67 protein-coding genes and 6 tRNA genes (2 of these 73 running past the window's edge) are annotated in these 56,171 nt (G+C 36.3%); 13 read left to right on the plus strand and 60 right to left on the minus strand.

Translation table 11 applies throughout. The annotated features are described in order from the left end of the window. The 11 genes from CIB29_RS11800 to CIB29_RS11850 form a co-directional block, all read right to left on the minus strand. Nucleotides 1–345, minus strand: the 5' portion of a protein-coding gene (locus tag CIB29_RS11800; RefSeq protein WP_094549912.1) for an FHA domain-containing protein. It extends 102 nt beyond the left edge of the window; 345 of the gene's 447 nt are visible here — the first part of the coding sequence; the start codon lies at nt 343–345; the stop codon falls past the left edge of the window. Between the two features lie 86 nt (nt 346–431). Beyond that, a complete protein-coding gene (locus tag CIB29_RS11805) occupies nt 432–1,235 on the minus strand; it encodes an undecaprenyl-diphosphate phosphatase (protein ID WP_094549914.1) in 804 nt (267 codons plus the stop codon). Nucleotides 1,236–1,385: 150 nt separating this feature from the next. After that, a complete protein-coding gene (locus tag CIB29_RS11810; protein ID WP_094549916.1) occupies nt 1,386–1,967 on the minus strand; it encodes an HD domain-containing protein in 582 nt (193 codons plus the stop codon). A gap of 1,134 nt (nt 1,968–3,101) precedes the next feature. Beyond that, a complete protein-coding gene (locus CIB29_RS11815) occupies nt 3,102–3,326 on the minus strand; it encodes an efflux RND transporter permease subunit (RefSeq protein WP_242965189.1) in 225 nt (74 codons plus the stop codon). 121 nt (nt 3,327–3,447) lie between these two features. Continuing rightward, a complete protein-coding gene (locus CIB29_RS11820; RefSeq protein ID WP_198543857.1) occupies nt 3,448–3,807 on the minus strand; it encodes a TolC family protein in 360 nt (119 codons plus the stop codon). Between the two features lie 80 nt (nt 3,808–3,887). Next, nucleotides 3,888–4,208, minus strand: coding sequence for a cyclic nucleotide-binding domain-containing protein (locus CIB29_RS11825; RefSeq protein WP_094549919.1), 321 nt, complete (start codon nt 4,206–4,208; stop codon nt 3,888–3,890). A gap of 51 nt (nt 4,209–4,259) precedes the next feature. After that, the gene (locus tag CIB29_RS11830; RefSeq protein WP_094549921.1) at nt 4,260–4,916 is read right to left on the minus strand and encodes a 4Fe-4S binding protein; all 657 of its coding nucleotides are present in this window, start codon (nt 4,914–4,916) and stop codon (nt 4,260–4,262) included. Between the two features lie 264 nt (nt 4,917–5,180). After that, entirely contained in the window at nt 5,181–5,753 is a 573-nt protein-coding gene (locus CIB29_RS11835) for a TetR/AcrR family transcriptional regulator (protein ID WP_157910288.1), read from the minus strand. A gap of 841 nt (nt 5,754–6,594) precedes the next feature. After that, nucleotides 6,595–9,195, minus strand: a complete 2,601-nt coding sequence (gene adhE / locus CIB29_RS11840; RefSeq protein WP_094549925.1) for a bifunctional acetaldehyde-CoA/alcohol dehydrogenase — start codon at nt 9,193–9,195, stop codon at nt 6,595–6,597. Nucleotides 9,196–9,534: 339 nt separating this feature from the next. Continuing rightward, nucleotides 9,535–9,747 carry a hypothetical protein gene (locus tag CIB29_RS11845; RefSeq protein WP_094549927.1) on the minus strand — a complete coding sequence of 71 codons (213 nt, stop codon included), beginning with the start codon at nt 9,745–9,747 and terminating at the stop codon, nt 9,535–9,537. Continuing rightward, the gene (locus tag CIB29_RS11850; RefSeq protein WP_242965191.1) at nt 9,744–10,229 is read right to left on the minus strand and encodes a hypothetical protein; all 486 of its coding nucleotides are present in this window, start codon (nt 10,227–10,229) and stop codon (nt 9,744–9,746) included. Before CIB29_RS11850 ends, CIB29_RS11845 begins: the two co-directional genes overlap by 4 nt. Before the next feature lie 1,117 nt (nt 10,230–11,346). Here CIB29_RS11850 and CIB29_RS11860 point away from each other — a divergent pair. The 3 genes from CIB29_RS11860 to CIB29_RS11870 all read left to right on the plus strand — a co-directional run bounded on the left by CIB29_RS11860 (nt 11,347) and on the right by CIB29_RS11870 (nt 12,681). Then, complete coding sequence (locus CIB29_RS11860; RefSeq protein WP_094549929.1) at nt 11,347–11,760, plus strand: DUF3862 domain-containing protein; 414 nt, start codon at nt 11,347–11,349, stop codon at nt 11,758–11,760. Nucleotides 11,761–12,049: 289 nt separating this feature from the next. Next, entirely contained in the window at nt 12,050–12,229 is a 180-nt protein-coding gene (locus CIB29_RS11865; protein WP_094549931.1) for a type II toxin-antitoxin system HicA family toxin, read from the plus strand. 59 nt (nt 12,230–12,288) lie between these two features. Next, complete coding sequence (locus CIB29_RS11870; protein WP_094549933.1) at nt 12,289–12,681, plus strand: type II toxin-antitoxin system HicB family antitoxin; 393 nt, start codon at nt 12,289–12,291, stop codon at nt 12,679–12,681. Between the two features lie 17 nt (nt 12,682–12,698). Here CIB29_RS11870 and CIB29_RS11875 read toward each other — a convergent pair whose 3' ends face one another. The 25 genes from CIB29_RS11875 to CIB29_RS11980 are packed head-to-tail and all read right to left on the minus strand — an operon-like array spanning nt 12,699 to nt 27,179. Continuing rightward, nucleotides 12,699–12,893 (minus strand): hypothetical protein, encoded by a 195-nt coding sequence (locus tag CIB29_RS11875; protein WP_094549935.1) that lies wholly within the window; start codon nt 12,891–12,893, stop codon nt 12,699–12,701. Nucleotides 12,894–12,904: 11 nt separating this feature from the next. Then, entirely contained in the window at nt 12,905–13,543 is a 639-nt protein-coding gene (locus CIB29_RS11880) for a peptidoglycan recognition protein family protein (RefSeq protein WP_242965193.1), read from the minus strand. Next, nucleotides 13,536–13,931, minus strand: a complete 396-nt coding sequence (locus CIB29_RS11885) for a phage holin family protein (protein WP_094549937.1) — start codon at nt 13,929–13,931, stop codon at nt 13,536–13,538. The genes CIB29_RS11880 and CIB29_RS11885 overlap by 8 nt, the downstream gene beginning before the upstream one ends. 3 nt (nt 13,932–13,934) lie before the next feature. Next, nucleotides 13,935–14,081 carry a CD1375 family protein gene (locus CIB29_RS18915; protein ID WP_198543858.1) on the minus strand — a complete coding sequence of 49 codons (147 nt, stop codon included), beginning with the start codon at nt 14,079–14,081 and terminating at the stop codon, nt 13,935–13,937. Next, on the minus strand, nt 14,074–14,385 hold the full coding sequence (locus tag CIB29_RS11890) for a hypothetical protein (protein WP_094549939.1): 312 nt from the start codon (nt 14,383–14,385) through the stop codon (nt 14,074–14,076). The genes CIB29_RS18915 and CIB29_RS11890 overlap by 8 nt, the downstream gene beginning before the upstream one ends. A 1-nt stretch (nt 14,386) precedes the next feature. Then, a complete protein-coding gene (locus CIB29_RS11895) occupies nt 14,387–14,794 on the minus strand; it encodes a hypothetical protein (RefSeq protein WP_094549941.1) in 408 nt (135 codons plus the stop codon). Between the two features lie 3 nt (nt 14,795–14,797). Then, complete coding sequence (locus CIB29_RS11900; protein WP_094549943.1) at nt 14,798–15,709, minus strand: hypothetical protein; 912 nt, start codon at nt 15,707–15,709, stop codon at nt 14,798–14,800. Then, the gene (locus CIB29_RS11905; RefSeq protein ID WP_198543859.1) at nt 15,709–16,257 is read right to left on the minus strand and encodes a YmfQ family protein; all 549 of its coding nucleotides are present in this window, start codon (nt 16,255–16,257) and stop codon (nt 15,709–15,711) included. Before CIB29_RS11905 ends, CIB29_RS11900 begins: the two co-directional genes overlap by 1 nt. Beyond that, the gene (locus CIB29_RS11910; protein WP_242965194.1) at nt 16,250–17,287 is read right to left on the minus strand and encodes a baseplate J/gp47 family protein; all 1,038 of its coding nucleotides are present in this window, start codon (nt 17,285–17,287) and stop codon (nt 16,250–16,252) included. The genes CIB29_RS11905 and CIB29_RS11910 overlap by 8 nt, the downstream gene beginning before the upstream one ends. A gap of 11 nt (nt 17,288–17,298) precedes the next feature. Continuing rightward, nucleotides 17,299–17,703 carry a DUF2634 domain-containing protein gene (locus CIB29_RS11915; RefSeq protein WP_094549946.1) on the minus strand — a complete coding sequence of 135 codons (405 nt, stop codon included), beginning with the start codon at nt 17,701–17,703 and terminating at the stop codon, nt 17,299–17,301. Then, nucleotides 17,703–17,942, minus strand: a complete 240-nt coding sequence (locus CIB29_RS11920) for a DUF2577 family protein (protein WP_094549948.1) — start codon at nt 17,940–17,942, stop codon at nt 17,703–17,705. Before CIB29_RS11920 ends, CIB29_RS11915 begins: the two co-directional genes overlap by 1 nt. Beyond that, a complete protein-coding gene (locus tag CIB29_RS11925) occupies nt 17,939–18,889 on the minus strand; it encodes an XkdQ/YqbQ family protein (protein WP_094549950.1) in 951 nt (316 codons plus the stop codon). The genes CIB29_RS11920 and CIB29_RS11925 overlap by 4 nt, the downstream gene beginning before the upstream one ends. Continuing rightward, a complete protein-coding gene (locus CIB29_RS11930) occupies nt 18,886–19,551 on the minus strand; it encodes a LysM peptidoglycan-binding domain-containing protein (protein ID WP_094549951.1) in 666 nt (221 codons plus the stop codon). The genes CIB29_RS11925 and CIB29_RS11930 overlap by 4 nt, the downstream gene beginning before the upstream one ends. Next, a complete protein-coding gene (locus CIB29_RS11935) occupies nt 19,551–21,485 on the minus strand; it encodes a tape measure protein (protein WP_094549953.1) in 1,935 nt (644 codons plus the stop codon). Before CIB29_RS11935 ends, CIB29_RS11930 begins: the two co-directional genes overlap by 1 nt. A gap of 2 nt (nt 21,486–21,487) precedes the next feature. Further along, nucleotides 21,488–21,646, minus strand: coding sequence for a hypothetical protein (locus CIB29_RS18920; protein ID WP_198543860.1), 159 nt, complete (start codon nt 21,644–21,646; stop codon nt 21,488–21,490). A gap of 26 nt (nt 21,647–21,672) precedes the next feature. Further along, on the minus strand, nt 21,673–22,200 hold the full coding sequence (locus CIB29_RS11940) for a phage tail assembly chaperone (RefSeq protein WP_341444429.1): 528 nt from the start codon (nt 22,198–22,200) through the stop codon (nt 21,673–21,675). A gap of 6 nt (nt 22,201–22,206) precedes the next feature. Continuing rightward, nucleotides 22,207–22,683 carry a phage tail tube protein gene (locus CIB29_RS11945; protein WP_094549955.1) on the minus strand — a complete coding sequence of 159 codons (477 nt, stop codon included), beginning with the start codon at nt 22,681–22,683 and terminating at the stop codon, nt 22,207–22,209. 10 nt (nt 22,684–22,693) lie between these two features. After that, nucleotides 22,694–23,995, minus strand: coding sequence for a phage tail sheath C-terminal domain-containing protein (locus tag CIB29_RS11950; RefSeq protein ID WP_094549957.1), 1,302 nt, complete (start codon nt 23,993–23,995; stop codon nt 22,694–22,696). Between the two features lie 14 nt (nt 23,996–24,009). Next, the gene (locus tag CIB29_RS11955; RefSeq protein WP_094549959.1) at nt 24,010–24,405 is read right to left on the minus strand and encodes a phage tail terminator family protein; all 396 of its coding nucleotides are present in this window, start codon (nt 24,403–24,405) and stop codon (nt 24,010–24,012) included. Then, nucleotides 24,395–24,889 carry an HK97 gp10 family phage protein gene (locus CIB29_RS11960; RefSeq protein WP_094549961.1) on the minus strand — a complete coding sequence of 165 codons (495 nt, stop codon included), beginning with the start codon at nt 24,887–24,889 and terminating at the stop codon, nt 24,395–24,397. Before CIB29_RS11960 ends, CIB29_RS11955 begins: the two co-directional genes overlap by 11 nt. Continuing rightward, complete coding sequence (locus tag CIB29_RS11965) at nt 24,886–25,218, minus strand: hypothetical protein (RefSeq protein ID WP_094549963.1); 333 nt, start codon at nt 25,216–25,218, stop codon at nt 24,886–24,888. The genes CIB29_RS11960 and CIB29_RS11965 overlap by 4 nt, the downstream gene beginning before the upstream one ends. Continuing rightward, nucleotides 25,215–25,523 (minus strand): head-tail connector protein, encoded by a 309-nt coding sequence (locus CIB29_RS11970; RefSeq protein WP_094549965.1) that lies wholly within the window; start codon nt 25,521–25,523, stop codon nt 25,215–25,217. The genes CIB29_RS11965 and CIB29_RS11970 overlap by 4 nt, the downstream gene beginning before the upstream one ends. Continuing rightward, complete coding sequence (locus tag CIB29_RS18570; RefSeq protein WP_157910289.1) at nt 25,501–25,653, minus strand: hypothetical protein; 153 nt, start codon at nt 25,651–25,653, stop codon at nt 25,501–25,503. The genes CIB29_RS11970 and CIB29_RS18570 overlap by 23 nt, the downstream gene beginning before the upstream one ends. A gap of 20 nt (nt 25,654–25,673) precedes the next feature. Continuing rightward, nucleotides 25,674–26,603, minus strand: coding sequence for a hypothetical protein (locus CIB29_RS11975; RefSeq protein ID WP_094549967.1), 930 nt, complete (start codon nt 26,601–26,603; stop codon nt 25,674–25,676). Nucleotides 26,604–26,606: 3 nt separating this feature from the next. After that, a complete protein-coding gene (locus CIB29_RS11980) occupies nt 26,607–27,179 on the minus strand; it encodes a phage scaffolding protein (RefSeq protein WP_094549969.1) in 573 nt (190 codons plus the stop codon). A gap of 181 nt (nt 27,180–27,360) precedes the next feature. On the opposite strand from CIB29_RS11980, the gene CIB29_RS11985 reads away from it, so the two are divergent. Then, nucleotides 27,361–27,597 (plus strand): hypothetical protein, encoded by a 237-nt coding sequence (locus CIB29_RS11985; RefSeq protein WP_094549970.1) that lies wholly within the window; start codon nt 27,361–27,363, stop codon nt 27,595–27,597. 342 nt (nt 27,598–27,939) lie between these two features. Here CIB29_RS11985 and CIB29_RS11990 read toward each other — a convergent pair whose 3' ends face one another. From CIB29_RS11990 to CIB29_RS12010, 5 genes are read right to left on the minus strand one after another with little or no spacing between them, the layout of a single operon-like run. Then, nucleotides 27,940–28,257 (minus strand): YjcQ family protein, encoded by a 318-nt coding sequence (locus CIB29_RS11990; protein ID WP_094549972.1) that lies wholly within the window; start codon nt 28,255–28,257, stop codon nt 27,940–27,942. Nucleotides 28,258–28,311: 54 nt separating this feature from the next. Beyond that, nucleotides 28,312–28,491, minus strand: coding sequence for a CPCC family cysteine-rich protein (locus CIB29_RS11995; protein WP_094549974.1), 180 nt, complete (start codon nt 28,489–28,491; stop codon nt 28,312–28,314). A gap of 2 nt (nt 28,492–28,493) precedes the next feature. After that, a complete protein-coding gene (locus tag CIB29_RS12000) occupies nt 28,494–29,876 on the minus strand; it encodes a minor capsid protein (RefSeq protein WP_242965195.1) in 1,383 nt (460 codons plus the stop codon). Further along, on the minus strand, nt 29,873–31,219 hold the full coding sequence (locus CIB29_RS12005; RefSeq protein WP_094549976.1) for a phage portal protein: 1,347 nt from the start codon (nt 31,217–31,219) through the stop codon (nt 29,873–29,875). Before CIB29_RS12005 ends, CIB29_RS12000 begins: the two co-directional genes overlap by 4 nt. Before the next feature lie 9 nt (nt 31,220–31,228). Further along, on the minus strand, nt 31,229–32,101 hold the full coding sequence (locus CIB29_RS12010; RefSeq protein ID WP_242965196.1) for a PBSX family phage terminase large subunit: 873 nt from the start codon (nt 32,099–32,101) through the stop codon (nt 31,229–31,231). On the opposite strand from CIB29_RS12010, the gene CIB29_RS12015 reads away from it, so the two are divergent. Beyond that, nucleotides 32,100–32,951, plus strand: a complete 852-nt coding sequence (locus tag CIB29_RS12015; RefSeq protein ID WP_242965201.1) for a tyrosine-type recombinase/integrase — start codon at nt 32,100–32,102, stop codon at nt 32,949–32,951. The two genes, CIB29_RS12010 and CIB29_RS12015, sit on opposite strands and share 2 nt — an antisense overlap. A 36-nt stretch (nt 32,952–32,987) precedes the next feature. Here the strand turns inward: CIB29_RS12015 and CIB29_RS12020 are convergent. Next, nucleotides 32,988–33,079: transfer RNA gene (locus CIB29_RS12020), tRNA-Ser, on the minus strand. 452 nt (nt 33,080–33,531) lie between these two features. On the opposite strand from CIB29_RS12020, the gene CIB29_RS12025 reads away from it, so the two are divergent. Beyond that, nucleotides 33,532–35,130: a peptide chain release factor 3 gene (locus CIB29_RS12025; RefSeq protein ID WP_094549979.1), complete on the plus strand. Its 1,599-nt coding sequence runs from the start codon at nt 33,532–33,534 to the stop codon at nt 35,128–35,130. Nucleotides 35,131–35,453: 323 nt separating this feature from the next. Here the strand turns inward: CIB29_RS12025 and CIB29_RS12030 are convergent, their stop codons facing one another. Both CIB29_RS12030 and CIB29_RS12035 read right to left on the minus strand, forming a co-directional pair. Then, complete coding sequence (locus tag CIB29_RS12030) at nt 35,454–35,678, minus strand: hypothetical protein (RefSeq protein ID WP_094549981.1); 225 nt, start codon at nt 35,676–35,678, stop codon at nt 35,454–35,456. A gap of 270 nt (nt 35,679–35,948) precedes the next feature. Next, nucleotides 35,949–36,113, minus strand: a complete 165-nt coding sequence (locus CIB29_RS12035; protein WP_117434608.1) for an aspartyl-phosphate phosphatase Spo0E family protein — start codon at nt 36,111–36,113, stop codon at nt 35,949–35,951. Between the two features lie 594 nt (nt 36,114–36,707). Here CIB29_RS12035 and CIB29_RS12040 point away from each other — a divergent pair. Continuing rightward, a complete protein-coding gene (locus tag CIB29_RS12040) occupies nt 36,708–37,631 on the plus strand; it encodes a S66 peptidase family protein (RefSeq protein WP_094549985.1) in 924 nt (307 codons plus the stop codon). A 224-nt stretch (nt 37,632–37,855) separates the two neighbouring features. On the opposite strand, the gene CIB29_RS12045 is transcribed toward CIB29_RS12040, so the two are convergent. The 5 genes from CIB29_RS12045 to CIB29_RS18575 form a co-directional block, all read right to left on the minus strand. Beyond that, nucleotides 37,856–37,946: transfer RNA gene (locus tag CIB29_RS12045), tRNA-Ser, on the minus strand. Nucleotides 37,947–37,967: 21 nt separating this feature from the next. Continuing rightward, complete coding sequence (tadA, locus tag CIB29_RS12050; protein ID WP_094549987.1) at nt 37,968–38,435, minus strand: tRNA adenosine(34) deaminase TadA; 468 nt, start codon at nt 38,433–38,435, stop codon at nt 37,968–37,970. 35 nt (nt 38,436–38,470) lie between these two features. Next, a tRNA-Arg gene (locus CIB29_RS12055) sits at nt 38,471–38,547 on the minus strand. A 122-nt stretch (nt 38,548–38,669) separates the two neighbouring features. Continuing rightward, the gene (locus tag CIB29_RS12060) at nt 38,670–39,362 is read right to left on the minus strand and encodes a zinc metallopeptidase (protein WP_094549989.1); all 693 of its coding nucleotides are present in this window, start codon (nt 39,360–39,362) and stop codon (nt 38,670–38,672) included. 269 nt (nt 39,363–39,631) lie between these two features. Continuing rightward, complete coding sequence (locus CIB29_RS18575) at nt 39,632–39,769, minus strand: hypothetical protein (RefSeq protein WP_157910291.1); 138 nt, start codon at nt 39,767–39,769, stop codon at nt 39,632–39,634. 210 nt (nt 39,770–39,979) lie between these two features. Here CIB29_RS18575 and CIB29_RS12065 point away from each other — a divergent pair, with 210 nt between their 5' ends. Both CIB29_RS12065 and CIB29_RS12070 read left to right on the plus strand, forming a co-directional pair. Further along, nucleotides 39,980–41,257 carry a S1C family serine protease gene (locus CIB29_RS12065; protein ID WP_094549991.1) on the plus strand — a complete coding sequence of 426 codons (1,278 nt, stop codon included), beginning with the start codon at nt 39,980–39,982 and terminating at the stop codon, nt 41,255–41,257. A 147-nt stretch (nt 41,258–41,404) separates the two neighbouring features. Next, a complete protein-coding gene (locus CIB29_RS12070) occupies nt 41,405–43,390 on the plus strand; it encodes a BMP family ABC transporter substrate-binding protein (RefSeq protein ID WP_094549993.1) in 1,986 nt (661 codons plus the stop codon). 30 nt (nt 43,391–43,420) lie between these two features. Here CIB29_RS12070 and CIB29_RS12075 read toward each other — a convergent pair whose 3' ends face one another. Both CIB29_RS12075 and CIB29_RS12080 read right to left on the minus strand, forming a co-directional pair. Further along, nucleotides 43,421–44,008 (minus strand): metallophosphoesterase family protein, encoded by a 588-nt coding sequence (locus CIB29_RS12075; protein WP_094549995.1) that lies wholly within the window; start codon nt 44,006–44,008, stop codon nt 43,421–43,423. A 176-nt stretch (nt 44,009–44,184) separates the two neighbouring features. After that, nucleotides 44,185–44,261 (minus strand) — tRNA-Arg (locus CIB29_RS12080). A 163-nt stretch (nt 44,262–44,424) separates the two neighbouring features. Here CIB29_RS12080 and CIB29_RS12085 point away from each other — a divergent pair. Next, nucleotides 44,425–45,495, plus strand: a complete 1,071-nt coding sequence (locus CIB29_RS12085) for a DnaD domain protein (protein WP_198543861.1) — start codon at nt 44,425–44,427, stop codon at nt 45,493–45,495. Nucleotides 45,496–45,503: 8 nt separating this feature from the next. After that, nucleotides 45,504–46,502, plus strand: coding sequence for an ATP-binding protein (locus CIB29_RS12090; RefSeq protein ID WP_094549999.1), 999 nt, complete (start codon nt 45,504–45,506; stop codon nt 46,500–46,502). A gap of 152 nt (nt 46,503–46,654) precedes the next feature. On the opposite strand, the gene CIB29_RS12095 is transcribed toward CIB29_RS12090, so the two are convergent. The 4 genes from CIB29_RS12095 to serS form a co-directional block, all read right to left on the minus strand. Then, a complete protein-coding gene (locus CIB29_RS12095; protein WP_094550001.1) occupies nt 46,655–48,442 on the minus strand; it encodes a bifunctional homocysteine S-methyltransferase/methylenetetrahydrofolate reductase in 1,788 nt (595 codons plus the stop codon). A 210-nt stretch (nt 48,443–48,652) separates the two neighbouring features. After that, a tRNA-Ser gene (locus CIB29_RS12100) sits at nt 48,653–48,744 on the minus strand. A gap of 5 nt (nt 48,745–48,749) precedes the next feature. Then, nucleotides 48,750–48,836: transfer RNA gene (locus CIB29_RS12105), tRNA-Ser, on the minus strand. A 388-nt stretch (nt 48,837–49,224) separates the two neighbouring features. Then, nucleotides 49,225–50,499, minus strand: a complete 1,275-nt coding sequence (gene serS / locus CIB29_RS12110; protein ID WP_094550003.1) for a serine--tRNA ligase — start codon at nt 50,497–50,499, stop codon at nt 49,225–49,227. A 321-nt stretch (nt 50,500–50,820) separates the two neighbouring features. On the opposite strand from serS, the gene CIB29_RS18925 reads away from it, so the two are divergent. Beyond that, the gene (locus tag CIB29_RS18925; RefSeq protein WP_198543862.1) at nt 50,821–50,979 is read left to right on the plus strand and encodes a hypothetical protein; all 159 of its coding nucleotides are present in this window, start codon (nt 50,821–50,823) and stop codon (nt 50,977–50,979) included. Here CIB29_RS18925 and CIB29_RS12115 read toward each other — a convergent pair. From CIB29_RS12115 to CIB29_RS12130, 4 genes are all read right to left on the minus strand, one after another. After that, nucleotides 50,976–51,686, minus strand: coding sequence for a tetratricopeptide repeat protein (locus CIB29_RS12115; RefSeq protein ID WP_198543863.1), 711 nt, complete (start codon nt 51,684–51,686; stop codon nt 50,976–50,978). The two genes, CIB29_RS18925 and CIB29_RS12115, sit on opposite strands and share 4 nt — an antisense overlap. Nucleotides 51,687–52,017: 331 nt before the next feature. Beyond that, the gene (locus CIB29_RS12120) at nt 52,018–52,542 is read right to left on the minus strand and encodes a DUF4446 family protein (protein ID WP_094550007.1); all 525 of its coding nucleotides are present in this window, start codon (nt 52,540–52,542) and stop codon (nt 52,018–52,020) included. A gap of 199 nt (nt 52,543–52,741) precedes the next feature. Beyond that, nucleotides 52,742–53,587, minus strand: a complete 846-nt coding sequence (locus tag CIB29_RS12125) for a ParB/RepB/Spo0J family partition protein (RefSeq protein ID WP_094550009.1) — start codon at nt 53,585–53,587, stop codon at nt 52,742–52,744. After that, entirely contained in the window at nt 53,588–54,361 is a 774-nt protein-coding gene (locus CIB29_RS12130; protein ID WP_094550011.1) for a ParA family protein, read from the minus strand. A 970-nt stretch (nt 54,362–55,331) separates the two neighbouring features. Between CIB29_RS12130 and CIB29_RS12135 the strand changes: the two genes are divergently transcribed. After that, the gene (locus CIB29_RS12135) at nt 55,332–55,601 is read left to right on the plus strand and encodes a TMEM165/GDT1 family protein (protein WP_094550013.1); all 270 of its coding nucleotides are present in this window, start codon (nt 55,332–55,334) and stop codon (nt 55,599–55,601) included. Between the two features lie 241 nt (nt 55,602–55,842). Here CIB29_RS12135 and noc read toward each other — a convergent pair whose 3' ends face one another. After that, a protein-coding gene (gene noc, locus CIB29_RS12140) for a nucleoid occlusion protein (RefSeq protein WP_423241306.1) crosses the window boundary here: on the minus strand, nt 55,843–56,171 show its 3' end. It continues 484 nt past the right edge of the window; the window shows 329 of its 813 coding nt (coding positions 485–813); its start codon lies off the right edge, out of view — the gene reads right to left on this strand; its stop codon occupies nt 55,843–55,845.

Here is a 56,171-nt window from a genome sequence, read left to right on the forward strand (position 1 = left end):
AAATGTCCCGTTGGTGCTTCCTAAATCTTTCAAAAGATACATACCGTTTTCCAGTATCAAATGTGCATGTTCCCCGGAAAGGTACGGATCCTGGATAACAATGTCATTTTTACTTGAACGCCCAATTGTCTTATTTTCATTCAGGGTGTAGCTTTCCTGGACTTTAAAATCCAGACGCTCCCTCCGGTTTATTAACTTTAAATAAGGGTATTTCTCATGGATTTTTTTCCCCTGTCCATTCATAGATTTAATGTCCAAATAGATAAGACGGATAATTCCAAATATAAAGACATAGATGATAACTATAAAAATATATTTAAATATGGAAGAAAGTATCTCGAACATTTTATACATCCCTCTTTAGACCTAATGACTAACACAGGCCTCAACCTGGCATTTACATTATTTCTTTAACAGGTAAGTTCTACCTGCTACTGATTAATTAACAACAGCATAACTAGAATACCTAAAACAATTCTATAATATCCAAAGAGTTTAAAGTCTTTCTTTCTAATATAATTCATAAAGACTGCAATTACACCCCAGGCTACAAGAAAGGATACTACAAAGCCTGCCAAAAGTATTTGCCACTGCTGGGCAGTCAGGGCTGTACCACCTTTTAACAGGGAATAGGCGGATGCTGCAAACATGGTTGGTATGGCCAGGAAGAAAGAAAACTCTGCTGCCACTTTCCTTGAGGACCCTATCAGCATGCCACCTATAATTGTAGCCGCTGACCTTGAAGTACCCGGAATCATGGCCAGGCACTGAAATATCCCGATTAAAAACGCATCCTTATATGTTATATCGGAAATTGCATTCATTCTGCTGGTTTTCTTCCTATTTTCAATCCATATTAAAACGATCCCGCCGATAAATAAAGTAATGGAAACTGTAAGCGGGTTAAACAATCGTTCTTCAATGACATCACCAAAGATAACGCCCAATACTAATGCCGGCATAACTCCAATAATTGTGTTTTTCCACAAGGCGATGATTTCCCATTTTTGTCCTGCGATTTTGTTTTTCGCAAATGGATTTAACTTATCTCTAAAGTATATGATGACAGACAAAATCGCTCCAAGTTGAATCACAACATTAAATATATTGCTAAATTGACCCTCTAATTTAAACCATTGATTTGCAATAATCAAATGCCCTGTTGAAGAAATCGGGAGAAATTCAGTAAAGCCTTCTATAATTCCCAGGATAATTGCTGATATAAGCTGATTCATTATTTACCTCCTCATGCAAGACCGCATCTTACTTATCGTAGTAAAGTCGTTCAGTAATTTAAATTTATTGACAATATTATATCCCTTTTATATAAAACCTGCATTAGTTTTCAATTTAAATTTTCAAATTTGTTATCTTTGCAGTTCTATTTATAGATTCCCTTTCAAACCAATGCTCTCTGCTACCTTCTGCATACCTTTGATAGTTTCTTCAATTACTTTATCCAATTCCATCCCCAACATTTTTGCTCCTTCTTCAATAATCTCTCTATTCACTCCTGCCGCAAACCCTTTCTGTTTCCATTTCTTCTTGACTGATTTTACTTCCATATCCAGTATGCTTTTACTTGGCCGCATAAGTGCTGTAGCCGCAATCAGTCCCGTTAATTCATCAATTGTATATAACACTTTTTCCATTCTCTCCAATGGCTCAACATCAGAACAAATCTTCCAGCCATGGCTTTCTATTGCCCGAATATAATCTTCAGGCCAATTTCTCTCTGTTAGTATTTCCCTTACCTTTTTGCAATGCTCATCTGGGTACATCTCATAGTCAAGGTCATGTACTAGCCCTATAATTCCCCATTTTTCTTTGTCTTCTTCTCTAAATAATTCTGCAAAGTGCAACATAACAGATTCAACAGCCAATGCATGTCGTATTAGACTTTCATTTTTATTATACTCTTTTAGAAGTTCATAAGCCTCTGCCCTATTTGGAACAATTTTCTCCATCGCAAAAATCCCTCTTTCGTTTATTAGTAATATTATTTAGTAATTTTATCCTATATTTTTAGATTTTAGATATCACCATAAAGATTGTCAAGTTTCTGATAATTCTTATACTTCTCATCTTTGTTATATCTCTCTTTTTCATTCCATTTATTCCTCCACACTATCCTATTACTACACAACATATAAATACTATGTCTTAATTTCCAACCATTTAATCATCAATATATAAACTATTCTTAATGGCGTCAAATAATAATTTCTCGAAATGTTTTTACGGTTATTATTTTATAGTATCATAGCAAAACTGAAAAATAAAGTTATTAAGAAAGGATTTTGCAGAAACTCTAATAATGAAATAGAGCCATTACCATTTTCCATCAATTCTTTTATACCTTCTTCTAAACTCCCTGATCAATTATTGCATGTTTTACTTATTTAAAGACCTCCCTGTGTAAATAGATACCAATAGTTTTAAATAATACAACAAATATAACCAAGAAATTTCAAGTAAGAATTATCGTTAGTTTTAGGAAGCATTTTATTTTCTGTTTTATAATTTTTTTACTAATTAGAATAATAGGCAAGTTTTTTACAGGCTTTAACAACTCTTTAAGCGTAGGCATAATAGGTGGAGCAGACGGCCCGACAGTATTATATGTAACAGGAAATATTTATCCCACCATAATAGGTATTGCAATTTTTATTATTACATTAATGTTGTATAAACCGATAAAAAACATAATTGAAAAAGAGTAGAGATAAGGCTTAAATCCTTATCCCTACTCCTTTTAATTATATCCATAAATACTTAAAGATTTAGTCCACATTTATCCACAATCACTGAAATTTTTCTTTAAGTTTTCAACAAAACTTTCTCGTTTATCCTGTTTCCATTTTAATCTGTCCAAAATCATTTTTAGCAAATAGAATTTTTAGCAAAAAAATGACCATGAAAAATATCGCCAAAGTATATTTAAACATTTGCAATCCCATAAAGGAAAATTTCTACTATCTGACACATTACCTCATCATAACTGTAGTGATGATTTTCAATGTGTTCAGCTTTAAAAATCTCTTTCCAAAATATAAAAATACTGATCCTTAATCCTAGAATGTTCCCGCTGTCTACTTCGCTCAATACGATACTTCATTACCGAAAACCGGTAAAACTTTTGCAAATTTCGCCTTTATTCCCTCAAACGTTGCATATATTACAGGAATTACTATCATGGTCAGAAAAGTAGCAGCCATCATACCTCCAACAACAGCTATTGCCAAAGGTGAAAACCTTTCGGAACCCAAGGCAAGCTGTAATGCCAGGGGCAGCATGCCTGTTACGTCGGAAAGGGCTGTCATCATAATAGGTCTATGAAAGCAGCCACTCCGCCAATAATAAGTATTACTATTGGAATTATAAAAATAAGCTTATTTTTTTTCATGTCACTAGCTCCTTTTATGATAATTTTTATGCACATATTATTTATTCAATTTTACCACCGGTAGAATAAATCAGCTGCAGTACTGCAACATCGTAATCATTTAAGGATTGAATATATTTGCTTTGCACCTGTTGCAATGCAATTTCTGCAGACATTAATTCCAAACTGGTAGTAATCCCTTCTTTATACCTTAATTGAGCCATTTTAAAATTTTCTTGGGCATATTCCAGATTTTTTCTATTCAAGTCGATGTTTTTTTCAGCAGTTTCAATATCCAAATATGCTTTTTTCACCTCAATGATGATTTTATCTTTCTGTTTGTCTGTATTTACTTTAGCTTTTTGATTCTCCAACTCAATCAGCTGATAGGAATATACATATCGTTTATTTTCCTCACACACCAATGTTAAAAAATTATTAACAAAATTCCTGTCTATTTGACATAACCTGAATACAGAATCTTTTTCAATATGTAGAATAGTTACGTATTTCTTGGCAAATGCAGTGATAATAAGTATATTCGAGTGGTCAAAAAAATACTTTCACCAAATATATCACTAGTTTTGACTAGTACATTCTCTAATAAATTACCGCTCTTATCTTTTTTTTGAACTCCTACAATACCGTCAAGTACAATATTAAAAGTTGTACATATATTGTCTTCATCAAAAATTATGCTATTGGCATCATAATGGGCAATTCTGAATTTTATTTCATTAAGAGTTTGAATTAATGTATCTGATGAAGCGCTCTTAAATATTTCTGACTTACTGATTACGTCAATATATTCTTTTAAGCTCATATTGATTTCTCCTCGTTAAATTTTCTAATAAAAATATAGACGCATCATGTATTAAATCGATATGTTATTAGGCGTATGATGTTTTTCTTTCCCGTACTGAATACATTGTTTGGGGCATTTATCAGCACATTTAGAACACTGTATACATGAAGATTTTATGATTTGGGGAAATTCTTTTTTATTTTTCATTTCAACCGCTTCTGCCGGACAAACAGCTTTACAAACTCCGCATTTAATACATGTATCTTTATTAATTTGAAACTTATATTTTGCCAAGAGTCCTGGTACACTCAATATAGTGCCGTATGGACAAAGATACCGATGCCATAGAGAGGGCTTGAAGAATAACGTAATAACGGTTCCTGCTCCAACCATAATGACTAATATAGGCATTTTTTTGCCACTTACTATAGTAAACAACATAAGTCCAATAAATACTCCAAGCAATCCATAGCGAACAAAAGATTTTTTTATCCAACCAAGTACATTTTTTTGTTGGAAATTAAGCTTCTTAGATACCCATCCCGTTATTTCCATCAAGGTATTAATCGGACATATCCACCCACAATAAAAGCGGCCAAAGAAAAATGCAGCAATAATACCTGTCAAGAAAATTATCATCCACATAGTTGCTTTGTTAAAGACAAGTAAAATAGCAAATGCAACTAAGAAAGAAAATTGAATAAGCTTCCTAAAATTTAAAGTCATTTTCGCATCCTCCTATTATAAAAAATTCCTATAAGAAAGGATCTATCCATTTTTTGATTATCAAAATAGCGTATTAAAAGCTTGGGGTCTTGACATTTAAAATTACAAATGTATCGTTTTGATCAGCTCTTACTGACATTTCTGTATCTGGCGGACATAAGATAATAAATGAAAGCTGCAGCCCGCAGTATTATATTCTCCAAAAAAAATTAACTCTTTCATATCATGAATGAACACTCATTCATAGTTGCTTAAAAAATATAATTATTTTTTAATACCATCCAAAATCAAAGAAACTATTTGTTCCTTTACCTTATTAATCCAACTAGCAGCATCACTTTCTTGCATTATATAAACACTTCCTCTTATTAGATAAAATACTAAACGTGAGACTATAATGGAATCCATACTGCGTATCTCTCCGTTTTGCTGTGCTCTTTCAAGCATTTCTGCCAAAATATTCGGAAGTTTGGTCCAGTACTTTTTTATACCCTCAGCGTTTGACATCAAAGGAGATATGCCTTCTTGAACCAGCACTTTACTGATGCTAGGATTTTCCTTTAGCTCACTGAAATGGAAGTCTAAAAAAGATTGAATTACTTCTGTAATACTCTTATTATTCTTCTGAAGTTCATCTAAATATTTAATCCTCTTATTATGTTCTACTAAAAAAATATAATCGAGAATTTCTTCCTTCGTTTTAAAATATATATATATTGTACCAACGGCTATACCAGCTTTTTCAGCAATCATTCTCACTGTTGTATTATAATATCCTTCTTTCGCAATTACTTCTGCAGCACATTGGCGAATTAATTCTTTTTTATCCAATTCCACGGTATCTCTCCTCAAAAGAATGAACGCTCATTCACTTTTTTTTATAGTATCATTTTCTTTATATTTTGTCAAATATTTTTTAAAATTTTCAGAACTTTCAGAACTACGTCAAGAGTTTTTTATTTGAGTTTAGCTTCATCTTTTCGTTGCAAAAGATCCAGCTTATTAATACCACCAAATGCTATCAATGTTTTAAAAAATTGTTATATTTATTTATATTTTATGAGTTAAACTTTCACAAAAGTTTCAATATTCTACCATAATTTTGCCACAATGAGCAGATATAATAAAATAATAAATTTTTAATATGAACGTTCTTCAAATATTCTGTGATTCAAATCAAAATTAAAAAACGAGCACGTAACGGTCTATCTTGCACCACTATAGATAACTTATTACCCGGCCATGATCTTCCGACCATGACCAAGCAGTTCATTACCTATAATGATGGTCCGTTCGACCATACAGAATACCTGTACAGCCATATGCAACCTCCCGGCTGCATACGACCGATAGTCACAGGACCTTCGGCACTCTGTATGATCTTCGCTCGACCTTGTACGGCAGGTTGGAATCTTACTGCAATCATGTATTTAAAATATACGACTGCAATAAAACTTTTCCCCGCCGTACAGGATCTTCCCGCCGACTGCATACAAGCCTAATCAATGACCTGTATGCAATCTTTGACCGACCAATATATACCCCTTTTGGAGCATATATGAGTCTGGGCTCAACCGTTACATACCCGTCGTGATATTATATTAACCTTTTTTGAAATAATATATGCTGGTAAATTAATCTAAAAATTTTTATTAGAAATCAACGGCATATTTTTTAACTATATTCCATTATAAGCTTTTATATAAATATCTTTTAATTCCGATACCAACGGCATTCTTGGGTTGGCTGTAGTACACTGGTCTTCAAAAGCTTTATCCGCAAGCTCATCTACAACTTTCATAAACTGGTCTTCTGATATGCCGAAATCCCTTATAGCCAGGGGCATTTCCAGCTTTCTCATCAGATCCAATATTGTAGATATCAGGCAGTCGACGCCCTCCTCTGTAGTGCTGCAGGGCAGTCTGAGATATTTGGCTATTTCTGCATACTTTTTATCTGCGATATAATATTCATATTTGGGGAATGCAGTAAACTTGGTCGGTTTTGAAGCATTATATCTAATAACGTGAGGGAGCAAAACAGCATTAGCCCTGCCGTGAGGCACATGAAATTCGCCGCCTAATTTGTGTGCCAGACTGTGATTTATTCCTAAAAATGCATTGGTAAAGGCCATACCTGCTATGCATGATGCATTATGCATTTTTTCACGGGCCTCCTGGTCATCACCATTCATATAAACTTTCGGCAGGTATTCAAATACTAGCTGGATAGCCTTCATAGCAAGCGCATCAGTGTAATCGGAAGCCATAACCGATACATAAGCTTCAATTGCATGAGTTAAGACATCCATCCCTGTATCTGCTGTTACACGTGGTGGTACTGACTGCACAAATTCCGGGTCAATGATAGCGATGTCCGGTGTCAATTCATAATCAGCCAGCGGATATTTCGTTTCTTTTTCCGGGTCAGTGATAACTGTAAAAGATGTAACCTCAGAACCTGTACCCGAAGTAGTGGGAATAGCCACCAACTTTGCTTTATTCCCAAGGGGAGGATATTTAAATACTCTCTTGCGGATATCCATAAATTTCATGCGAAGGTCGTCAAAATCAGTTTCAGGATGTTCATAAAACAACCATATTGCTTTGGCAGCATCAATTGCCGAGCCTCCCCCTAGGGCAATAATAACATCAGGCTTAAAAGCCCCTGCTGCTTTAACACCTTCTCTTACAGTATTAACTGTCGGGTCCGGTTGTACCCTGTCAAAAATCTCTGAATGCACATAGTTCCTGCCAACACGTTTTCTTAAATGATACAGGACTTTTTCCACATAACCTAATTTGACCATCATTTCGTCTGTAACAATAAACGCCCTTGAAATTCCAGGCATTTTTGAAAGATATTGGACAGAGCCGGGTTGAAAATATATCTTCTCAGGTATTTTAAACCACTGCATATTATACCTTCTCCTTGCCACACGTTTTTTATTGATTAGATTTACTGCAGTAACATTTGCAGTTGTACTATTTCTGCCAAAAGAACCGCATCCCAGTGTAAGTGAAGGCATGGTGGTATTATATATATCGCCGATTGCCCCATGGCTGGAGGGTTGATTAACAATTATCCGTCCGGTATTTACCTTTTCTGCAAACTCATTGATTACACCGTCATCGTTAGAATGGATAACTGCAGAATGGCCGGATCCTCCAAAATTGACCATTTCTACTGACCTCTGGATTCCTTCTTTTGAGTTGTTTACTTTAAAACAAGCCAGAATCGGACTTAATTTTTCCCTGGACAAAGGATATTCCGGGCCTACCCCTTCTATTTCAGCAACCAGTATTTTTGTTTCCTTCGGAACTTCCATTCCTGCCATTTGTGCAATGGTATAAGCTGATTGACCCACAATCTGTGGATTCATTGCACATTTTTCCTCATCAATAGCAAGCTTTTCTAATTTTTTCCGCTCTTCTTCATTAACAAAATAACAGCCGTGTTCCTTCATATAATCCGTGACAGTTTCATAGATATCCTTATCTATAATAACTGCCTGTTCGGATGCACAGATCATGCCATTATCAAAGGTTTTTGAAATAATCAAATCTGTTACTGCCCTCTTTATATCTGCTGTCTTTTCTATGTAACAGGGTACATTACCAGGACCCACTCCTAATGCAGGTTTTCCGGCACTATACGCCGCTTTAACCATGGATGAACCGCCCGTAGCCAGGATCAAAGAAATACCGTCATTTTTCATTAAGGCCTGAGTAGCCGCTATAGAAGGTTCTTCAATCCACTGAATACAATATTCAGGTGCCCCCGCTTTAACTGCCGCATCCCTCACAACCCTGGCGGATTCTGCACTGCATTGCTGGGAACTGGGATGGAAAGCAAATATAATCGGATTTCTTGTTTTCATTGCAATAATACATTTAAACAATGTTGTAGAGGTAGGATTTGTAACCGGAGTGATACCGGCAATCACCCCCACCGGTTCTGCTATTTCGAAATAGTCTTCTTCTTCGTTTTCGTCAATAATACCAACTGTTTTCTGATATTTTATGCTGTGATAAATATACTCAGTAGCAAAAAGGTTCTTAATAATTTTATCTTCATAAACTCCTCTTTTTGTTTCTTCAACTGCCAGTTTTGCCAGTCTCATATGGTTAGCCAATCCTGCAAGTACCATTTCTTTAACAATATGGTCTACCTGTTCCTGATTTAATTTAACCATCTCTTTCAGTGCCATCTTACCATTTTCGACTAAGGTTTCTATCACATCAGGTATTTCCCTGTCAGTTTTGTTTTGTTCAGTCATGTTAATCCTCCTATCTTATATAACACTACTTTTTTCCTTTATATAGTTTGATAATAAATTAGATTTTTATTTACAGATTAATGAAATGGAAATGATTACAAAAATTTAATATAAAGAACTGAAAATTTCAATATTAAATTCCATACATTTTATGGTAAATATGTATAATGTTAACGTGCTGCACTCAGTCATTGGATGTCAAGGTATTAGTGCCGGCTAAAAAAATCCGCAAATCTATCAAATTTCCGATGTAAAATTACGTATTTGTGTGATAAAATAAAAAGAAAACAACAATTGATCTGGTGCTTCTTATGTACTTTTTTCAAGGTGAATCTTTTTTTAACACTTCCGTGTATGCCCATAGGGTATTTCACTTAGACTTCTAAATTTAATTGTATAATCTACTAAATTCTCTGTATTTCTGCCAGTTCCCTGTATATCTAATTCTATCTTGTATCTTACATCAATTTCATCTCTATACTTTGTTTCAATTTTTCTTTTAATGTCTTGAAAATAATTTGGTTCTGCCTTTTTATCTTCACAAACAATCAAATACCTATAGCAAGTCCCTCCACTTCTTTTTTGATTTTCTTTTTTAAAGTCATCAAAAAATTATAGTTATCTTTATGGCAGGAAACATCAGGATTTTCTTTCATAATATTACGTATTGTTTTCTCTAAGCCTCCTAAACTTACAATATAGGAAGGTTCTACTAATTCTGAATCTAATTCCAAATCTTTAAACTTTTCGACTAAATCGCTTGGTTCATTATCAAAATGTTCAAGAACTTTTTCTTTTAAATTCATATCATTAAACTTTATAACTGCTTCTTCAAACAATTCTATAAGAACTGTTTTATATGGTGCCTTGTATACATCCATGCATTTTATTACTCTATCAATAAAATTTTCATCTTCTAATGAATAGTAATAGTCATATACATTACCGAAAATCATTTTTGCTGCAAAATAATCTGCCTTTCTTTCATTTAAATCCATATCATAAGAACCTTGAAAAATAAATATATCAGGCACTTAATTTATCCAAAATGGTTGTTGCTATTGGGTTTGTAACATGATTTACCTGTTTACTTTTAGCATCTTTTGATGTTACATTAATAATGTACACAATATTATTTACCTTAACTTAGACGATGTCCGGTAAAAACTTAACAGTTTCACCAACTGTATTAACGCTATTTTGCACTTGAAATATTTGTACAAAGGTAAATGAAATAAATACTATTGAAAAATATCCTTCTAGCTTCTTGATACTTCGTAATCAAATGTACATTCAACCCTTTAATTATATCCATAAATACTTAAATATTTAGTCTTCACTTATCCACAACCACTGAAATTTTTCTTTAAGTTTTCAACAAAACTTTCTCATTTATATCGTCCCATTTCGGTCTGTCCAAAATCATTTTTTAGCAAATAGAGTTTTTAGCAAGAAAATGAGCATGAAAAAAGGATTTGAATTTATCTTCAAACCCTTGCTACTGGCGGAGAGAGAGGGATTCGAACCCTCGGTAGGGTATTAGCCTACACACGATTTCCAGTCGTATTTAATACCAAACTATATTATTCGTAATTTTCCTGTATCGTAGGCGCGGCAATGGATTGACGGATTTGCCTAAAGGTAAAACAATCCATTGCCGACGCTTATTTTTTTTATAAAAAGTCACAATTTTGTCACAATTTCATTTATGTAGACTGTCTATGATGTATGCGCATAAAGTACATATATTTTTGTCGCCTGTTTTACGTGCCAACGATAATAATAATTCTCTCTTAAATTGAGTATTATTTATGTACCCACTTTTTATGATTTTTATTAACTCCAAAAGCGCATTATTATACATGATCAATCGCCTCCTGTTTTTGTTATTCGAACATTTGTTCTTATTATAAAACATAACAATTCCCAATTCAATGCGTAACATGTAAAAATTAGGATATTTAATCCAGATTCGACAAACGTTTCTAAAATTCGACATAAAATCATGATTATATATAAAAAAATAATTTTAAAATTATTAATTATTTATGCAAATTAACTATATTATTTCGACAAAATATAACAAATTTAAGACTATGCACTTGGTATAATATATATTTGTAATTACTTAAAATTAGGAGGGTGTCATGAATGAAAATCTTTAAAAAGTGGTGGTTTTGGGTTATTGTAATTGTGGTCATAGGAGCTATAGGTTCTGCATCGAACAGCAAGAATTCGCAACCTTCTCAGACAATACAAACACAGCAGACTCAAGAAACAAAACAAGCTGAGCAGCCTACAAAAACTCAGGAATCTGAAGAGAATGTTAATAAGCCTACAATAACAAAAGATGAATTTGACAAAATTCAAAATGGCATGACTTATGAAGAAGTTACAAAAATAATAGGCGGTCCAGGAGAACTTGTTTCTGAAACTGGAGAAAAGGGTGCCGATTTTTATACTGTAGTGTATCAGTATAAAGGAGAAGGTTCATTAGGCGCAAATGCTAATTTAATATTCCAAGGTGGTAAATTGCAAAGCAAGGCACAATTTGGGTTAAAATAACTTAAAGTGAGTTAAATGAGCCTCCTAGCACTTAATAGGAGCTCGTTTTTTTCAGAAAATAAAAGTTCAACATAATGATATTCCCATATTTTCTCTATCCTCCCTTCCCCGCCCACCATAAAACCCCCGGCTCAGGTCCCGGGGTTTTAATCACTCAAAACCTCAAGCAAAAGTAGTATTTTTTACTTTCCACGTTTTTTCTATCAATTTGCAGTTTTTATAATATTTCCTATATACTTATTGACATACGTATAAAACACGTGTATAATATAATTAAGAGGTGAGGTTAATGAAGCGCAGGGACTTGATAAAACGACTTAAAGATGCGGGATGGGAAATAACAAGCGGAGCGAAACACGACATGGCAAAGCACCCTAATAAACAAGGCATTAAAATTCCAATCCCCCGGCATACTGAAATTAACGAGTACACTGCAAACCAAATCCTTAAAGAAGCAGGGCTGAAATAAGCCCTACTTCTGGATATTATATATATATATATTAAAAATATCGAAAGGAGTTGTTGTTTATGAAATATGTTTATCCTGCTATTTTTACCCCTCTTGAAAATGGTGAATACTCTATTAAGGTCCCAGACTTACCAGGTTGCGTAACATGTGGCAAGGATTTGCCTAATGCTATTGAAATGGCCCAGGATGCCGTAGCAATGTGGCTTTGCGATGCGGAAGACAACAACGAAACTATACCTAAGGCTTCAAATGTGTTTGATATACGCTGTGAAAAAACAGAGTTTGTAAACCTTATCGTAGTAGATACGGTAGAATATCGTAATTTGAATGATAGCAGGGCTATTAAAAAAACATTAACCATACCTAACTGGTTAAATACAAAAGCCGAAAAGGCGGGAATCAATTTTTCACAGGTTCTGCAAGAAGCATTAAGGGAACGCTTGCATATTTAATCAAAACGCCCCCAGGCTCAACCCGGGGGCTTATTATTCTGTGGCATCTCCAGGGCTGTGGACTTACCGAAGTAGTAACCTATTATCGGACCCACTATTGCCACAAATTCCTGTGGGATTGACTTCCCAGTAACAATACAATACCCGGTAAAAATAATATAAGCCGCTGACATCGCAAGGGCTATAGTTTTACGGGTTTCAATGCTCTTCACGTTTATCCCTCCTATTCCTTATACCCCATCATCCTTGCCATGAGCGCAAACAGTTCCCCACGGGTGACGGTATCGTCAAACCTTTTTTCACGAATGACTATGCCCTTTTCTTCCGTCAAAAACTTGTAGTATTTTTCTGCCCAATGCTCGCTCATTTCCTTCAACTCCTTCTCAATCATACCTAAAAATTCCGGCCACCTGCCCGTATCCCTCAGTATCCGCGGGCAATTCTTCCCGCTCCAGTCGTAGTGCTGCTTCACCCGGTCAATACCCCATTTTCGTTCATGTAGCAGCTTCGCCACAAGCTCCGCAACATTTTGCAATGTCTTTTCTCTATCCCCACTTTCACATATCTCCACTCCTATACTTTTTGTGTTTCCGGGACCCCTGCCGTCCCCGGCGTGCCAGGCTACCTCATTGAGCGGTATGCACTCAACGGCCTCTTTCTCATCAACAACAACATGGAATGATGCCGTCGCTATGTTGTTTGAGTTTGTCAGCCATGCCCGTTCCTGCCTGGCTGTGCTGGACGGGTTTGCTGTGCTATGGATTGTTACATATTCCGGCGTCATGGATATTCCCGGACGTCTGTTTTTGGCTGTAGATGTTGGTATATGGTCTACTATGTATGTGTACGGCATATCACTCATTCTCCTTCCCCTGCAACACTTTCACAGCTTTTTGGATTTGCGAAGGCACTGGTATGCCTGCCCTCCCGACATTTTCGATAATAGACAAGAGCTCGTTTGAGAGGTAGAAAAATATAGTCGCATCCCTCAAAATATGCTGGTTGCCCATTGCTGCATCAATGAGGTTTGCTATAGCCACTACAGCAAATATGCAAACCTTCTTTGCTATGCCCTTTAAACCTGTTTTACTGCTCAATTCCCCCTCTATGGCCGCAGCTAAAAAACCAGTAGCGTAATCTATCACCACAAATCCAAGCAATATTCCAAGCAATGCGCTCCACCCCCCAAAAAGATAGGAGGCAAGCGCGCCTCCTGATGTAACTATGATGTTATACAGTTTTTTCTCCACGTGCTATACACCTCCTGCCAAATACTCAGCCACCGCAATTCGGTATTCCTCAGGTACTGCCTTTTTTATATTGCCTTCCGTGGGTTCTAAGTCCCACCTGCCGATTTTTACGAGGTAAGCATAAGATACAACAAGATACTGTTTAAGCATTTAACATCGCCTCCAATTGTGATATTCTGTTTTCCATATCAATAATAGCCTCAGCCATAGCGGCTTTTTCTTCGTCGATGGGTTCGGGAGGAATTATATTGCCTTCCTCATCTGTAACATCAAACTGATTTTCTTTCAATTTTACATCAATAGGATTACCTTGCTCATCGAATACTACGTCAATCATATTAATATCAGTACAATGAGGTATATCAAATTGTAAGACAGGTTCATCACAAACAAACTCTCCATCACCTTCTAATATTCCTAACAATCTCCCAGACATAGTAATATATACTTGCATGTTACACCTCCAAAACGTAATTAACAAGTATTCTTGCAATTATACTAGAACTACTTGTATTGTTGATACGAACTGTCATAGATGATTGAAATGGTAAATTCAATCGCCAAGAACCACCAATGTCACGGTTTGCGGAGTCGTAAAGTGTTATTTCTGCACATACGCTTGTCCCTGTTCCATCTTTTCCTATTAATAACCTAGCAAAATCGGCTGTGTTATAAACATCTTGTGAAAAAACTGTAACATTGTCTATTATAATTTCAAATCTTTGTCCTGAAACACCCACTTGATTATCTAAATAAAAACATATTTCACGTAAAATTCCTTTACCTGTTACGTTCGCAATATTAAATACTGTACCTGGATTGACAGATGCAACAGAACTTGCTAAACTTCCTCTAAGTGCCATATATTACACCCCCATAATTTGAAAATATACGCTATCAGTGGTTTTTCCACTTGTAATTCCATTTGTAATATCAACTGCATGATAAGTATCTATCATATCCGCATCCAGCCCACTCCCTGCGCCGTCGTTGCCTGAGTGCCAGACTTTATAATTATTAGTACCTAAGTATATATCTGCTTTTGTTGGATCTTGTTTTCCTTTTATTCTTATTGTATTTGCTACATTACAATCTTCTATTATTGTATCATCGCCCACGCCAATTGAACCACTTGAAATCCCGACTTGTAAACTGCCTCCGCTAATAGTTAAATTTCCCGTCATCGTATCCCCAGACTTGCTAACCTTTGTATCCACCTCTGCCTTCCTTGCAATATCATCGCTCGCACTCGGCGCTGCTACTTTTGCTCGTCCGCTTGCGTCACGCATGATGATAGTGTTTGCTGTTGCTGTGGATGTTGCACCGTGGACAGATGTCAAGGCCGCATGTGAATTAAGGTCAGTATCTAACGCATACTGAGGATGTGGATCTGTAGCGTTTGCATGTGCATCCACCTTTGCTTGTGCTCCTGCAGGGGTTTCGTGTCCGCTGTGTGGTGCTGCTGCATCTATATGTGATTTTGCGCTGGCAAGAGTTATATCCGGTGTGTCCCACCAATTTGTTTTGCCTGTAATTGCCTTTATCCTGTTTGCTATCCAGTTAAATAGTTGGGCAATAGTTCCGTTACCTGGTAAGGATGGTGCCTGTGACTGGTCGACTGTTATTTGAGTGCCTGTTACGTCGATGTTTTCTATTTGCTGCTGTATATTACCAAACCCGGTATCAATTTTATCCATATTACTGTTTATAACTCCAATATCAGCCGTTTCATTATCAAGAGGTTTTTCTAAATTTAAATTCGGTGTCAAATCCGGCATTATACCACTCTCCTTGTCTTCAAATCTCCCCAAGTACCTGCTTTTATATTAATCCACGTTGTCTGCTTTACTTCACCCCAGGTTGTATAAGTAAAAGTATAAGTAACCGCCAAATGCGCCGGCTTAAGTTCATGTATTGCATTTTGCAGATCTGACAGGTTTGGAGGTATGCCACGGGTACCAATAAATTTAACTTCAAAGCTATATGTTTCAGGATGTTCGATTACATCGACTTCGCCGTTGTTATAGCTTTCAGCGACAGTTTTTATGAGTGCGGGGGTGACGGTGCCGGTTCCTTTTATCTTTGATAGGATGACGTCCCTCCGGTATGCAGCTTCCTTTGAGTTATCAACAGGTATCGTAAGCATCCTTTCCCAATATCCCAGCCCCCAGGTAGCGGTATTAACAAAGCATTGCGCCAGAATTTCATTCACAGCATTATAAATATTATCTAGCTCTACTCCTTGGGTGTTGAATATCTCAATGTATTCTTTTATTTCCTGGAATATTTCAGGCACAAGAGCCTTCATTTCCTCAGTTTTATTCATTCACAGTCACCGTCCCGATTACCGGCGTTTGGCAGTTTGCAGCAGTGTACGATATTGGGATGTTTGATGTACCACCATTCACCGTTAGGTTTGAATAGTCAACCACACCCGGGGCTTCCAGTATTGCATTTCCGATTTTTGCATAGCTCACAAAATCGTGCATAAAAGCCACAGACTTAAGATATTCGGATACGCTTGATGTTATATTATAGGTGACCTGCTCCAACGTATAGCCGGCTGCCCTTGATACCGTAACCGATATGTTTATATTTAGCTGTGCTGCCGCCTCAACCGTGACACTTGCCCCTATAGGACGGACTGTTTCAATGTATTCCGCTACTGCTGTTACAACCTCACTGCTAGCCGGTTTTTTGTCGGTGTCTATAAGCACAAGTTTAACAGTCCCGTTTCCGTTCCAGGTCTCAAATACTTTTACACCTCCGACACCTTGCACGCTTAACGCCCACAACTTATAAGCATTTAAATTGCCGGATGTAGTAGGCAACTGGACCTTTGTAAGTGTACGCTCCCTTAAAGCCTCATCCGTTTCCTCGTCCTCGCCGTATGTGATAATATCGGATAAAAGAGCGGATCCTAATCCAGGTATGTTATCAATAGGAAGTAGATCCCCTACAGGAATGTTTCCCGTTGTTCCCAGAGTTTCGCATGTCATTTCAAATACGCCGTCCGATATCTTTTTAGTAGCAACATATACTATTCCGTCAATCCCGAACCTTGAGCCAAGAGGCACGTTGAAGGGATTGTTTGAACTGCCTTCGAAAACCCCTTTTCTTATCGCAGCTGTAGCCGGTTTCCTGTGCACCCCATACTGCGAGCATATCCTTGTCAGGTATTCACCCTCAGACGTGTCAATAAAAGGCAGCTTTAAAAAGTTTTCCAAAAGGAAATATGCCTGTGCAAGCTCGTATGCCGCCGGAGCAAGGGCGTTATAAATAATGCTTCCCTCTCTCTTATCAAGGCTGTCCGGAACCCTTGCCAGCATGGAATTTAGTATGTTTTCAAATGTCATGTCCTCATACATCAGATATTCACCGCCAATCCCGTGTTAAATGAGCCGACATCGCTCACAACCTCAAATTCGACGTACAATTCGTCGTCCTGCCTGGTAAATTTAAAGCCGTCAACGCTTGAAATCCTGTCGTCCTGCATCAATGCCTCCCTGATTCTCCGCTTAATTTCGGCGACAATATATGAGTATTCTTTACCAATCAGGCTTTCAAGCTCTACACCGTAGTTCCAGCTATATATCGGATACATATACCTTTCAGTGGATAAAATAAGCTGGACAGCTTGTTTTACTGCTTCCAGCCCATCAGTATATCCTTTTATCGAAACTTCGCTTTTCGTAGTGTTAATTTTATAAGTTTTAGAAGGCTGTTTAATCTCATTGATTTCAATGCCTCCAATATTGCTTGCCGGTATCATTACCTCACCTCCAGAATGTAATACTGCTGCCCACCTTCTTGCTGTATCATAAGGACCTTTTTCCCTATATCATACTGGGTTAACACTGGCGGCCATACAAACATTTCAGATGGTATGAGCAGTTTTTCATTCACTCTTACCGCAAGCGGGGCAACAGTTTCAACCTTTCCGAATACAAGTCTTGTGGGCTTCATACTGTTTATATAGTTCTTTATAATTTCCTTGATAGCCTCAATCATAACATCAACTCCAGGCTCATAGTATGAATATTGTTTTTAAATATATGCTTGCAGGAATTTACAATTACATATTGGTTTATGCCTAAGTCGGATATGCTTACCAATATCCCGCTTCCTGCCCTTACCCTTGTATCACCTAACGCCTCAATGGACAGGGTTTTGGTTTCAGAATTCATAAGCTTTAAAAGTGCATTAACTTTAGCTTTAATCTGCTCAGGATTCGCGTTTTTATCTGCCGTTTCAAAATACTGAAGTATCCCCCACTTATTGAATGCGCTGCTGTCCTGGGCTATATAGACGTCCCTCTTACCTGTTGTTTCATTATCTTTTGATATTTTTATAAGGTTATAGGTGTTATCGTCAATACTCTGTCCATACTTATACCCGTACGCCAGGCTCGCATCGCCAATTACAAGAGGAAGTCTCATGTTCATAATGTCTGTGAGCGCTAAGCTTCCAAAGTCATCATAAAAGGCATATTTTCGGCCTGTGCCAATGAGCGTAGTTGAAATACTGTCATATATCATATCCAGGAACGTCTGGTTATCTTTTATGGATGTTGGCAGTTTATATCCGGTATTGTCCAACTTTCCTACACGGAGCCTGAAATAGTTTGCTATTTTCCGTATAAGCTCATCAACACGCAGCTCCTTTACAACAAAGGTATCTTTTGCTTTAAGGTATCTTAACTGGTCATAGGCAACAACAGAAATAGCGTTATTCTGCTCTCTTTCGCTGCTGAAAATGTATCCATAAAAAATATTTGCCCCATTAAACCTAAACCTTACCGCGGATCCGTTTGCAAATAATACCCCGTCATAAAGGTAACTAAAATCCAGCTTGCTGCAGCCGTTGTTTAACCTGTCGCTAAAGCTGATTTCTGTAACAAGCTCTGATATTTCATATATTTTGCCGTCAGCTTTGTTTTCAATCAACAATTCTATCATGCCAATGATATCACCTGCCCTGGATAGATTAATGCCGGATTTTTAATGCCAGGATTGAGTTTTGCCAACTGATGATATTTTGAACCATCTCCCAGGAATCGTTTTGCAATTCCCCAAAGAGTATCCCCGCTGGCAACGGTATACGTTTTTGGTGTGGAAGGCTTTCCTTCTCTTGCTGGTGGGGTAGTGGTTACGGCTTGCTGAGTGTTTGCAGTGCTTTGTCCTGAAATAAACACTTCCTTTTTCCCAAAAGGTTTATACTCAGTTAACTTGAAGCCAACGATATAATCCCCTTCTTCACCAGCGTTTTCAGATATGTCAAGGCTTTCAATCAAAACCAGTGTGGAAAGGTCATCCCCATCGCCGTTGTTTTTTATAAACCTTACAGGCTCTTTAGCTTCCATCCACTCTTTAAACTTATTCAGGTAAAAATCTGCTGGTTTAAAGTCACCCGATGTTACAACATACCTGTAGCGTTTGCCCGGCAATTCTGCTTCAAAGCTGTATTTATCAGGCTCTACTCCTGAAGATATTGATACCTTCCCGAGTTTTAATACATCATAAGTTTCTACAGCCTGCCCTTTTTCAATCTTTATGCTTTCCGGATTCACCGGAAGCCTTATTGTTTCATTATTTTTATCAAAAAACACAGCATAGCTCATTATGCATAGCTCCCTTCGGCAGCAATAGCTATTTGCTCTTTCAGTATTTTTTCGATTCTCCCGGTAATCTTATCGACATCAGCTTCTTTTGTCACGTTTCCAAATGATATACGGATGTTCGGAGCAAGTGTAGTAGTACTATATTTGTTAATATACTCGCGCTCGGCAATGTCCTTGAGGTATCTTAAATCTTCCTCCGATATATCCACCTTTCCGGTAACAGGAAGCGCGCCGTTCTTCATGTATTTGTCTATACCAGAGTCTAAATCGCTCTTTGGTGTCATGAATGACATTATACTTGTCAGTTTATTAAATGCCCCCTGTACATTATCTACAGAGGTTCTTCCGATTTTCTTGCCCCAATCCTTGCCCATATCAAATGCAGTCGAATAATCCATCTGTTCAAACCTTTTGAGTCTGATGACGTTTTTATCGCTTTTCAGATTGTCACGCTCAGCTTTCAAAGTATCAAGAAGGTTTTCCATGCCGCCTGTAATATTTACATTCAGCCCGGGTATGGAATTTATAATCTTTTCAATGCCTTTTGCTATGTTTGTCAAAAAGCTCAACGCGTTGATAGATAAGTCATAGAAAAGCTTTTTAACGGCATATACAGGATCTATCCATACATTTGCAAAAAATTCTGCTATAGAAACAACAGTATTAGCAAAATATGCAAACTTATTATACAAGAAGGCAAACAAAACACCAAAAACACCGCCGACAAAACCTACAACTTCAACAACTGTATCCCCGAATTTGATCATTGCATATAACAAAAATCCAATAGCAGCACCAATTAACAGGATAGGCCAGTTCGCAGTCATCCATGCCGCAGCCTGAGCTAATATCGGCTCTAACATCAGCCAGAGCTTGATTATTAAAAGATTAATCCGGCCTATTAGAAAGGGGATTTTAATAACTGCCCATGCAGTTAACGCCGCACCTATGGCAATAAGTACCGGCTCGATAATCTCCCAGTTTGACTGTATTACATTTCCAACCCATATAAAGCCATCTATCAAAATACCTACCCCTCCTGCAACAAAGTTTATTCCCTGCATAAGTTTTTCAGTAAAGCTTATAAACGCAGGGGAATTAATAGCCTTGTTAACCTTTTGTATCACAGGCTCAAAAGCTTTCAGGGCTTTGTTCCCAAACTGTGCAAATACGTCCCCGAAAGTCCTCGGCATTGTTTCAAACTTTTTATTAATATCCTCACTTGCCTTAAACATAGCATTTTTGATAATGTCAGCAGTAATAACACCGTCAGCCGACATCTTCTTTAGCTCACCTTTTGACTTTCCTGTAAACTTCGCAATGGCATCCGCAATCATCGGAGCATTTTCCATGATTGACCTGAATTCATCCCCCTGAAGCTTACCTGCAGCCATGGCCTGCGTAAGCTGGTACAATCCTGCCTGCTGTTCCTGGGCGCTTGCTCCTCCTACTTTGAATGATTTCTGAACCAATTCTGTAAAAGCTATAAGTTCATCGTTGCCTGTGAATGCATCCTTTGCAAGCAAGCCCATTTTAGCCACGCTGTCAGCCATAGCCGTATATGAGCCTCTTGAGCGTTCGGCAGCCTTGAATATTTTATCCTGAAGCTCGGCATTGGTTTGCAATCCATCATTAATGAGTTTAAGCCTTGCTGCTGTATTTGTGTAATTATCTGAAATCTCCATGCCTTTCTTAGCCGCCTGAACAGTTAGATAAGCAGCTGCAAGACCTTTTAACGCTCCAACCAGGGAAGTTATCCCTCCAATTCCAAAGCTTGCTCCTGTTTTTATGTCAGAAAGCTTTTTATTGAAAATATCTGTAGTGTTTGATATAGCCTTCAGCTTATTTTCTGCTGTTGTTGTGCTGGCCATAATTTTGTTTATTGCGCTTGTATATCGGTCATTGATTCTAAAAACAGCTTCCAACGTTGGCAAGGCTACCGCCTCCTTCTTTTAAGCCTAATTTTGTTTGCTTCTTTTTTCTCTTCCTCAATCTTAACAAGAGTGCTGGCATAAATAAAAGCCTGCTCACGTTGAGGAAGGCTTATAAACACATGCGGCAGCATGTGAAGCTTTTGCAGGGCATAGTGTGCCATATTGGCCTCACTATCACCCTGCTTTATCAGTTTTTTGCCTCTTCCACCAGCTCGTTTATATCCTCATCCAGCCCCGCAAGCTCCTGTACTTTCTGGGCAAGTACGGCAAATTCACCGATAAGGAGCATTTTCTTCAGCAAATCAGTTTCTCCTAATACCCCGTAAGCTTTCTGAAGCTCGGCGTTTTTTAAATCAGGGAAGACAACGGCAGAAGCCACAAGCTCGTTTATATACCCTTGTCTATCAAAGGTTTCCGCTCCTGTTTTCTTATCCTTTTTGGTATATTTTTTCATCAAAAGGTCGTTTTCTTCCTGTGTGACGGGTTTTATCTCCCACTCAACAGGCTTTCCATCCTCAACAAACCTTTTTGATACTATTACTTTTTCATTCTTCGGCACTATTGGATTTAAAAATGCTTTAAGGCTCATTACTAAAACCCCCATTTCAGTTACTAGTTTATCTACGGGATCGTTATATCGACCGATTTCCTGTTTTCTTTGCAACTCTTCAAGCCATAAATTATCCAGTTCAGCTTTCACCTGTTTGCTTATCATGCTTTATCACCTGTAATTTTGCGGCAATTTAAAATCACTTAAAACCTCAATGCCATCAGCGGTAAAATCAGTATCGAATGTTGCCATATCCTCGCTGTCGGAGTCCAGCAGTGAAAGCAAATCGTTGTTGAAAATCACCCCTGTCAATATAACTTCCCTTGCCCCCACAGTGCTAGAAGGATCAAGGTTTTTAAGCTGAAGCTTTATATTCGGATAAACTCCCGTCTTAAGATAATTCAGCGTGGCTTTGAGCAAATCTCCATTCATAAGGGCCAGTGTCGCAGAACCGGTTATTTTTGCGCCAATGACTTTATGCTGTGTGATTTTGTTGCCCAGCATCCTTTTTTCAAGGATTGTCTTTTCAATATTAGCTTCAATCTTCATAACTTCAAACAGTTGCCTGTTCTGGCCGTTTATTGTGATATAAGCCGTGCCTTCATTGGTTGAAAGGGTATCTGCAAGCCTTGTAAAGTTTTCGCTCATGTTTTATCACCTACCTTACATTAACCTTGATGTATATCTTGTTTACACTATCCACAGGCTGCAGGTTTGCTTCCACAACAACAGCGTCAGGATCCGTTCCTGCACTTACAGCAACATCATCTGCCCCTTCAAAGTTTTGCAGCACCCCGATACTCTGCAGCTCATTGCAGTACTGTATTATTGCCGCTCTTAAAAGCTGTCTGCCATCTTCGTTATTGTTTATCTTTCCGACATACTGGGCTTCAAATATCTCTTGTACGTCATTCTGGAAAGCATCCAGCACCCTCATAACCCTGTTGCTTCTCCATGCTTTTGATTTTGGAGGGGCAAAGCTTGTCAGGCTGTTTATGTCATACTCCAAAACTGCATATCCGTTCTTTGCAGTGAACACCATATGCCCGGCCGTAATGGCTGCTTCTGTTTCAGCATTCGTCAGGCGCGGGTTTGCATCAACAGCATCCTCGTATTTCGTGAATGTTAGACTCTGGTTCACCTTAGCCGCTGCCGTTGCCCCTGCAACCCATGCACAAGCTTGAGCCGCAGTTAAAAGAGTTCCGTCTGAAAGTTTTACTCCGTTTTTGACACTGATTATATACTCCTTGTCTGCAGCATTATCAGCCATTACGCATTGAACCATTTTGCCGTTATTTGCCCTTTCACTAGCAACATGATTAATGTATAAAGCTTGGTCGGCTGAATTCGTTGAAAAGCATGCAATAGTGTTGTAGTCTTGCACCTGCAGCGCTGCCAAGAATCCGGCATGACCCAACGTAGAATTATCATCTGCACCCCCTGTTAATGTTTGGGTAGTCGCCTCAAACATCCCTGTACCCGTTATGCTTATCCAATCATTGGCGATAAAATCAGACACATCTGTCAAACCTGTCTGAACGTCAACTGACTTCCCTGATACTAAGGTCTCAACGTCCCAAGCTGCTCCATTTTCCGTTATTCTTACCGTTATGTCGTTACCTCTGGCACCTTTATGTTTTGCCGTGGCCGTAATGTTTGCCGCCAATGTTGCGGTAGCTGCCGCACCATCATTTATCCTATATACAAGCGCTTTTTGGGCACGTTTCAAAGCCTCGCGAAGCAAAAGCAGCTTTGGATCAGACAGCTCGTAACCAAGCTTTGAAAACGTGCTTTCACCCTGGTTGACTTCGATTATTGAGCCTACAGGCCCCCACGAAAGGCTAAGGGGCAAGGCAACTATGCCTCTGTCCGAAAGCTCTATGGCCAGAGGCGCTTCAGTTGAAAAATTGATATATACGCCCGGCCTTACTTTATTTTGAGTAGTAAAGGTTCCTGCCATCTAATTCACTCCCTTTATTCAAAAATAATCTCGTTCATTTTTTCGCATATGGAAGTTTTTATCTCCCTGTATTTAACTGTAAATTTTACGTGAAGAACGTCATCGGTAACGCTTGCTGTCTTATTCATTATCTTGTAACCATTTAAAACGTCAAAGGCTCTTAAGATGTTCTGCGATACCTCATAGCATTCATTTTTCATGTCGTATTGGGCTTCTGGGAAATAGGCTACGTCAAAAGAAACCGAAGCGCTGTATTTATCGTGAATAGCCTTTTTATATGAACTTTCAACCAGGACTATTAAAAACGACGGAGTTTTAAATCCCTGTGGAATATCCTCATCATATATTGCAGCATCACGATAAAGTTCATGCAATTTATCCACTATTGCCTGTTTTATTTCATTTACCATGTTTGCGCTTCACCTCTTCGACTTCTTTTTTGAATTCATCGACTATAGCCTTATCCACCTTTCCCATAGCCTTTTCAAGCATGAATTTGCCTTTTACAAAGCCTACTGTTTTGCCATGCCTTACAATCCTGTGCCCGTTGTTGACGTACAAGGCGTAATCAGCAGTATTATAAAGCTTTTTTTCTACTCCTTCGTTAGTTTTTTCCGTGCGGGAAACATGCCAGCTTTTCTTTAAATGGCCGCCTACTTTTTTGCTCACATCAAAGCTGACTAATTTTTCTTTTTCAGTCCCTTTATAAGCAATAAACTCAACATGGGTGGGATAATTTCCTGTAGGAGTATTCTTTTTAACTTCAACCAGCCCTACATTTACAGCTTTAGTTAACATTTTCTTATCAATCTCTTTCACATCTTCAAGCATAAGCTCAAGCTCTTCCCGGAACTGCTTTAAGCGGATCTCATTTGCCCTCTGGTTGGTGTTCATGCTTTTTCACTCCCTGTAACGGGTACTTCAACATGACGGGTATAATAAAAAGGCTTTCCGGCAGTGTATTTACGCTCACTGCCGTTAAACTTTATGATGAGCTTATCACCAGGCAGAACATCAACCCCTGTATCAAAGAATACCTTATCGCTTGTTTCAATGGCCGGTGTTTCTCCATTACTTACAACAGGAAGCTTCCCCTGAGATAAATGGCAAGGCACGCCTGAGTATTTTAAAATCTCTGCATGTTTTGTTATCCCGTTTATAACCTGAGATTCTATTCTGTATATATCACAGGTGTGATTTCTAAACCTGTTTAATGCGCTCATCTTGCCATCCTCCTGTACTTATTGAGTTCAGGCTTGAAACTTAACACAATATCCTCAGCATTTCTTGCATAAGTAATTGAGGCATCGCCTTCTTTAATGCTCTGGGCAATTTCTCTTATTCCGGCAAGTTCCTCAACCATTGAAACGATCACATAGAAAAGTCCCTGCGGTAACTCTTCCAAATGAGTATACGCAAGGACCTTTTCTTTTATCTGGTTTACAAAGCTGTTTATGCGTGGCCTGTCGGATTCCTTAAGCTGCGGATTCCTGAGAAAGATTTCATCAATTATCTGCTGGTTCTCCACGTTTTACACTCCCCCTTTTGGTTTCCTTTTCGGGGTTTTCGACTAATTCAAAGCCTTTCTTCATAAGCGCTTCCGCCTTTTCCTTACTGGCGACAATCTTATGGACGTTATCTTTTTTAAGTTCTATCATCTTTTACCCTCCTTCCCGGATTAAGCAAGAGCCTCTTTGATATTAACCCATACCAGATCCCAGGCATTATCCATGATGAACAACTCATGATACTTCCTGTAGTCAATCTTCCATGCATTGGCTTTCTGGTTTTCCATAGGGCTGAATATCCTTATTACGTCAGTCTTGCTTATTGCTATAGGGCACCTTCTTGCACAGATGATCCAGTTAATATTCTTTGCACCGGCAGCTGCAACAAATCCTCCTTCTTCCTGTCCTGTAGTAGTACCGTCATAGAAAGTGTATGCAGTTTTCATCCTGCCGGAAGGCACTTTGATTATCGGGTCCCCATCAAGAGACTTTACCTTTGTATTGAATGCGCCAGAGGTAAAATCCATTACATCCAGTTTCTTTGCTATTTCTGATGTATTCTCAAGGACCGTCGCAGTGGGTATAGCCATGGTGATGACGAGCTGCACTCCGTCTCCTGCAATATCGAGTACTTTCTCGATGTCGAATTTCAGCTTTGTCAATATATCGGATGCGGAAGGCGTATATCCGGCAGTTACCTTCCCTTTGGCTATAGCCCCTGTAGCAATCTTGCTGTACCTGTAAGCATCAATTTCGGGGACTACTTTTGTTCTCTGGAATTCTCCCATAACAGTCCCCGCGGCATTGACAAAGTTTGTTTCGTCAACATCCATGGCATCAAGCTGGAATGTTCTGCCTCTGTCCTGACCCATAGTCAGAGTTTGATACACATAACTTACAGAACCCTGTGTAAAACCGTTATCCCTGTCATAATCGCCAAGCCCCTGGAGGCTTACCTTTGGAACCTTAATTTCATTTCCGCCATTGTATTTTACCTGTCCCGCGTTTGCTTCCATCCATCCGGATGTTGCTTCTGCAACTACCTGCTTGTCAAGCGTAGTCTGGAATATTTTTGCGTATTCTAAAGTGTTAATCGGCATAGTTTATATCTCTCCTTTCAATGCTTTTTCAAATTGCTGTTCGATTGTTAATGCTTTGGGTTCGGAACCCGAAACAGGTTTGTATGGCGGCTGCATGTCAAAAAGGTAATCATTGTCCTTTTTGATAGCTTCAAGCTGCTCATTAAGACCTAGAAGCTGCCCGTTGTCCAGCTTGATTTTTTCAATGTCCAAAAGAGCTTTGACGGCTTTAATATTTTTTGCTTTAGCGCCCATTAAAGCAACATCCAGGGCATTGTCAAACTGCAGCTGTGTAAGCCTTTGGTTAAGGCTTTCGGTGTCTGTTTTATACTTCTTTTGAAGTTCTGAAAGCTGATTTTTTAACTCTTCATTTGTTCCAGCCAATTTTTTAAGCTCTGCAATGTCGGTGTCCCTCTGTTTCAGTTGCTCTTTCAACGCTTTGTTTTCTTCGTTCACGGCGTCAAACTTTGCTTTCGGGAAATAGCTGCCATCATTTATTACGGCCACTTCCAAGTCTTTGCCGTCAGGGCCTTTACCCTTTAAAGCCGCTGCAACCTGGTTATATAGTTCTTCTCCCAATAGTTCTTTTAAGTTCATTTTTTTACTACCTCCTGCTTAGTTTTTTTAAGGTGTTACCCGCCACCCTTGCGGTCTTGCTTCTTTTAACCCTGGCAATGCTAAAAAAGGGCAATATAAAAAGTCTTATGGTTAAGTCTTTGCTTTTCTTGTCCTCCCTACTGAATCATGGTAAAATTTGCATGAAGGGAGGTGAGCTTATATGCAAATAGATTTTGATAAAATAGCTCAAAATGCGCATGATGAATTTATTAAAAAGTTGGTCACAAAAGGCTATTCCAGTTTTTCTTCTATTAATCTTCCGGATGATATCAAAGATAATGTTGAAAATTATACACTGGTAATAGATTTTGTGCTTACAACGATTTCATCTGCATTGAATCAATATGATTCTATTTTGCGCTCTGAACTGAAGAAACAAGGAGTTCATCTCGAATAGCCTGGGACGCAATCAAAAATATTTTTTCAGGATCTACAGGCCGCATTATTTTATCTTCAATTGCGGCTATTTTTTTTTCTAATTCTTCCAATCTCTGCTCTAACGTCATTTTCTCTCACCTCACTTTCCTAACGCAAATTGTCAGCAGCAAAAGCGGTACTAATATGTACAAAGCAGTAATTTGCTTCCTCACAAGTGCGTTAAATATGGCGGCAGATGTAAAACCTATTGTAAAAAGATTAAAATCATCTGACCAGGACAGTTTTAATATTTCTTTTAGGATTTTCATACTCCTACCTCGCTTTCAGGCATAATAAAAGCACTTATTTGAACAGTAAGTGCTTATGTCGCTATGTCTGCTATACCCTTAATTATCTCTCCTGCCTTTTTAAGAACTGAATTTTCCTGGAGATACTCAAGTCCTTTAAGCGTGATTCTTATATTGTTTATTTTTATTTGCGGCTGTTTGCTTCCCAGTACATTCCTGACATTTATCCCGGTTATATACCCGTTTTCAAACAGCATTATGAGTATGTTAACCCATCTTGTATATGTTATTTTAAGTTTTTCATGTGATATTTCATCTATGTCAAATTCCTCATAATCCAGTGCCGCTTCTAACGCTTTTAATATTTTGTAAATTATTTTAAAGTTATCCATACTTTCACCTCCAAAGGTACAATAAAAGCACCTGCCATTTGACATGGTGCTTTGTTAATATATTTTTTCTCCTCGCTTATACGCTTCTTTTGCTTCTTTTAGGCTCATTTTGTTAGGTCCTTTTACATCATCTTCTTTTTCATTTGGGCCGCTATTTTGCCAGCCGCAAACTTCGCATATATCAAACATTTCTACATCTGAACCGCAACAAGGACATTTAATTTCATAACTCATTTTCATCTTTCCTCCTTATCCTTAAATTTTTTAACCTGGTCTAAATAGTATTCATATTCATCTACTGGCTTGAACAGTGTTGATATATGCCCATCTGGTCTGCCAATGACAAAATCATTTGTGCTTTTTCTGTACTTAAACACAAAACCTGCTTTACTAATAAATCCTTCCACATCATCATTTAAAGGTTCAACTAATAGCTTTCTTGCTATATCTAAATATTCTTCTTCAGTGATGTTGCCATATTCTTTTAAGTGTTTTTCTATATGCTCTTTATATTTCCTGTTGTTATAGAAAGTTGATGTGAACCACTTCTTGTCATCTACTGCGTTATTTTTACCATCTGTATTTATTATACCACTATTATTTTTATTTACAACATATTCCTTATACCATTGTTCATAAGTCAAATTGGCAGGCACAGGATACGTTTTTCCATCTTCACCCCTTGCAACCCTCGTTCCTTCTTTTTCTCCAAAGTACGGAACAGTAGTAGAACGGCAGAATGGATGCATCGGCGGCATATTGACACCGGCAACTGCTTTATCCACATCATACACTTTGCCGTCATGCTCCTGACATATTTCACTGGTTCTCAAATCCAGCGTTGCTACAAACTCATACTGTTCGATGCCATCATCCTTATAAGCCTGAAGCGTTGCCTGCTCTGCCATAAATGTTGTTTCAGTGTGAAGCAGCCTGTAAGCTTCATATTCTTTGGTCTGAAATACCTTTGCAAAGCTCTCTGCCAATTCTTTAGGATTCTTGCCCTGGATAAAAGATGTTGTCATTGCTTCCCTGAGTTTGTATATCAAATCTCCTTTTTGACGCCATATCCTGTCCGAAAAATTAAGCCCATTAAACGGATATTTAATGAGCTCGTCTATAATATTTGTATTCAGCTGAGCAAACGCCTGGTTAAATCCCCTATACTGGCCGATATCAAACAAGGTCCTGTAATATTGGTCCTGGTATATGTCTTTTAGCTTCTCGCTTCCGTATTTTTCATAATCTATGGCATACAGCTTTTCCAGGATTTCATTTATCTGCGTTTCTAGCGCCTGGTATCTTGTTATCCTTGCCTTGATTGACAGGTTTTCAAGTTCAGGATTAACCTTCCCTATGCTTTCTTTAGCCATGCGGATAAATTCCTGCAAGCTGCCTTTAAATTCTTTAAGTTCAGCAAAGTTCAAATAGTTCTGAGCTTCGGCAAGGGTTATTTTGTTATTTTCCGCATACTTTAAATAAAACTCATATACTGCTGCGTTAATTTCTCTCTTTGCCTGGTTAAAGGCTTTAGTAAGCTCTTTGTAATACTCTTTCAAATCCTTTTCGGCAGCTTCAAGCCTTTGCTCTGCTCTTTTTTGCCAGTATTTGTCCATCATTCTTCACCGGCCCTTGGAAACACATCTGAGTTTAATTCTTTGTCTAAATCCTTTTTCTCTTTTTCTATCTGTTTAAGTTCTTCTTCAATATCCTCAGTAAGAGGATGGTTCTTAGTCTTTGTCCTCTCGGATATTATGTTGCCGGACATGCCCAACATCTGAACGGTTTCAAGGTCGTTTCTTATAGCGTTCCTGGTCCATGTTTGAATTATATTTACGTTGTCAGAAACGCCTATATGCCGTAATATGGCCCTGACAAGTTTCGCCAATCCAAGCCGGAATTCTGTTTCCATAAGCGCCATTTTGAGTTCAAGCAGCGAATACAGAAACTGGAGACTTACCCCTGAAGCATTGCCGAATTTTTCAGGGTCAGGGTTTACACCCATGCCGGATATGAATATCTGTTTTTTTACCATCTCAAGGAAAGCGTTCCTTGCTTCAAAAGGTATCTCCGCACGTATGGTATTTACCTCACCGTCAGCATCAACTTTGATGGTTTTGTATTTTTTTAAGTCGGTAAGGAAATCTTCCCTGCTTTCACCGCCATAATTTGTTATAACAAATATCACTTCCTGAACATCGTCTAAGTCATTGGCAAATCCCGATACAACTTTGTCATATGCGTCAATCAGGTCTTTGTATAAGTCTAAATCGCTTGTATGTGTACTGTTGTTATATAGCGGAATGAAAGGCACCATGGCTACCTTGTGCTTTATTATGTTTGGTATCCCTTCAAAGGCGAATTCTAAATTTATTTCTCCGTTGCTTTCACGAATGAAGAATGTACAGTCTTTATCTGTCCAGTATTCAAAGCGCTGGTATGAAACGCCGTCATCCCCTGTAAGCTCGTAAGCCCTTAAAACCGCAACAAGCTCTTTTTTTAAATCGCTGCTGTAAATAGGTATAACCTGCTTTGGATCTACTACAGCATAATTAAAGCCGTTTTCATCTTCCCATATATGCAGCCAGGCTACACCACAATTGGAAGCATCGACGGCCAGGTCTTTTATAACTTTGCTATATTCATCCCCTAAAACCCTGGTTATTTTTTTATTTATATCAGGGTTTCCCACATCAAATAACGGAGGATAAGAAAAGCCATAACTGACTTTTTGGTCTACTAAAAGCTTATGCCAGTTATGGCTTATACGGTTGTCTGCATTTCTTAAAGGGTTTAGGTTGTTTTCTCTTAGGTAAGCATCGTATTGCTGATTCAATACGCCTTTTTCTTTTATATCGTTTTTATTGCGATAATACTGCTCTGCCGTTGCAGCCTTTTTAACGAATTCCTGATGTTCTGAAACAAGTTTGTTAATTATTTTCTTTATTGTTTGAAAATCCATGCTTTAACCTCACTTCCATACACGTACCCCTGAAGTCCTCATTTCATCTTCAAGGGCATAACGGATGCTATCTATCGAATGGTTGTTCTTATCCGGATACTCGGCCTTGAAGTTACCGTTACTGTCTTTTTCAAGCTCGTAGTTCAAAAATTCTCTTAAAGTATTGGGGCATCTATCGGGGTCAATGATAATTTCCTCCAGGTCCTGTAAAAACTTTATGCCGTATTCAACGCTGTCAGGGCCTTTCTTAGCGCCTTTCACTTTTAATCCATATTCCTTTAGTTCAGCAATCGACTTTGGTTCAGCGCTATCAGCCATAATTGGGCCGTTACTTTTATTTTCCTGCTTTATCAACTCTGCAAGTTTCCTGTTGCTCAATGCTACCTGATGTATCTCGTAGAAGATATATAAACGCCTTCTTGTTTTGTCATAATAACTCACGCTGTAATGGACAGGGTCCACAGCATATCCAAAGTCAAGCCCTCGCTTGATTTTGTCAAATGTTTTAATCTCATCGTCAGTTATCTTTCTTGCCGTTGCATTCGTGAATATTTCTCCACCTGTTCCGGTTACTTCGCCCAGGTATTCATGCCTGTACGCCTTTTCATTAACCTTTTTAAGATGTTCAGCTTCAATAAAAAACTGCTCCCCAAGCCATTCACGGGGAACAGTTAAATATGTGCTGTGGTGTACTATTCTATCAGCTCTTTCATGGAGAACTTCTTCGTTTACCCAGTTTCTTATACTATTTGGAGGGTTATACGTGTAAAATACAATAAATTGCTGTCCGCCTCTCATAAGAGACTGGTTAATAATTCTTATTTCCTCACCAACTACTTTAAGCGGATACAAAGTAAATATAAAACATATCAACAAATACATTGGTAATATAAATTTATCTAAACTGCAAATGATAGATATACAAGAAATGGCTGATTCTTTATCGGAAGAAGGGCTAAAACATAAAACTGTAAAATATGTATGCAGAACTCTACACGCCGCTTTGGAATATGCCGTTAAGAACAAAATGATTACAGAAAACTCTTGTAAGGATATAGAAATAGCAGAAGATAAAGAAAAATTTGAAGTTGAGATATATAATGCTGAGGATTTAGGTTTGTTGTTGTCTCTCCTTAAAGAGCAAGAGCATCCGTTATATATTCCTGTACTACTTGCTTCCATGAGAGGGCTTCGAAGAGGCGAATGTTTAGGTCTAGCATGGGATGATGTAGACTTCAAGGAAAATGTAATATATATACGTAATAACTATGTCGTCGTTAATGGAGTAGGATACCATAAAAAAGTTAAAACAAAAGATTCAGACCGCATAGCAAGCATTGATGGATTTATTGCCAATGAACTTAAAGAGCACAAAGAAAGAATGAATAGAAAAGGACAAATACAAACGTATGTGTGTGAAGTTGATGGGAAGCTCCCAGATCCATCTCATTTATCAAGGCAATTAAAAGCTTTCCAAAAAGCAAACAGACTTCCGCAGTGTAGATTTCACGATTTAAGACATACATTTGCTGTTTTGCAACTTGAAAACGGTACAGACTTGGATACACTAAAAAGATTAATGGGGCATAGCAAAATAGGAGTAACATCAGAACTATATTTACACCAAAATTTAACTCTTATTAAAAAAGCTTCTGTCATAATTGATAATATTATAATAATGAAAAATAAAAAAAGTCACAATAATGTCACAATCGCAAGCGGTGAAAATTAAAAAGTTACAGATAATATAATCTGTAACCATTAATTTTGGCGGAGAGAGAGGGATTCGAACCCTCGGTAGGGTATTAGCCTACACACGATTTCCAGTCGTGCGCCTTAGACCAACTCAGCCATCTCTCCATATTATAATATTTAGTTTATGTCACATGACACCTATATAGTATACAATGCCATTACTAAAAAATCAAGATATATTTTAAAATTTATTTATGTAATTGCTGGTACGAGATCCATATCGATGCACCTCATACCAACAATATTTTAGTTATTTCTATTTTATTGATACTATATAAGTTACATAAAAATGTTATATAAAAGCACGTATGTAAAATCTTCAATGCAATTTATACAGATAAAAGACTCAAAACACTCAAGGGAATAATAAGCAACGGAAAGTAAATAATTAATATTTTGCTTAATACACCTATCTCTAAACTACTGTTTAAATGATCTTTATATAAAATGTGAAGATTATCACAGGTTAATTGACACAATGCCGGACTATAATATAAAATTAGATTTGCTATTAAATTATCTTATAATCTAGGAAATATTATAAGAGAGGATATAAAATGGATAATTTGAAAGATATTATATGTAATGAAGTAGCCAGAAGAAAAACTTTTGCGATTATTTCTCACCCTGATGCAGGTAAGACCACCATGACCGAAAAACTTCTGCTTTACGGAGGCGCCATTAGGCTGGCAGGTTCGGTAAAAGCTAGAAAGGCCAATAAATATGCAGTTTCGGACTGGATGGAAATCGAAAAACAAAGAGGAATCTCTGTTACCTCCAGTGTATTGCAGTTCCAGTACAACAACTATTGTATCAACATCCTGGATACGCCGGGACACCAAGACTTCAGTGAAGATACGTATAGGACGCTTGTGGCAGCGGACAGTGCCGTAATGCTTATAGACGGTGCTAAAGGTGTGGAGGAACAAACCATTAAATTGTTCCACGTTTGCAGAATGAGAGGTATCCCTATATTTACATTTGTAAATAAGATGGATAGAGCCAGTAAGGATCCTTTTGAACTAATGGAGGAAATTGAAAATGTCCTCGGTATCCGTTCCTACCCCATGAACTGGCCTATAGGAACCGATGGAGATTTTAAAGGAATTTACAATAGAAAGCTTTCCCAAATTGAGCTGTTTGATGGTGGAAATCACGGTCAGACAGCAGTATCATCCACTGTAGGAAAAGTAGATGACCCTGTTTTTGCAGAACTTTTAGGTTCGCACTATCATGGTAGATTGTGTGAAGAAATTGAACTCCTGGATATGGCCGGAGATGAATTTGATACTGAAAAAATCATGAAGGGTGAAATTACCCCTATATTCTTTGGAAGTGCCATGACTAACTTCGGAGTACAGACCTTCCTTGAAGAGTTTCTTACATTAGCGCCCTCACCTGGTGCGAGAATGTCAGCGTCAGGAGAGATAGCCCCCCAAAATGAAAAGTTTTCAGGGTTTGTATTTAAGATACAGGCTAATATGAATCCTACACATAGAGACAGGATTGCGTTTATACGAATATGTTCCGGGCGTTTTACACGGGGTATGTCGGTATACCATGTGCAGGCAGGAAAAGAAATACGGCTGTCTCAACCCCAGCAATTTATGGCACAGGACCGTACAATTGTGGAGGAAGCTTATCCCGGTGACATTATCGGCGTATTCGATCCGGGCATCTTTAATTTAGGAGATACATTGAGTGAAGGTAATCCGCAGCTTAAATACGAGGGAATTCCTATTTTTCCTCCCGAACATTTTGCAAGAGTTATGGCTTCCGACTCGATGAAGCGTAAACAATTTCTCAAGGGAATCAGCCAACTTTCTGAAGAAGGGGCTATTCAAGTATTTAAGCAGCCAGACATAGGAGTAGAGGCTTTGATTATAGGAACCGTGGGAGTACTTCAATTCGAGGTTTTGGAATATAGGCTAAAAAATGAATATGGCGTAGATTTGAAAATTGACCGTTTACCTTACAGGCATGCCCGCTGGATAGATGGAAACGATGTTGACCTCACCAAACTCAGTCTTACAAGCACAACAAAAATTGTACACGATAAGCACGAGCGAATAGTCCTTCTCTTTGAGAATGAATGGTCGGTACGCTGGGCTGAAGAACGTAATCAGGGGTTAAAGTTACTTGATATTGCAAAATAAGATATTTTCACCCTAATCATGCAATATGGCTATATGCATTCTTTCTGCAAATCATATTTTAAAGAGGCTCCAGTAGTGGTGCCTCTTTTACTTAACCAGATTAGGGCTGCTAGAATGAATAAATAGCAGCACTACACATCCCCCATAAGAAAATTGTATCCAATATTTTTTCTACTTTTCAACATAGTTTTTAAAATTTGGAATAATAGCTGACAGGCGTGATATGATTTAACTGTTTATGGCATATGGAAATAGTTTGGTTTGATTAAATAGAATTTAAGCAAGGATGAAAAAGCTTGAATTCAGACTATCGCCCTTATCAGCTATGCATGCATTCTACTTCCTGTAGAATTGTCAAGGTTAAGGTTTTTTCTATTTTTATTACATCTATTTCTTACATAATCGAGAAATTCCTTCTTTATTTCCGTATGTTTTATATACTCTTCTTCACTTATTACACCATCTTCTTTGAGCGCATTCAACCTATCTATAAGTGTAATGCAAAGTTCTGTTAATTGTTCTTCTGTACTACCGGAGTTGTTATTCATAAGTGTCCTCCTTAACCGAACAATTCCTAAATAGATCTTTTCTGTAAGATGTTAAATATAAAATATTGCGATATATAATATTCTACATAAATTCCTGAAATCCTGCAACAAATTTAAATTTTTTGTATAAATTGGCTAAAAAATATTTTCTAAAGCATATTTATCCCTTAATCTCTGACATTAGACAATATTTTTATTTACTGCTAATGTTTCTTTTACTCTATTTTCAGTAATTTTTTTATAGTAAATAGTGTTATTGGAGTGATGGATCTACTTTTCACCGTCTATTTTGTGATATTCTACAATTAATTTATCCAGTTCACGACTTACATGTAAGACATTATTTGAGAGAATATATTCATTTTTAAGCAGCTCGTGAAGCTTATTCTGCAGTTTTATAATCTTTAGTTTTAATTTTTCTGTATTATTATTCATAATCATCTCTCCTTAATTATCTATACCACGCAAATGAAATCTAATAACAATTATTTTATTAATTTTACATTATATGCAAACTAATACATCTACATCTATAAGATATGCCAGTTTAATACTTCGTTAGCTATACAGCTTAAACATAAAAAATTTTTTAAGCAATGTGTAATTATTTTGTCTGACGTTTATGTAGAAGTGAGGGTAGTCAATAACTACCCATTTTTAGACTAGTCTATAGTAGAATTTTCTTTTTTTATTTTTAAAGAGGCTACAACATTACAAAGGGTATCACAGGGCTCTACAGAACCAAGCCCAATGAGTATGCCGCAGAAGATATACTCTTTAACAGAAAGGTTATGAAGGCCTAAAAAGCTAATCAATATGCCTAACGGGCTGGCTGGCAGGTGAGCATATTTTCAATATGAGTACGTTTTCTTTATCATAGTGAATTTTATAAATAGCAATAATCTGCTTTTCTGTCATTTTGATCCCTCTACTAACATATTTATACCTTATTGTACCTATTTTTGCTAACCAAATATTCATTAGTTGCATATGTATATAGTAAAGAAAATTTCAGGAAGGTGAATATGTATGGCAATACGGCCACCCATTTTACAAGCTGGAGATACAATTGGTATAGTTACTCTAGGCAGTCCACTCGATGCTAGTATTATTAATGCAAGAGTTGCTGCTCTTAGAAATATGGGTTTTAATGTAGTATTAGGCAGATATGTATATGCGTATAATGGTTATCTTGCAGGAACTGACCAGCAGAGAGCTTCCGATTTGATGAACATGTTTCAAAACAGAAATGTAAAGGCTATAATACCCACAAGAGGTGGCGTAGGCGTAGCCGGAATCCTTCCATACCTTGATTACAATGTTATAAGAAATAATCCTAAAATTATTACAGGTTATAGTGATATAACAGTTTTACTAAATGTCCTATATCAATATGCGGATTTAATTACTTTCCACAGCCTTCTTCTTATAAGCTTTACAACAGCTACTCCCGCATATAATTTCAACCAATTTTTTACCGCAACATCTACTACCGTTTCACCAAGACAAATACAAAATCCGCCCGGAATCCCTCTTGTAAGCAGAATTAGAGGTAATGTAACAGGACCTATTGTAGGAGGTAATCTTACATCTTTTGTAGATACTTTGGGTACTCCGCATGAAATTGATACAAGGGGAAAGATACTCTTTTTAGAAGAAACCAATGAACCTGTTAATAAAGTTTATAGAATGATAAATCATTTAAAACTTGCAGGAAAATTTAGAGATTGTATAGGTATCATCATGGGTGAATGTACAGGATGCCAGGCTGCCTATGGTAAGACCTATGAAGATTTAATAAATGAAGTAATTGTTCCTCTAGGCAAACCTCTCATGACCAATCTGGCCACCGGTCACGGTACATACAAAGCAGCAATTCCAATAGGTGCATCCGTTAATCTTAATACAATAAATAATACACTAACAGTACTTGAACCTACAGTGAGCAGATAAAGAGATTAATTCTAATGGAGATTATGAAACAAACCTCGACTATATGCAGTACACATATTCGGCAAGTTTGGAATAAAACCTTATTGTTCTAAGAAAGAATACAGTATTTATAAGGACCCTACGTTAATTTGTAGAGTCCTTTAAAAAAAGGTAGATAAGAAAAAATTGTATAAAAATAATGGTTGTACTGAGTATCTTTCAGTACAACCATTTGTGTCTCAAACTGGCGGAGAGAGTGAGATTCGAACTCACGGGCCTTTATGGGGCCACTCGATTTCGAGTCGAGCGCATTCGACCGGGCTCTGCCATCTCTCCGTATATTATTAATTTTATATATTAACTTTTTTGCCTAAGCTCTTTAAAAAACTGCTTTAATATCATGGAACATTCCGCTTGAAGAATGCCCTGAACAACTTCCACTTTGTGATTGAAAGTTTCAACGCTAAATAAATCAACTACTGAACCCGCTGCTCCTGCTTTCGGGTCAGTAGTACCTATAATCAATCTTCTTATTCTAGATTGAATAATCGCTCCTGCACACATAGGACAAGGTTCAAGGGTTACATATAAATCACAGCCGTTTAATCTCCAGCTCCCAAGTTTTTTACAAGCTTTTTGGATGGCAAGAATTTCCGCATGCGCCGTGGCATCCTTTTTCTTCTCCCTAAGATTGTGTACCCTTGCAATAATCTTATCATCCTTTACAATAATTGCACCAATAGGTACTTCACCTTTTTCATAAGCCTTTTGAGCTTCCTTCAGTGCATGTACCATATAATATTGATCATCTCTAATAATTTTCATTCTTAATTCTTCATTATTCTTTATTCTTAATTAAATGGTACGCCCGAGAGGAGTCGAACCTCCGGCACGCAGTTTAGGAAACTGCTGCTCTATCCTACTGAGCTACGGGCGCATATGTCTTACTAAAACATTGCTATAATATTGTACAATAATATGCTGAGTTTGTCAAATGGAATTTTTAGTAATTTAGAAGCCAGGTAAAAAGCCAATCCTACCTGGCTTCTATATATACCTTTAGTCTCTATCGTCTCTCGCCCCTGCAAGCAGTATCAACCTGGCAAGGTTCGCCATTGCAACTGCAGCAGATGCTACATAGGTCATTGCGGCTGCACGTAGTACCTTCTTCACAGGTTCAATTTCATTCCATGTAAGTAAACCTCTTGACTGAAGAATATTGACTGCTCTTCTGCTTGCATTAAATTCAACAGGAAGTGTTATAAGGTAAAATGCAACTGCTCCCGTGAAAAGAATGATACCAAGTTGAAGCATAAAGGACCAGTTAAAGATCAGTCCAAGCATCGCCAAATATGGACCGACTGTGGAACCTATTCCTGCAATAGGTACAAGCCCGCTTCTCAGAGCAAGAGGAGCATACCCAATCTGATGTTGAATTGCATGACCTGTTTCATGGGCGGCAACACCGATAGCAGCCACTGATCTACTGTAGTAAACGCTTTCTGACAGCCTTACTACTTTTGTCTTGGGGTCATAGTGGTCGGTAAGCTGCCCTGCTACAGGTTCCACAGCTACATCATATAACCCGTTACTGTAAAGTATTTCTCTGGCAACCTCAGCACCTGTGAGCCCCCTTATGTTCCCATAGTTACTATACTTACTAAATGTGCTGCTAACTTTGAACTGCGTATAAAGTGCAAATAAAAATGCAGGTAAAACAAGCATAATGTAATAAGGATCAATGTAAAACATAAAGCAACCTCCTTAATTTTGACTTTCTTTGACCTTTATATTTATTAAAAAAGACTTTCAACACAATTCTTCCTCAAGGACTGTGTTAAAAGTCTTGTTACCTTCATGGTTACAAGGCCAGATGGAACATCTCCACCGGGTGTTGACCCTGTAATTTCTAACTACTCCCTTTTAACAATTATATTTTACACCAACTTGAATTCTAAATCAATTAACGTTTTGTAAACAATTTATGAATAATCTATTAATAAATTACTGTTGGCTAGATGTCATGAAATTTCTCCAGTCTCCTTCTTCAATCTTTCCACCCGGAAACTCCCATTTATTGATTGACGGATCACTAGCCTTTTTTTTGCAATTAATATCAAATTATCTTTAACCAGTAATGCTGCTGTTACTTTTTTCATTATATTTCTCCTCAAAAGTTCGTTGATATTAAGCCTTATGCTTTGTATTATAACATATACTTTACCGCTTTGTACAATATGTTGCATTATATTTTCATTTTTTATTTAGCAACTTCCATATAATGTATTTACAGTCTATTCACATTTTCGTCAAATTTTAGCTTTAATATATACTTAAAAGAACAAAATAATTTCAGGGGGGTTATAAAAATGGAGCAATTTAACAACTATAGCTGGAATCAAGATGATTATGAAAAATCATTAATAAGCAAAGAAGCAGCAACCAATAATTCAAGAATTTATTATGAGGAATATGTTTCAAAAAATAAAAAGAAAAGGTCCTTTCCTCTAAACTATGTTACTGTTTCTATCATTAGCGCAGTAATCGGCGGATTAATATTTAGCTCTACCTTTGCTTTCATCGGCCCGCTTATTAATAAGAATTTATCAAATGATAAAAAGGTCGCATCTGTACCCTGGGAGTATGGAAATAGCTCCGACGTACAAAAGAACTCAGGTGAAAACAACAGCGCTACCCCTAAACAGGTAATACAAAGCCAGGACGGTAAAGAATTGTCGGTAGTAGATATTGCTAAGAAAGTAGGTCCTGCCGTTGTTGGTATTGTAAACAAGGTACAAACAAAGGGCTTTATTCGTGAAGAAGTGGAACAGGGTAGTGGTTCAGGAATTCTTATTAGCTCTGACGGATATGTCATCACAAATAATCATGTGATTGATGGCGCTACCAATGTAACTGTCATTTTAAGTAACGGAAAAAAATATGAGGCAAAATTAGTTGGCAAAGACGCACAGACTGACCTGGCAGTCATCAAGATTGATGAGAAAAATCTGCCTTATGCTGAACTAGGTGATTCTTCAACCCTGGAAGTAGGAGAGATGGCTGTTGCAATTGGTAATCCGCTAGGCCAGGAGTTCGCCGGTTCTGTTACTGTTGGTGTAATTAGCGCTTTAAATAGAACGATCGATATAGAAAATAAGCAGCTTAAATTAATTCAAACCGATGCAGCAATAAATCCCGGTAATTCAGGAGGCGCTCTTGTAAACTCATACGGTCAAGTTATTGGAATCAATACAGCCAAGATGTCTGCACCGGGAGTAGAAGGATTGGGATTTGCTATTCCTGTTAATGAAGCAAAACCTATTATTAAGGATTTAATGAACTATGGCTACGTCAAAGGTAGGCCACTCATCGGAATTTCAGGAAGAGATGTAACAGAAGATATTTCCAGGATTTATGGGCTGCCGGTAGGCATTTATGTGTCTCAGGTTGCACAGTTTAGCCCTGCTGAACGTGCCGGAATTCAACCCGGAGATGTTATTATAAAATTTGATGGTAAACTTGTAAAATCTATGAAAGAACTCAATGAATTGAAAGAAAAATTCCAAGTCGGAGATGAGGTATCAATAGAAGTTAACCGCGAAGGTACAGTAAAAAAATTCCAATTGATACTTAGTGAACAAAAGTAACTGAATTAGTGTAGGCATCCTATTAATTTTAGGATGCTTTTTTAATTTTTATCTATCTTATTATCATTTATTTGTGCTATACTTGAATTAGGATTCATATATTTTTTATATTCACATTAATACTAATTGCCTGAAAGAGGTGGTACCATGAAACAATTGTCACTTTCAGATAATTTTATAGCTGCTCGAAAGTTAGCACTAAAAGAGTTTTCCAGAAATATTTCAAATGGTCAGACAGGTTATCTACCCTGCCTTGAAGGTGTTATTAAAAATACAGAAATTGTTTCTGAAGTCGATCTGGGAGTTGTAGATATTCCCTTGAAAAAGATTATCGGAACTTACACTCATCTAAGAAGTATTTCATTTGCGCGCAATTTTATGCCCTTACTGGAATCAGGAACTGAATTTGAAGCTAAATGGTCAAACCTCTGTGCAGCACATTTAAGTGAAGGAATTCGTGACCCTATCAAAGCATATGAATATCTAAACTGGTTTTATGTTATTGAGGGAAATAAAAGAGTTAGCGTATTAAAATATCATGATGCCTATTCCATTCCAGGCCATGTAATTCGTCTAATTCCTAAAAAACAGGATAATGATCTAAATAGTAAGATCTATTATGAATTTTTAGAATTTTATGATAAGACGGGAATTAATTCCATCTGGTTTTCGAAAGAAAATAGCTTTAATAAATTGCTTGAATATCTGGAAAACTTTCAACTTCCAGAAATTGAGGGACAAGGAGTAGACAAATACAGGTACTTTGCCAATGGAATCTATTACTGGTTCAGAAAAATATACCTGGAATCTGGAGGCAATAAGCTTAATATTACCACAGGAGATGCTTTTTTAGAATATATCAAGATATTTGGAATTCCAATAGATATTGATGAAATTCAATTAAGATCTACCATCAAAAAGCTCTATTCCGAACTGGAAGCTCTATCTGAACGTCAAACAATCGATATTCAAACCAAGCCTCCGGAAGATTTTAAACCTAATGTAATTTCTGCAATTACAACACTGGTTACCCCAAAAAAGAAATTGAAAGTTGCTTTTGCATATGGCAGAACAATCCAAACTTCTGGTTGGACCTATGCCCATGAATTAGGACGGCTACATGTGGAAAAGGTGTTGGGAGATCAAATAACCACTTCCTACATTGAAAATGTGCCTGAAACTGAGGAGGCCTATCAATACTTTAAGCAGCTTGCCGAGGAGGAGAATGATATTGTTTTCACTACCAGCCCTACGTTTATTAATCCAACCTTGAAAGCGGCACTGGAATATCCCCAGGTAAAGTTTTTAAACTGTTCCGAGACTCATACCTACAAACACGTAAGCACCTACTTTGGCAGAATTTATGAGCCAAGATTTCTGGCAGGAATTATCGCGGGGGCCATGACAAAAACCGATATGATTGGTTATGTAGCTTCCTATCCCATTCCGGAAGTAATCAGTTCCATCAATGCTTTTGCTTTGGGAGCAAAAATGGTCAATCCGTACGTAACAGTAAAAGTAGCCTGGACTCATCAGTGGCTGGGCGGTGATAAATCAAAAAATGCCAGCATTGAGCTTATTGAATGGGGCGCAGACATTATTTCTCACCAGAATACACTGGTTCCCCAGCAGGCGTCAAAGGAGTTTGGCGTGTATTCTACGGTTTGCGATATGGATAAGAAAAACTGTGTGCCTAATAAACATCTGGCCCTACCTATCTGGCACTGGGGAATTTTCTATGAAAAAATGCTTAAAAATATTATAAATGGCTCGTGGAATGCCATTGACCGGCTCTTTAGCACCAACTCCAAATTGGTTAATTTCTGGTGGGGAATGGATGCCGGTGTGGTAGATATTTTTTACTCAAAAAAGTTTGTACCGCTTCAAACACAAAAACTGGTTGAGTTTATAAAGAAAATGATTATGAACAATGCCTATGATCCGTTTACAGGTCCTGTCTACGATCAAGCAGGTGTTTTGAGAATTAATGCTGAAGAGCGTGCAAGTAATGAACAGATTCTCTCCATGGACTGGTTTGTAGATATAGTAGAAGGGGAGTTACCCAAGCCAGAAACGGAAAATATTCCGGAAGACCCGTTAATCGATATGCTTGGAGTTGAAAATAAAGAATAAAAATAGTTACTGTGAACCGTGAACTTATCATTAATAGTCCAGTAAATAATATTCATACGCGTTAATGATAGTTGTATTCTTATACTGAATAATTCTAGATTGACGGCTGTAATTCAAATGCTGATGGCCGTGAAAAAAATATCGGGGTGAATATTGGTCCAGAAGTTTGTTAAAAGACTTAAAGCCTTGATGGCATAGATCTTCTCCATCTCCCAGGCCATAAGCCGGTGCATGGGTTACCAGGATATCAAAGCCTCCATTCCACCAGATTTTATGTTTCAACCTGGATATTCTTTTTTGCATTTGTTGATCGGTATATTGAAAAGGACCATGGTTATATTTCTGACTTCCACCCAGTCCAAGAATGGATATATTCTTATATTTGATTAACTGATTATCAATAGACACGCATCCTTCAGGTGGTTTTTTCAAATACGATTCGTTGTGATTTCCCGGGACATAAAAAAGGGGCACATGAATCATGGTTACCAAAAATGATAAGTATTCCGCCTTTAAATCTCCGCAGGAGATGATCAGTTCTACATCCTTAAAACGTTCGGCATCAAAATGATCCCATATGTATGATACTTCTTTGTCCGAAACCAGCAGAATTTTCAATGTAATAACCCACTTTCTAATGTAATATCTAACAATATGAGCCATGTAGATAAGATATTTTTAAAGAGATTAAAACAAAATGCATGGCACTTTTAGCAGGTAAAAAAAAATAATCAATAACTATTTTTAAAAAATATAAGCCTTGAAAAATCAAGGCTTATAAAAATTTCTTTTCTTGGCGCGCCGTACAGGATTCGAACCTGTGACCTCATGATTCGTAGTCATGCACTCTATCCAGCTGAGCTAACGGCGCACATGGCACATATTATATTAGCATATTTCTTAGAAAAAATCAAATGTTTTTTCTTCCAATAAAAATTTATTTTTTATTGGCTAATGTTCCCTTATATCTAGCTTAATTTTATGCTATAATAAGAATGTGCAATAATCTACCTAAATTTTCCGGAGGTACTAGTATGGCTACATATAAGTTTTTAAATAATAACCAGATGCAGTCTATCCCTGTAGCAAATATTTTTATAGATAAATACATGCCTTCAGCCAATGCTACCTTCGTAAAGGTTTACTTATACGGGCTGCGACAGTGTTTCAGCAATAATAATCAGATTGAGAACAAGCAAATTGCCGCAGCCCTTAATATATTAGAATCTGATGTAGTAAACGCCTGGCTGTATTGGGAATCGGTTGGAGTAGTGAGATTAATTCGCCAGAAAAGCGGACAATCATCAGAGTTTGATATTGAGTTTGTTGATTTGACTGTAGTACCCGAAGTAAAGAATAATAAGACTTCCCGTATTGTGCTAGATACACGTCCTAACTATACGCCTGAAGAAATCTCTATATATATTGAGCAGGATGATAGTATCCGCTATTTATATAATACTGCCCAAGAGAAGCTGGGTAAAATACTGAGTTCTTCCGATATCAAAATATTATACAGCTTCTATGACTGGCTCCGCCTTCCTGTGGAAGTTATTGTAATGCTGCTGGAGTATTGTATCTCTATCAATAAAAAAAGCATGAGATATATTGAGAAGGTGGCCATAAGCTGGGCTGATGAGGGAATAAACAGTATCGATAAGGCAGAACAATATTTAATGAAGCTTGAACAAAGAAATTCAATGCTGCATGAGATAAAAAAATGTTTAGGTATTTCAGACCGTCCTTTGACTGACATTGAAGAAAACTATATTACTGATTGGACTGAAAAAATGAAATTCAGTACTGACCTTATTAAAATGGCTTATGAGTTAACTGTTTTAAATACCGGTAAGCTTGCTTTTCCATATCTCAATACTATACTTGTTTCATGGTATGAACGCGGTGTTAAAACTGTGGAAGCGGCTAAAGCCGATGCAGAGCAACATAAGCAAAATGCTAAAGAAAAATATAATAAAACAACTACAAGTAAAAGTACAGGTAAAAATAATAAGTTCATTAATTTTACCCAGAGAAAATATGACTTTCAGGAACTGGAACGACTTGTTTTACAAAAACGTATTAATAATCTAAAAGAAAGTAGGTAGGGTTAAAAATGGCTTATGATAAGCAAATTTATACCCAAATTATGAAAGAATATGAGATGCTGCGGGACCATCAAAGAATGGAATTAGAACGTAAAAAGGCTGAAATATATAAAAAAATTCCCAGAATTGAAGAAATAGATCAGGAACTGTATTCTACTGGATTAAGCCTGACACGTCAGCTTCTTCATAAATCAGCTGATGCGGAAGCAGTTATTGAACAGATTCGCCAGAGAAATATTGACCTTAATATGGAAAAAGGTGAACTTTTAAGCATTAATGGCTATCCTGTTGATTATTTAACTATCAAGCATAAATGTAAAAACTGCAAAGATACCGGTTTTGTAGATAATGTGATGTGCAAATGTTTTAAACAAAAGCTTATACAAGCCGCTTATGCCCAATCTAACCTCGCTGCTATACTGGATACGCAGAATTTTGACAATTTTGACTTTAGCTATTACTCTACAGTTATTGACAGAGAGAATAATATTTCACCAAGAGAAAATATGCAGATTATATTTCAGGAATGCATCAATTTTGTCAATAACTTTGATAAAAGTGACCAAAATCTATTATTATATGGTGGCACCGGTTTGGGTAAGACTTTTCTCTCCAGCTGCATTGCAAAGGATTTGTTGGATAGGGGTAAGACTGTCTTTTACCAGACTGCTTATAAAATTTTTAATTTACTTGAGGATTATAAATTTAATCGTTCAGAAGCCTCAACCGATAAACAGCAAATTGATAGGCTTTTTGACGTAGATTTACTCATTATTGACGATTTAGGATCTGAATTTATTAGTACATATACCAGTTCTGCTTTTTTTAATATCCTCAATTCTCGTTTAATAGATAAACGGAAAACAATTATCAGTACAAATCTCAATATCGAAGAATTGATAAACTTATACTCTGAAAGAGTAATTTCCAGGTTATTAGGAAATTATCTCCCTTTAAAATTTTTTGGTGAAGATATAAGACAGCAGAAAATATACAAATGTGTGTAAATAAGTTCACGGTTCACAGTAAAAGCTATTAAATCGTTTATTACTATGAACTGAGAGCTGTTAACTGTGAACCATATAAATATTAAAGTTGGTTAATTTCATCGATAACTACATTAATTTATTTTTAACTTTAATATTGGTTATCGATATTTTTACATTACTTCTTTTAATATATTAACAATCATATTTACCCTATTGAAGGGAGCGATAAAATAAAAACCGTTTACATATTTTTTTATTTTTATTGCTATGTCTACAGCTATTTTTATTCCGACCTCTTCAGCTTCTTCCCTTGCCATATCTTCTCTGAATCGGGCAATATATTCCTGGGGAATTTTTATTCCTGGTATTTCATTATTTAAAAATTGTGCATTCTTATAGCTTACCATTGGCATTATTCCGCCCAGAATTTTTACATTTTCCGGCTTGTCCATTTTGGTTAAATAGTCAATAACACTTTCCTCAAAGATTGGCTGTGTCAGAAAAAATTCTGCTCCAGCTTCGGCCTTTTTATACATCCTTGATATTTCCGCATCCTTGTTGTAGACATTCAAATTTAGTGCTCCCCCTACATGATAAGGATCCTCTGCAAACTGTTCTTTGTTCATTTCGTCTATAAGCTTCATCAATTTTATGGAATTTAAATTAAAGACGCTTTTAATTTCATTTTTTTCTGCACTTGGAATAGGGTCTCCTGTTACTACTAAAATATTTCTAATTCCCTCTATATGCGCTGCCAGCATATCAGATTTTAATGCAATTATATTTCTGTCTCTGCAGCAAATATGAGGTATTGTATCAATTCCTACTTCTCTTTTTATTTTTGAAGCAATTACCGCAGGATTAACTCTTGCCCTTCCCAAAGGAGAATCTGATATCGTTATAATATCTACTTTGTTATCTTTTAAAATTCTCGCTCCTTCTAAAACTTTCTCTACTCCTGTATTAAATGGTGGGTCCAGTTCTACCGCTATTGTAAATTCATTTTTTTTCAATTTTTCAATAAAAATATTTTTTTCAGTCTTCTTTCTTTGTATTTCTCCTACTTTAACTTCTACCTTTTTATATTGCTTTCCTTCTTGCTTTTCTATCTTTTCCAGTATTTTTCGTATATGGATTGGAGTTGTACCACAACAGCCACCTATAATTCTTACCCCAAGGTCTTTTATCTCCATCAATACATTTGCAAAATAATCTTCATTTTGAGAGTAAACTGTTCTTTCATTAATAATTTCAGGAAATCCGGCATTTGGAAGAGCAGATACTATATCATTTGCAAAATCTATTTTCTTTATATTGTTATATAAGTGTGTAGGGCCTGTCCCACAATTAAATCCATAGACATCTACACTCTTTATTTTCTTTATCTCCTCTACAATCCTGGAAGCACTAATTCCTTTTCTTGTATACCCGTCCCCCATAATTACAAACTGAGTTATAATAAATGCATCCTTATTCTTTTCCTTTATATACTCTGTAATTTGCTCCAGATAGTCTGTACTGCTAAAAGTCTCAAAAACAAATATCTCAGCCCCTGCCTCCAAGAAAGTATCTGCTATAAACTTATATTCATCCATCATACTTTGCTTGTCTATCTCTGTGTTATTATTTATTATTTCGGGTACAGGTCCAATATCGGCCGCTATAAATATATTTCTTCCCTCCACTGCCTGCTTGGCTATTTCATATCCTTTTATTAATACATCTTTTAGTTCTTTTCTGGAAATTTGCAGTGTTTTCGTATTGGCGGAAAAGGTATTGGTCCTTATAAGGACTGCTCCAGATTGGATGTATTCTCTATGAATGTTTAATATTACTTCAGGAGCTGTTATATTTGCCATTTCTGAAAAGGTACCTATATTTCCTGTAACCTGCGAATAATAGGTTCCCATGGCTCCATCAGTTATTAAAATATTATTTTTCAGGTATTCTCTGATCATCTGACCTCACTCCATTTAGATTTAAAACAAAGGCGCATTTTCCGCAATTGCACATCTTTACCCACTGTTTTTTACGTAAGCTATTTCTTTACGTTAATATATAAATTACATTTAATAAGTTACAATAGGATAAGCAGCATCATGTATGTAATATACTTAGTGTTATTTATAATATAGTAAAAAACCTCAGGTATATTACCTGAGGTTTTTTGGCGGAGAAGGAGGGATTCGAACCCTCGCGCCGCTTTCACGACCTACACCCTTAGCAGGGGCGCCTCTTCGACCTACTTGAGTACTTCTCCATATATGGCGGAGAGGGTGAGATTCGAACTCACGGCTCTTTCGAGTCACTGGTTTTCAAGACCAGCTCCTTAAACCGCTCGGACACCTCTCCGTCTGAGTGACATATTATAATATAGCAGAAATAATGTAATATGTCAACACTTTTATTGTGGTATTTTTTAGAAAATATAGTTGTAATTACTTTCTATTTGCTCAAAATTAGGTTAATTCTATAAACTAAAATTTACTTTTATCGTAATATGAAAATAGTGGGAAGTGGGGAGTAAAACCGAAACCACAAAAAAGTCCGGTCTAGCAGGAAGAAGGGATGCAACTTGGGGACGATTTGTCAGTCGCATGCGGTTTTCATGCAACTGAGGAACTGTCCCCATGTCGAAGCCCTGACCAATCAAGCATATTTTCATCATTTTTTGTGCGTAAACATCCCGACGTGGAGGCTAGTATTAAAATAGTTTTGGTAAAAAAATTAATTCATATATTTACTTTCCAATCACTTCAATGTTCCCCATATACCCTTTTAGAACTTCCGGTATGGTCACAGAACCGTCAGCGTTTTGATAATTTTCAAGTATACAAGCAACAGTTCTACCAACCGCAACTCCAGAACCGTTTAGGGTATGCACAAATTGAGCCTTGTCTTTTGGAGTCTTTTTGTATTTAATATTCGCTCTCCTAGCCTGAAAATCTTCAAAATTGCTGCAGGATGATATTTCAACATATCTGTTGTAGCTGGGCATCCATACTTCAATATCATATTTCATTGCCGCAGTAAAACCAAGATCTCCTGTACAAATTTTTACTACCCTATATGGAATTCCTAGTAACTGCAATACCGATTCTGCATCCCGGGTAAGTAATTCAAGTTCTTCATAAGAAGTTTCCGGTTCAACAAATTTAACAAGTTCCACCTTATTAAACTGATGCTGACGAATAAGCCCTCTGGTATCCCTTCCGGCTGAACCTGCTTCAGCTCTAAAACATGCAGAATAAGCCACATGTTTAATAGGCAGTTCAGCACCATCCAGGATTTGTTCCCTGTACATATTTGTAACCGGCACTTCTGCTGTTGGAATTAGAAAATAATCAGTGTTGTATACTTTAAATGCATCTTCTTCAAATTTTGGCAGCTGTCCTGTTCCTATCATACTATTTCTATGTACCATAAATGGAGGAAAGACTTCTACGTACCCGTTTTTTTGAGTATGTGTATCAAGGAAAAAGTTGATAAGTGCCCTCTCCAGGCGTGCTCCCAATCCTTTGTAGAAAGTAAATCTGGCTCCTGTTACTTTTGCTGCAGTCGCAAAATCTAATATTCCCAGATTTTCGCCAATGTCCCAGTGTGCTTTTGGTTCAAATTCAAATTTCCTTGGTTCTCCCCACTTTCTTACTTCTACATTATCTTCATCGGTATCTCCCACAGGAACACTTTCATGAGGAATATTTGGAATAGTTAGCATTACTTTTTCTATTTCTTCATCTACTTCCCTGACCTGAGCGTCAAGTTCTTTTATTGTATCAGATAATTTCTTCATTTCCTCTAACAAGCCCGATACATCTCTGCCTTCCTTTTTCATTGCCGGTATTTGTTTAGAAGTTGCATTCTGTTCACTCTTAAGTTGTTCCGCTTTATATAATAGTTCTCTTCTTTTTTCATCCAACTTTAAAAATTCATCCAGGTCAAAGTTTTCTTTTCTTTTTTCTAATGCTTTACGAACTTTTTCTGTATCATTTCTCAATAGTTTAATATCCAGCATTTCAATCCCTCTCATATCTTTTTTCTTGAATATTACCTATCTATTGGCAAGATAGGATAAATACCTTAATTTTCTAGTTTTTCTCCATCATGTAATTATTATACTATACTTGATTAATTATTCAACCCATTTTATTTAATATTTAGAAAATTATATTTTACAAAGTAAAGCACAATTTTTGTATATCAATAAAAATCTACATATAAATTTTTAATCAAAAAATTTTGTTATATGAAATCAATTATTATATATAATTGGTATAATTATTTCACAATTGGAAATCATTTAAATATTATTAAATACCTTAAAAGGAGTGTTAATATGCTAAATTCTATTGAAATATACGGCCATATTGCAGATCTAAAAGAAAACGATTATAAAAATACCCTAGCTATTGTTTCTATCATTGAATTATTAATAGAAAAAGGTGTAATTAGCAAAGAAGACCTTTCGAAAAAGGTCCGCGAATTAGATTTTTAATTATTATTTATTGAATTTAACAATCTTTCTACATCTTTTATGTATCCACTTGAAGGATATTGGCTCTTAAACTGTTCTAAAGCAAATTTTGCCTGATTTATATCTTTTATTTTTAATCTGGACATTGCCAGATAATATAACGCATCATCCGAACAATACTCATCTTTTTTATAGCTTAATGATTTCTCAAAGCTATCTGCTGCTTCGTTGAATTTTTTTGCACTATAGTTTTTATATCCTTCATTATAATATACGATTGCTGCTTTTTTATAGACTGTATCTGCAAAACTATCGTAGAGATATTTTGCATTTTCACTCAACATTTCTTTGTTTACTTTCTCAAGGCATGCAGCACTTTCCCTATACTTTTTCTCATCATAATACTTTTTTGCTAGCAGTAAATTCTCCATACTATTGGCATACATTTCTTTCTGTGTATTTGCTTCATCTAACTTTTTATTCATTTCAATAATTTGCTGTTCATATTCTTTATTTTTATCTTCTTCTTCCTTAACTTTTTCTTGTAATTGTCGATTTTCCTCAGTTAGTTCACTCAAGCTTTTCTGGACTCCTTGAAATAGTCCTTGTTGCTTCGTCAACTGTTCTTTATATGATTTAACATCTTTACTCAATCTATTCTGACTTACTGCAGACATAAATATCAATACAAACGCAGCAGTAAATAGGACAGTGGAATACAACCACAAAAATCTGGTTTTATTATTCATTTTTATCATAACCTTTCCTATTTCATTATTATCTTTTGTCTATGGACATGATAACATTTTATCACCTTTGTTAAAAGCTCGCAATAGTAATTAATTGCTATAATTTTATAACAAAGTAAGGAGAGGTGTGTCCCCTGACCTTAGCCGCAAATTTACAGGCTCTTAGCCTTGGAACTTCTTAATTCTTAAAGTATAGGTGAACTAGCACAACGCATTATATTAATGTAGTTATTGATGAAATTAACCAACTTTAAAACTGAATATTTAACTTTAAAGTTGATTAATTATAAGAGAGATTTATTTTTCTCTCTTACTTTGTTATAAAAGTCCTTTCACTATAATTTTTTTTTGCCAGGTCTAGTGCTTGCATTTCTTCTGCTGACAGTGTATACTTTGATTTTCCATCAACAATAGGTTTAGCATATGTAGTTGAGCTTTCTCTTGAGTAAACACCATTGATAACAAATCCATTATCACGTGAATCCAACACAGCAATTGCAAAACTTAAGTTACTTCCCACATTGTCAAATGCATTATATCGAACTACCCCTATTTTTTGTGCGCAGAGCTCTAATTTACCTTCCATCCTTTTTAAATGCTGTTCAATATCATTATTTTTTAACATTACCTGGTGAACACGATCATAGTAATCTAAAATTATACGCTCTAAATCCTTGTCATTTAAATCATCTGTAAGTTTCTTATACCTCCTTTTTAGCCCACCTACTCTTAAACCGTTTGCTAAAGTAATAATTAATGTTATTAAATTTATAATTACCAGTATAACAATAATATAACTTAAATTATTTTTAATAGCACTATCTATTAAATCCATTTTACTACTCCTTCTTTATTGTTTCACGTGAAACATTTAATTAGACAGCTATATTTGACCTACAATTAAAATAATTATTTAGCAATGGAATTATATTACCTTATCTCTAAAATTCAATTCTAGACAAAATATGAAAGAGCATTTTTTTACACTTTTATTTTTTTTTAATATTTACCAATTATTAATTTCATAATACCAACTAACACTTCAATAAATTCATTATCCTCTCAAGGTCATCATCCGAATAATATTCAATTTCAATTTTACTTTTATTTGCTCCCGGATAAATTCTAACTTTAGTACCAAGGTTCTGAGACATTCTATTCTGTATATCAATATATACATGTGATAATTTATTATCTTTTTTATTTTTTTTAGACTTTTGTGATACAAGAGCTTTTACATATTTCTCCGTTTCTCTTACACTTAACCCTTCATTGACTACCTTATTAGCAACCTGTATTTGAAGCTCAATATTATCAATACTTAAAATAGCCCTTGCATGGCCACTTGAAATCTTATCTTCAATTAATAATTGCTTGATTCCCTCCGGTAAATTTAATAATCGTAGTGCATTAGCAATGGCTGATCTACTTTTTCCCACCCTTGCACTTATTTCTTCTTGCGTTAAATTAAATTCATTTATTAAATTCTGATACGCTTCAGATTCTTCAATAGGATTAAGATCTTCTCTTTGTAAATTTTCAATTAATGCAATTTCTAAAACTTCTTTTTTTTCATAATCTTTGATGATTACAGGAATAGTTTTTAAACCAGCTAGCCTCGCAGCTCTCCAGCGTCTCTCACCGGCAATTATCTGATAAAATCCAGATTCCAACTTTTTGACTATTATAGGCTGAATAACTCCATGCGTTTTAATAGATTCTGCTAAAGCTTCCAATTTCTCTTCATCAAAATTCTTTCTTGGTTGAGATTTATTCGGCTCAATTTCAGTTAACTTTATTTCTTTTATTGGACTGTCTTCCTCTGTATCAACACCTGGAAGCAATGCACCCAGTCCTTTACCCAGTCCCCTCTTAACCAATTATATCACCTCTTTAGTATACTCGATAATTTCATCTGCTAACTCAGTATAACATTCTGCTCCCCTAGATTTTGGATCATAAACAATAATTGGCTGACCAAAGCTAGGTGCTTCACTTAACCGTATATTTCTTGGAATTACTGTTTTATAAACTTTTTTAGGAAAATATTTTTTTACTTCTTCTACAACCTGAATAGAAAGGTTAGTTCTTGCATCAAACATTGTTAACAGTACACCTTCTATATCAAGATCAGGATTTAAATATTTTTTTACCTGTTTAATAGTATTCGTTAATTGGCTCAATCCCTCTAATGCATAATATTCACATTGAATAGGTACCAAAATGGTATTTGCACAAGTTAATGCATTGATGGTAAGTAACCCTAATGAAGGTGGACAGTCTATGATAATATAATCATATTCATTTTTTAATGAATTAACAGCATTTTTCAAACGATATTCTCTTGATATAATTGCTACCAATTCAATTTCTGCACCAGCTAACTGAATATTTGACGGACAAATATATAAATTATCATACGCGGTTTTTATAATAACCTCATTCATATCATCATCATTAATAATAACATCATATATCGACTTTTTTAATGATTTTTTATTTATGCCTATACCGCTGGTAGTATTACCTTGAGGGTCTATATCGATAATTAAAACCTTTTGCCCTTTTGCTGCAAGGCAGGCACTAAGATTTACAGAAGTTGTAGTCTTGCCTACTCCTCCTTTTTGATTAGCAACAGCAATAATCTTAGTCAAAATATCACCGCCTTTCTGTAGGTATTACATAAAAAATTAACTATACAACTACTATCCTATTATAGCATATATTCTCAGTGAATTGAAACAATAAAATGTTTCACGTGAAACATTTTTAATAAAATCGGACTTTTTCAGCGGTTTCGAACCGTCCTCATGTCACGTTCCTGAACGATTCTGTAAAATCTTTTTTGCAACATATATAGATAAAAGATTTTATTTTACATAAAATCCAAAGAATAAGCATACTTATATATTGGATATATTGGATATATTGGAACACTAGTGTAATAATTCTTAATGAAAAAATAAATATTCCCTAAATATTTTTGAGCAATATTATAGAAAATCTTAATATAATTGGAAAAATCCTTTACTGGTAATTTTATTTTTCATTAATAATATAATTATTGTCAACTAGAAGTAATATTTTTTATAAAAATTGAAATAGAATAAATGCCTACCTGTCGAATATAATATAATAGCATAATGTGAGGTGAATAGGAATGAAACTTAGTAACCTGATTCGTTCTAAGATAATATGCCTAAGTATAATCTGGTGTTTTTTTTCATGGGCAATCTTTTTAAATTATTATAGTGAATCGGATTCTTTTAGCATAATTACAGCAGCACCTACATATTCATTAAATATTACTTATAAATTATACAATCCAAGTATTAAAACTTTTTCAAATATTCATAACGATAGTACCGATCTCGAAGCATTTGCTTTTTCATTAAGTATGATACTTTGTATAACGTGCGGATTAATAATTGCCAAGATTATATACCAGGTTATCAGATTATTCTTAAACAATAACAAATTAGCTAAAAAGATTTAAACAAGTAAGAATTATTATATCGTGCAGTCAAATAAATGAAATGAAGTTACTAATACAAAGTTCTGCTGTACTTAAACTATTTTATTAATATCATATTTCTAAAGCAACTAAATCAGGGGGAACAAAACATGTGGAAAATAATATTTACTACATTTTGGGTAGTATTTTTAGCTGAGTTAGGAGATAAGACACAATTGTCAACAATGCTGTTAGCATCAAAATCAAAATCCAGTCTGCCTGTCTTTATGGGAGCAGCTTCTGCATTAGTACTATCATCTCTTATAGGTGTAATATGCGGAGATATACTTCATAAATATATACCAGCCCAATATATTCAGATAGGTGCAGGTATTTCATTTATCTTGATTGGTATATTGCTGTTAATAGGAAAATGCTAATTGAAGATAAAGATTAATATATAGCTCACAGTTAACAGCTCTCAGTTCACAGTAGCAAACGATTGAATAGCCTTTACTGTGAACCGTGAACTGTGAACTTATTAACTTTATCTGCCATGTAAAATCATTATCAGTAAGTATATAGATATAGATTTATAAAAAAATAAAAAACTGATACAATAAAAATATCAGTTTTTCATTTTAATCTTTATAACTTATCTCTATCTGAATCTATACCTAATCACTTTGGTATCCTAATCACATATTCAATGTATTCGCCTTTATCTTCATGCGATGCTTTTGCGTCAATTCCCGATTGCTTCATCATATCTATGGCTTGTTTTATAGTATTTACAAATATACGTATATCTCTAAAAGCCCTAATTTGCTTTCCACGTTTAGTTTTATCTTTTTCTTCAGTTATACGGTCAATTGTCTTTTGTATTAATTCTTCAGTCTTTTTTACATTCAAGCCCTTTTCACAAACAGTCTTTAAAACCTTTAGCTGCAACTGTTCATCAGGAAGCTTTAACAAAGCGCGAGCATGTCTTTCAGTCAAATTGTTATCAT

It is taken from the genome of Petroclostridium xylanilyticum, from assembly GCF_002252565.1.
GTDB classification, from domain to species: Bacteria; Bacillota; Clostridia; order SK-Y3; family SK-Y3; genus Petroclostridium; species Petroclostridium xylanilyticum.

What these genes read in the sequence shown, in the direction of transcription:
- CIB29_RS12025 (WP_094549979.1), top strand. Translation starts at nt 33,532, where the DNA reads ATGGATAATTTGAAAGATATTATATGTAATGAAGTAGCCAGAAGAAAA.
- CIB29_RS11890 (WP_094549939.1), bottom strand. Translation starts at nt 14,385, where the DNA reads ATGCAAGTATATATTACTATGTCTGGGAGATTGTTAGGAATATTAGAA.
- CIB29_RS18575 (WP_157910291.1), bottom strand. Translation starts at nt 39,769, where the DNA reads ATGAAAAAAGTAACAGCAGCATTACTGGTTAAAGATAATTTGATATTA.
- CIB29_RS11805 (WP_094549914.1), bottom strand. Translation starts at nt 1,235, where the DNA reads ATGAATCAGCTTATATCAGCAATTATCCTGGGAATTATAGAAGGCTTT.
- CIB29_RS12035 (WP_117434608.1), bottom strand. Translation starts at nt 36,113, where the DNA reads ATGAATAATAATACAGAAAAATTAAAACTAAAGATTATAAAACTGCAG.
- CIB29_RS12135 (WP_094550013.1), top strand. Translation starts at nt 55,332, where the DNA reads ATGTGGAAAATAATATTTACTACATTTTGGGTAGTATTTTTAGCTGAG.
- CIB29_RS11865 (WP_094549931.1), top strand. Translation starts at nt 12,050, where the DNA reads ATGAAGCGCAGGGACTTGATAAAACGACTTAAAGATGCGGGATGGGAA.
- CIB29_RS11895 (WP_094549941.1), bottom strand. Translation starts at nt 14,794, where the DNA reads ATGGCACTTAGAGGAAGTTTAGCAAGTTCTGTTGCATCTGTCAATCCA.
- CIB29_RS12060 (WP_094549989.1), bottom strand. Translation starts at nt 39,362, where the DNA reads ATGTTTTACATTGATCCTTATTACATTATGCTTGTTTTACCTGCATTT.
- CIB29_RS11925 (WP_094549950.1), bottom strand. Translation starts at nt 18,889, where the DNA reads ATGATAGAATTGTTGATTGAAAACAAAGCTGACGGCAAAATATATGAA.
- CIB29_RS11995 (WP_094549974.1), bottom strand. Translation starts at nt 28,491, where the DNA reads ATGAGTTATGAAATTAAATGTCCTTGTTGCGGTTCAGATGTAGAAATG.
- CIB29_RS11860 (WP_094549929.1), top strand. Translation starts at nt 11,347, where the DNA reads ATGAAAATCTTTAAAAAGTGGTGGTTTTGGGTTATTGTAATTGTGGTC.
- CIB29_RS11965 (WP_094549963.1), bottom strand. Translation starts at nt 25,218, where the DNA reads ATGAGCGCATTAAACAGGTTTAGAAATCACACCTGTGATATATACAGA.
- CIB29_RS12000 (WP_242965195.1), bottom strand. Translation starts at nt 29,876, where the DNA reads ATGATGGACAAATACTGGCAAAAAAGAGCAGAGCAAAGGCTTGAAGCT.
- CIB29_RS12095 (WP_094550001.1), bottom strand. Translation starts at nt 48,442, where the DNA reads ATGATCAGAGAATACCTGAAAAATAATATTTTAATAACTGATGGAGCC.
- serS (WP_094550003.1), bottom strand. Translation starts at nt 50,499, where the DNA reads ATGCTGGATATTAAACTATTGAGAAATGATACAGAAAAAGTTCGTAAA.
- CIB29_RS11810 (WP_094549916.1), bottom strand. Translation starts at nt 1,967, where the DNA reads ATGGAGAAAATTGTTCCAAATAGGGCAGAGGCTTATGAACTTCTAAAA.
- CIB29_RS11815 (WP_242965189.1), bottom strand. Translation starts at nt 3,326, where the DNA reads ATGATGACAGCCCTTTCCGACGTAACAGGCATGCTGCCCCTGGCATTA.
- tadA (WP_094549987.1), bottom strand. Translation starts at nt 38,435, where the DNA reads ATGAAAATTATTAGAGATGATCAATATTATATGGTACATGCACTGAAG.
- CIB29_RS11880 (WP_242965193.1), bottom strand. Translation starts at nt 13,543, where the DNA reads ATGAGTGATATGCCGTACACATACATAGTAGACCATATACCAACATCT.
- CIB29_RS12005 (WP_094549976.1), bottom strand. Translation starts at nt 31,219, where the DNA reads ATGGATTTTCAAACAATAAAGAAAATAATTAACAAACTTGTTTCAGAA.
- CIB29_RS18925 (WP_198543862.1), top strand. Translation starts at nt 50,821, where the DNA reads ATGCTAAATTCTATTGAAATATACGGCCATATTGCAGATCTAAAAGAA.
- CIB29_RS18915 (WP_198543858.1), bottom strand. Translation starts at nt 14,081, where the DNA reads ATGCTTAAACAGTATCTTGTTGTATCTTATGCTTACCTCGTAAAAATC.
- CIB29_RS11905 (WP_198543859.1), bottom strand. Translation starts at nt 16,257, where the DNA reads ATGAATAAAACTGAGGAAATGAAGGCTCTTGTGCCTGAAATATTCCAG.
- CIB29_RS11940 (WP_341444429.1), bottom strand. Translation starts at nt 22,200, where the DNA reads ATGATAAGCAAACAGGTGAAAGCTGAACTGGATAATTTATGGCTTGAA.
- CIB29_RS12010 (WP_242965196.1), bottom strand. Translation starts at nt 32,101, where the DNA reads ATGTATTTGTTGATATGTTTTATATTTACTTTGTATCCGCTTAAAGTA.
- CIB29_RS12065 (WP_094549991.1), top strand. Translation starts at nt 39,980, where the DNA reads ATGGAGCAATTTAACAACTATAGCTGGAATCAAGATGATTATGAAAAA.
- CIB29_RS11945 (WP_094549955.1), bottom strand. Translation starts at nt 22,683, where the DNA reads ATGAGCGAAAACTTTACAAGGCTTGCAGATACCCTTTCAACCAATGAA.
- CIB29_RS11825 (WP_094549919.1), bottom strand. Translation starts at nt 4,208, where the DNA reads ATGAGCTTAAAAGAATATATTGACGTAATCAGTAAGTCAGAAATATTT.
- CIB29_RS11990 (WP_094549972.1), bottom strand. Translation starts at nt 28,257, where the DNA reads ATGGATAACTTTAAAATAATTTACAAAATATTAAAAGCGTTAGAAGCG.
- CIB29_RS12070 (WP_094549993.1), top strand. Translation starts at nt 41,405, where the DNA reads ATGAAACAATTGTCACTTTCAGATAATTTTATAGCTGCTCGAAAGTTA.
- CIB29_RS12090 (WP_094549999.1), top strand. Translation starts at nt 45,504, where the DNA reads ATGGCTTATGATAAGCAAATTTATACCCAAATTATGAAAGAATATGAG.
- CIB29_RS11900 (WP_094549943.1), bottom strand. Translation starts at nt 15,709, where the DNA reads ATGCCGGATTTGACACCGAATTTAAATTTAGAAAAACCTCTTGATAAT.
- CIB29_RS11985 (WP_094549970.1), top strand. Translation starts at nt 27,361, where the DNA reads ATGCAAATAGATTTTGATAAAATAGCTCAAAATGCGCATGATGAATTT.
- CIB29_RS11930 (WP_094549951.1), bottom strand. Translation starts at nt 19,551, where the DNA reads ATGAGCTATGCTGTGTTTTTTGATAAAAATAATGAAACAATAAGGCTT.
- CIB29_RS11830 (WP_094549921.1), bottom strand. Translation starts at nt 4,916, where the DNA reads ATGACTTTAAATTTTAGGAAGCTTATTCAATTTTCTTTCTTAGTTGCA.
- CIB29_RS18570 (WP_157910289.1), bottom strand. Translation starts at nt 25,653, where the DNA reads ATGATAGAACTTAAAAAAGATAACGTCCATAAGATTGTCGCCAGTAAG.
- CIB29_RS11980 (WP_094549969.1), bottom strand. Translation starts at nt 27,179, where the DNA reads ATGAACTTAAAAGAACTATTGGGAGAAGAACTATATAACCAGGTTGCA.
- CIB29_RS12120 (WP_094550007.1), bottom strand. Translation starts at nt 52,542, where the DNA reads ATGGATTTAATAGATAGTGCTATTAAAAATAATTTAAGTTATATTATT.
- CIB29_RS11950 (WP_094549957.1), bottom strand. Translation starts at nt 23,995, where the DNA reads ATGGCAGGAACCTTTACTACTCAAAATAAAGTAAGGCCGGGCGTATAT.
- CIB29_RS11910 (WP_242965194.1), bottom strand. Translation starts at nt 17,287, where the DNA reads ATGACATTTGAAAACATACTAAATTCCATGCTGGCAAGGGTTCCGGAC.
- CIB29_RS11975 (WP_094549967.1), bottom strand. Translation starts at nt 26,603, where the DNA reads ATGCCGATTAACACTTTAGAATACGCAAAAATATTCCAGACTACGCTT.
- CIB29_RS11915 (WP_094549946.1), bottom strand. Translation starts at nt 17,703, where the DNA reads ATGATACCGGCAAGCAATATTGGAGGCATTGAAATCAATGAGATTAAA.
- CIB29_RS12040 (WP_094549985.1), top strand. Translation starts at nt 36,708, where the DNA reads ATGGCAATACGGCCACCCATTTTACAAGCTGGAGATACAATTGGTATA.
- CIB29_RS11960 (WP_094549961.1), bottom strand. Translation starts at nt 24,889, where the DNA reads ATGAACACCAACCAGAGGGCAAATGAGATCCGCTTAAAGCAGTTCCGG.
- CIB29_RS12030 (WP_094549981.1), bottom strand. Translation starts at nt 35,678, where the DNA reads ATGAATAACAACTCCGGTAGTACAGAAGAACAATTAACAGAACTTTGC.
- CIB29_RS11870 (WP_094549933.1), top strand. Translation starts at nt 12,289, where the DNA reads ATGAAATATGTTTATCCTGCTATTTTTACCCCTCTTGAAAATGGTGAA.
- adhE (WP_094549925.1), bottom strand. Translation starts at nt 9,195, where the DNA reads ATGACTGAACAAAACAAAACTGACAGGGAAATACCTGATGTGATAGAA.
- CIB29_RS18920 (WP_198543860.1), bottom strand. Translation starts at nt 21,646, where the DNA reads ATGGCACACTATGCCCTGCAAAAGCTTCACATGCTGCCGCATGTGTTT.
- CIB29_RS11920 (WP_094549948.1), bottom strand. Translation starts at nt 17,942, where the DNA reads ATGATTGAGGCTATCAAGGAAATTATAAAGAACTATATAAACAGTATG.
- CIB29_RS12085 (WP_198543861.1), top strand. Translation starts at nt 44,425, where the DNA reads ATGGCTACATATAAGTTTTTAAATAATAACCAGATGCAGTCTATCCCT.
- CIB29_RS11955 (WP_094549959.1), bottom strand. Translation starts at nt 24,405, where the DNA reads ATGGTAAATGAAATAAAACAGGCAATAGTGGATAAATTGCATGAACTT.